The sequence below is a fragment of the Paraburkholderia sp. UCT2 genome, assembly GCF_014397665.1.
GTDB classification, from domain to species: domain Bacteria; phylum Pseudomonadota; class Gammaproteobacteria; order Burkholderiales; family Burkholderiaceae; genus Paraburkholderia; species Paraburkholderia tuberum.
Genome location: NZ_VZQO01000055.1, coordinates 1 through 53008, shown reverse-complemented (window position 1 = coordinate 53008; position 53008 = coordinate 1). Strand labels below are relative to the sequence as shown.

44 protein-coding genes and 4 pseudogenes are annotated in these 53008 nt (G+C 63.7%); 25 read left to right on the top strand and 23 right to left on the bottom strand.

What is annotated here, in order from left to right:
- Positions 1-269: 269 nt before the first annotated feature.
- On the bottom strand, positions 270-1079 hold the full coding sequence (gene xth, locus F6X39_RS31435; protein WP_187619472.1) for an exodeoxyribonuclease III: 810 nt from the start codon (positions 1077-1079) through the stop codon (positions 270-272).
- A gap of 202 nt (positions 1080-1281) precedes the next feature.
- Between xth and F6X39_RS37130 the strand changes: the two are divergent.
- The 9 genes and pseudogenes from F6X39_RS37130 to F6X39_RS31395 all read left to right on the top strand — a co-directional run.
- Positions 1282-1365: pseudogene (locus F6X39_RS37130) on the top strand (formate hydrogenlyase); the annotation flags it as partial.
- A gap of 268 nt (positions 1366-1633) precedes the next feature.
- Positions 1634-2359, top strand: a complete 726-nt coding sequence (locus tag F6X39_RS31430; protein WP_262414881.1) for a (2Fe-2S)-binding protein — start codon at positions 1634-1636, stop codon at positions 2357-2359.
- An 11-nt stretch (positions 2360-2370) separates the two neighbouring features.
- Positions 2371-3372 (top strand): FAD binding domain-containing protein, encoded by a 1002-nt coding sequence (locus F6X39_RS31425; RefSeq protein ID WP_187619471.1) that lies wholly within the window; start codon positions 2371-2373, stop codon positions 3370-3372.
- Entirely contained in the window at positions 3369-5582 is a 2214-nt protein-coding gene (locus F6X39_RS31420) for a xanthine dehydrogenase family protein molybdopterin-binding subunit (RefSeq protein ID WP_187619470.1), read from the top strand. Before F6X39_RS31425 ends, F6X39_RS31420 begins: the two co-directional genes overlap by 4 nt.
- Before the next feature lie 131 nt (positions 5583-5713).
- Positions 5714-6301, top strand: a complete 588-nt coding sequence (locus F6X39_RS31415; protein ID WP_187619469.1) for an NTP transferase domain-containing protein — start codon at positions 5714-5716, stop codon at positions 6299-6301.
- Between the two features lie 89 nt (positions 6302-6390).
- Positions 6391-7314, top strand: a complete 924-nt coding sequence (locus F6X39_RS31410) for a LysR family transcriptional regulator (protein WP_187619468.1) — start codon at positions 6391-6393, stop codon at positions 7312-7314.
- Between the two features lie 143 nt (positions 7315-7457).
- The gene (locus F6X39_RS31405; protein ID WP_187619467.1) at positions 7458-8183 is read left to right on the top strand and encodes an alpha/beta fold hydrolase; all 726 of its coding nucleotides are present in this window, start codon (positions 7458-7460) and stop codon (positions 8181-8183) included.
- A gap of 289 nt (positions 8184-8472) precedes the next feature.
- Entirely contained in the window at positions 8473-9180 is a 708-nt protein-coding gene (locus F6X39_RS31400; RefSeq protein ID WP_187619466.1) for a PIG-L deacetylase family protein, read from the top strand.
- A gap of 141 nt (positions 9181-9321) precedes the next feature.
- On the top strand, positions 9322-9462 hold the full coding sequence (locus F6X39_RS31395) for a hypothetical protein (protein WP_167335679.1): 141 nt from the start codon (positions 9322-9324) through the stop codon (positions 9460-9462).
- 45 nt (positions 9463-9507) lie between these two features.
- Here the strand turns inward: F6X39_RS31395 and F6X39_RS31390 are convergent, their stop codons facing one another.
- Genes F6X39_RS31390 through aepX form a run of 3 tightly spaced genes read right to left on the bottom strand, consistent with a single transcriptional unit; the run spans position 9508 to position 13489 of the window.
- The gene (locus F6X39_RS31390) at positions 9508-10575 is read right to left on the bottom strand and encodes a 2-aminoethylphosphonate aminotransferase (protein ID WP_187619465.1); all 1068 of its coding nucleotides are present in this window, start codon (positions 10573-10575) and stop codon (positions 9508-9510) included.
- Positions 10576-10598: 23 nt separating this feature from the next.
- Entirely contained in the window at positions 10599-11762 is a 1164-nt protein-coding gene (gene aepY / locus F6X39_RS31385) for a phosphonopyruvate decarboxylase (protein ID WP_187619464.1), read from the bottom strand.
- Positions 11759-13489: a phosphoenolpyruvate mutase gene (gene aepX / locus F6X39_RS31380; RefSeq protein WP_187619463.1), complete on the bottom strand. Its 1731-nt coding sequence runs from the start codon at positions 13487-13489 to the stop codon at positions 11759-11761. Before aepX ends, aepY begins: the two co-directional genes overlap by 4 nt.
- Positions 13490-14039: 550 nt before the next feature.
- Between aepX and F6X39_RS31375 the strand changes: the two genes are divergently transcribed.
- Complete coding sequence (locus F6X39_RS31375) at positions 14040-15581, top strand: methyl-accepting chemotaxis protein (RefSeq protein ID WP_187619462.1); 1542 nt, start codon at positions 14040-14042, stop codon at positions 15579-15581.
- A gap of 316 nt (positions 15582-15897) precedes the next feature.
- On the top strand, positions 15898-17637 hold the full coding sequence (locus tag F6X39_RS31370) for a peptidoglycan D,D-transpeptidase FtsI family protein (RefSeq protein WP_187619461.1): 1740 nt from the start codon (positions 15898-15900) through the stop codon (positions 17635-17637).
- Between the two features lie 27 nt (positions 17638-17664).
- Here the strand turns inward: F6X39_RS31370 and F6X39_RS31365 are convergent, their stop codons facing one another.
- Positions 17665-18780 carry a sensor domain-containing diguanylate cyclase gene (locus tag F6X39_RS31365; protein WP_187619460.1) on the bottom strand — a complete coding sequence of 372 codons (1116 nt, stop codon included), beginning with the start codon at positions 18778-18780 and terminating at the stop codon, positions 17665-17667.
- A 341-nt stretch (positions 18781-19121) separates the two neighbouring features.
- On the opposite strand from F6X39_RS31365, the gene F6X39_RS31360 reads away from it, so the two are divergent.
- Positions 19122-19376: a DUF2866 domain-containing protein gene (locus F6X39_RS31360; protein WP_018424737.1), complete on the top strand. Its 255-nt coding sequence runs from the start codon at positions 19122-19124 to the stop codon at positions 19374-19376.
- Positions 19377-19392: 16 nt separating this feature from the next.
- Here F6X39_RS31360 and F6X39_RS31355 read toward each other — a convergent pair whose 3' ends face one another.
- Complete coding sequence (locus F6X39_RS31355; protein WP_184060509.1) at positions 19393-20022, bottom strand: 2-hydroxychromene-2-carboxylate isomerase; 630 nt, start codon at positions 20020-20022, stop codon at positions 19393-19395.
- Positions 20023-20133: 111 nt separating this feature from the next.
- The gene (locus F6X39_RS31350; protein WP_187619459.1) at positions 20134-20760 is read right to left on the bottom strand and encodes a LysE family translocator; all 627 of its coding nucleotides are present in this window, start codon (positions 20758-20760) and stop codon (positions 20134-20136) included.
- Positions 20761-20873: 113 nt separating this feature from the next.
- Here F6X39_RS31350 and F6X39_RS31345 point away from each other — a divergent pair, with 113 nt between their 5' ends.
- The 4 genes from F6X39_RS31345 (at position 20874) to F6X39_RS31330 (ending at position 24554) form a co-directional block, all read left to right on the top strand.
- Entirely contained in the window at positions 20874-21515 is a 642-nt protein-coding gene (locus tag F6X39_RS31345; RefSeq protein WP_184037247.1) for an IMPACT family protein, read from the top strand.
- Positions 21516-21783: 268 nt separating this feature from the next.
- Positions 21784-22365, top strand: a complete 582-nt coding sequence (locus tag F6X39_RS31340) for a hypothetical protein (protein WP_187619458.1) — start codon at positions 21784-21786, stop codon at positions 22363-22365.
- Positions 22366-22474: 109 nt separating this feature from the next.
- On the top strand, positions 22475-23095 hold the full coding sequence (locus F6X39_RS31335) for a LysE family translocator (protein WP_187619457.1): 621 nt from the start codon (positions 22475-22477) through the stop codon (positions 23093-23095).
- A gap of 481 nt (positions 23096-23576) precedes the next feature.
- Positions 23577-24554 (top strand): 2-dehydropantoate 2-reductase, encoded by a 978-nt coding sequence (locus tag F6X39_RS31330; protein ID WP_187619456.1) that lies wholly within the window; start codon positions 23577-23579, stop codon positions 24552-24554.
- An 86-nt stretch (positions 24555-24640) separates the two neighbouring features.
- On the opposite strand, the gene F6X39_RS31325 is transcribed toward F6X39_RS31330, so the two are convergent.
- The 3 genes from F6X39_RS31325 to oxlT form a co-directional block, all read right to left on the bottom strand.
- Positions 24641-26092 carry an aldehyde dehydrogenase family protein gene (locus F6X39_RS31325; RefSeq protein ID WP_187619474.1) on the bottom strand — a complete coding sequence of 484 codons (1452 nt, stop codon included), beginning with the start codon at positions 26090-26092 and terminating at the stop codon, positions 24641-24643.
- A gap of 92 nt (positions 26093-26184) precedes the next feature.
- The gene (locus F6X39_RS31320) at positions 26185-27168 is read right to left on the bottom strand and encodes a LysR family transcriptional regulator (RefSeq protein ID WP_187619455.1); all 984 of its coding nucleotides are present in this window, start codon (positions 27166-27168) and stop codon (positions 26185-26187) included.
- 30 nt (positions 27169-27198) lie between these two features.
- The gene (oxlT, locus tag F6X39_RS31315; protein WP_187619454.1) at positions 27199-28551 is read right to left on the bottom strand and encodes an oxalate/formate MFS antiporter; all 1353 of its coding nucleotides are present in this window, start codon (positions 28549-28551) and stop codon (positions 27199-27201) included.
- Positions 28552-28921: 370 nt separating this feature from the next.
- Here oxlT and F6X39_RS31310 point away from each other — a divergent pair, with 370 nt between their 5' ends.
- Both F6X39_RS31310 and F6X39_RS31305 read left to right on the top strand, forming a co-directional pair.
- The gene (locus tag F6X39_RS31310) at positions 28922-29869 is read left to right on the top strand and encodes a LysR family transcriptional regulator (protein ID WP_018424728.1); all 948 of its coding nucleotides are present in this window, start codon (positions 28922-28924) and stop codon (positions 29867-29869) included.
- A 96-nt stretch (positions 29870-29965) separates the two neighbouring features.
- Positions 29966-30286: a hypothetical protein gene (locus tag F6X39_RS31305; RefSeq protein WP_187619453.1), complete on the top strand. Its 321-nt coding sequence runs from the start codon at positions 29966-29968 to the stop codon at positions 30284-30286.
- Positions 30287-30376: 90 nt separating this feature from the next.
- Here the strand turns inward: F6X39_RS31305 and F6X39_RS31300 are convergent, their stop codons facing one another.
- The 6 genes from F6X39_RS31300 to F6X39_RS31275 form a co-directional block, all read right to left on the bottom strand.
- Positions 30377-31222 (bottom strand): NAD(P)(+) transhydrogenase (Re/Si-specific) subunit beta, encoded by an 846-nt coding sequence (locus F6X39_RS31300; protein WP_262414880.1) that lies wholly within the window; start codon positions 31220-31222, stop codon positions 30377-30379.
- 54 nt (positions 31223-31276) lie between these two features.
- Positions 31277-32092: a fumarylacetoacetate hydrolase family protein gene (locus F6X39_RS31295; RefSeq protein WP_187619452.1), complete on the bottom strand. Its 816-nt coding sequence runs from the start codon at positions 32090-32092 to the stop codon at positions 31277-31279.
- Between the two features lie 9 nt (positions 32093-32101).
- A complete protein-coding gene (frc, locus tag F6X39_RS31290; protein WP_184072562.1) occupies positions 32102-33349 on the bottom strand; it encodes a formyl-CoA transferase in 1248 nt (415 codons plus the stop codon).
- A gap of 24 nt (positions 33350-33373) precedes the next feature.
- The gene (locus tag F6X39_RS31285; protein WP_187619451.1) at positions 33374-35137 is read right to left on the bottom strand and encodes a thiamine pyrophosphate-binding protein; all 1764 of its coding nucleotides are present in this window, start codon (positions 35135-35137) and stop codon (positions 33374-33376) included.
- A gap of 456 nt (positions 35138-35593) precedes the next feature.
- Complete coding sequence (locus tag F6X39_RS31280; RefSeq protein ID WP_187619450.1) at positions 35594-36313, bottom strand: GntR family transcriptional regulator; 720 nt, start codon at positions 36311-36313, stop codon at positions 35594-35596.
- Complete coding sequence (locus F6X39_RS31275; RefSeq protein ID WP_184010619.1) at positions 36291-36509, bottom strand: hypothetical protein; 219 nt, start codon at positions 36507-36509, stop codon at positions 36291-36293. The genes F6X39_RS31280 and F6X39_RS31275 overlap by 23 nt, the downstream gene beginning before the upstream one ends.
- A gap of 373 nt (positions 36510-36882) precedes the next feature.
- Between F6X39_RS31275 and shiA the strand changes: the two are divergent.
- From shiA to F6X39_RS31260, 3 genes and pseudogenes are all read left to right on the top strand, one after another.
- Positions 36883-38203 (top strand): annotated as a pseudogene (gene shiA / locus F6X39_RS31270) (shikimate transporter).
- Between the two features lie 414 nt (positions 38204-38617).
- Complete coding sequence (locus tag F6X39_RS31265; protein WP_187619449.1) at positions 38618-40021, top strand: OFA family MFS transporter; 1404 nt, start codon at positions 38618-38620, stop codon at positions 40019-40021.
- A gap of 10 nt (positions 40022-40031) precedes the next feature.
- A complete protein-coding gene (locus F6X39_RS31260; RefSeq protein ID WP_090809263.1) occupies positions 40032-40160 on the top strand; it encodes an oxalate:formate antiporter in 129 nt (42 codons plus the stop codon).
- A 74-nt stretch (positions 40161-40234) separates the two neighbouring features.
- Here the strand turns inward: F6X39_RS31260 and F6X39_RS31255 are convergent, their stop codons facing one another.
- The 3 genes from F6X39_RS31255 to F6X39_RS31245 form a co-directional block, all read right to left on the bottom strand.
- The gene (locus F6X39_RS31255) at positions 40235-41269 is read right to left on the bottom strand and encodes an SGNH/GDSL hydrolase family protein (protein ID WP_187619448.1); all 1035 of its coding nucleotides are present in this window, start codon (positions 41267-41269) and stop codon (positions 40235-40237) included.
- Positions 41270-41400: 131 nt separating this feature from the next.
- Complete coding sequence (locus tag F6X39_RS31250; RefSeq protein ID WP_018424716.1) at positions 41401-41826, bottom strand: DUF3830 family protein; 426 nt, start codon at positions 41824-41826, stop codon at positions 41401-41403.
- Between the two features lie 299 nt (positions 41827-42125).
- Entirely contained in the window at positions 42126-43037 is a 912-nt protein-coding gene (locus F6X39_RS31245) for a helix-turn-helix domain-containing protein (protein ID WP_187619447.1), read from the bottom strand.
- Between the two features lie 182 nt (positions 43038-43219).
- Between F6X39_RS31245 and F6X39_RS31240 the strand changes: the two genes are divergently transcribed.
- The gene (locus F6X39_RS31240) at positions 43220-44221 is read left to right on the top strand and encodes a helix-turn-helix transcriptional regulator (protein WP_187619446.1); all 1002 of its coding nucleotides are present in this window, start codon (positions 43220-43222) and stop codon (positions 44219-44221) included.
- A gap of 76 nt (positions 44222-44297) precedes the next feature.
- On the opposite strand, the gene F6X39_RS31235 is transcribed toward F6X39_RS31240, so the two are convergent.
- The 4 genes from F6X39_RS31235 to F6X39_RS31220 all read right to left on the bottom strand — a co-directional run bounded on the left by F6X39_RS31235 (position 44298) and on the right by F6X39_RS31220 (position 49045).
- Entirely contained in the window at positions 44298-45059 is a 762-nt protein-coding gene (locus F6X39_RS31235; RefSeq protein ID WP_184037297.1) for an ABC transporter permease, read from the bottom strand.
- On the bottom strand, positions 45056-45982 hold the full coding sequence (locus tag F6X39_RS31230) for an ABC transporter ATP-binding protein (protein WP_187619445.1): 927 nt from the start codon (positions 45980-45982) through the stop codon (positions 45056-45058). Before F6X39_RS31230 ends, F6X39_RS31235 begins: the two co-directional genes overlap by 4 nt.
- Before the next feature lie 256 nt (positions 45983-46238).
- Positions 46239-47933 carry a tannase/feruloyl esterase family alpha/beta hydrolase gene (locus F6X39_RS31225; protein WP_187619444.1) on the bottom strand — a complete coding sequence of 565 codons (1695 nt, stop codon included), beginning with the start codon at positions 47931-47933 and terminating at the stop codon, positions 46239-46241.
- Entirely contained in the window at positions 47930-49045 is a 1116-nt protein-coding gene (locus tag F6X39_RS31220; RefSeq protein WP_187619443.1) for an OpgC domain-containing protein, read from the bottom strand. The genes F6X39_RS31225 and F6X39_RS31220 overlap by 4 nt, the downstream gene beginning before the upstream one ends.
- A 66-nt stretch (positions 49046-49111) precedes the next feature.
- On the opposite strand from F6X39_RS31220, the pseudogene F6X39_RS31215 reads away from it, so the two are divergent.
- From F6X39_RS31215 to F6X39_RS31205, 3 genes and pseudogenes are all read left to right on the top strand, one after another.
- Positions 49112-49180: pseudogene (locus F6X39_RS31215) on the top strand (transposase); the annotation flags it as partial.
- A 127-nt stretch (positions 49181-49307) separates the two neighbouring features.
- Positions 49308-49389: pseudogene (locus tag F6X39_RS37125) on the top strand (IS6 family transposase); the annotation flags it as partial.
- Between the two features lie 901 nt (positions 49390-50290).
- Positions 50291-53008: ESPR-type extended signal peptide-containing protein (locus F6X39_RS31205; RefSeq protein WP_262414879.1), on the top strand; the 2718-nt coding region annotated here is incomplete at its 3' end.

The window sequence follows — 53008 nt, the reverse complement described above, 5'->3', positions numbered from 1 at the left end:
ATCGGCCGTCCCCCAAGGGGACTTCCTTCGGGGCGCAGGGCAAGGAGTAAGGAGCGCTGCGTGGCCGCGCCACGTGAGCGACGCACGACGCCGCCATGCGGCCGATAGCGGGCATTCCCCTGGAATGGAATTCAGAACTGGGGTTGCCGCGAGAAGGGCCGCTCGCAAGGATTGCGACGCCGCGAATACTCGACGTATTCGCAAGGAGCATGACGCAGCGAGCGGCCCTTCTCGCGGCAACGCACGTGCGTTCCATATGTAAACAGACCCTAGCCGCTCTTCTTCTTGCGGCCGGCGCCCATTTCCAGGTCGATCCACGTCGGCGCGTGGTCGCTGGCATGCGGTTCGCCGCGCACCCAACGGTCGACGCCCGCATCGCGCAGGCGCGGCGCGAGGTCGGCGCTCAGCAGCAGATGATCGATGCGCAGCCCCGAATTCGTATCCCAATGACGGCGGAAATAATCCCAGAACGTGTACACGCGTTCGTCGCCGAAATGCGTGCGCAGCGCATCGGTCCAGCCTTGCGCGAGCAGCCTGCGATAACGCTCGCGGCTCTCCGGCTGCAGCAGCGCGTCCTTTAGCCACGAGCGCGGGTTGTAGATGTCTTCGTCGGTCGGCACGACGTTGAAGTCCCCAGCGATTACGACCGGGTGGCCGCTCTGGTAGAGCTGCGCCGCATGCGCGATCAGATGATCGAACCACGCGAGCTTGTAGTCGAACTTGGGGCCGGGCTGCGGATTGCCGTTCGGCAGGTACAAACACACGATCAGCACGCCGCCGACCGCGGCCTCGATGTAACGGCTATGCGTGTCGTCTTCGAAACCGGGCAGACCGCGCCGACGTTCGAGCGGTGCGTCGCCTTTGGCCAGAATCGCCACACCGTTCCATGCGCTCTGGCCTTGCCACACGGCGCCATAACCGGCGTCGCGCAATGCGTCGACTGGAAATGCGCTATCCACCGCCTTCAGTTCCTGCAGGCACACGACGTCCGGCGCCTCGCGCTCGAGCCATTGCAATAGCGCCGCCTGCCGCGAGCGGATACCGTTGATGTTGAACGTCGCAATGCGCAGCTTCGCCATGATCATCCCTCCCTCGCCTATTGCTCCGCGACGTCGCGATACCCGGTCGCCCGCGAACGCGCGCGGCCATCAGGGTGTTGTCCCCGATCGGTTTTGCTCATAGCACCGACTCCATTTTGGCCCGGTTGGCCCGTTCCAAATTTATCACCCGCAAAGCGGACATTTTCCATCCAGTTCAAACCTGTCGACATCTGCGGTGAAGCTACCCGTAAGTCTGACGATTCCCGGATGTCCGCCGCCGATCGATTTGCTGCGAGGCATCCTCGCAGCCTGCCGGGCGCGTTGAGCCCGGAGGTCGATTTCGCATTTTCCCCGTTGCAACGTGCAACTTTTGCCCGTGTTTGCGCGGCTCCAGCCGGGCTCCATCGCGGTCATTGCGCATATTGGCCTGCCTTTATTGCGCAGATCGGCTTTGCGCTTGCAGCGAGTTTTTAATACCGTGTTAGCTGCAACGGCATTCAAATTGCTGCGCAATAGTTTTGTTTCAACGCGATGCGTTGGACATCGACGCGTCGTCAGCCTGCATTGACCTTTCAGTGGAGTCAACAGTCGTCATGACCACGCCTACAGAATGTCAGCATTGCGGGGACGCCCCCGCATCAGAGTCCACCGCCGAGCCCACCACCACCACGCCTTCCCAACCGTCACGACGTCGCTTCCTGCAATCGGCGGCGGCCGCCGCGACGATCGGTGCGGCGCCGCATCTGCGCGCGCAAACGCAAGCGTCGGCGCCCGCCTCACCCGCGCCGCCAGGCAACCCCGTGGTGCCGCCGCGCCCCATCACGTTGACCGTCAACGGCCGCGCGTACACGCTGCAGCTCGAACCGCGCGTGACGCTGCTCGACGCGTTGCGCGAATACGCGGGTCTGATGGGCACGAAGAAAGGCTGCGACCGCGGTCAATGCGGCGCCTGCACGGTGCTCGTCGACGGCCGCCGCATCAACTCGTGTCTGACGCTCGCGGTCATGCACGCAGGCGAGAACATCACGACCGTCGAAGGACTCGCGAGCAACGGCGCGTTGAGTCCGGTGCAGGCCGCGTTCATCGAACACGATGCGTTCCAGTGCGGCTACTGTACGCCCGGGCAGTTGTGCTCGGCGACCGCCCTGCTCAGCGAATTCCGCAACGGCACGGCGAGCACCGTGACCGCCGACGTGCGCGCGCGTCCCGCCGCGCTCACCGACGACGAAATCCGCGAACGCATGAGCGGCAACATCTGCCGCTGCGGGGCGTACGTGAACATCGTCGCCGCGGTCCGCGCCGCGCACGACAACGCCTGACGGAGACCGACATGGATGCGATCTCCTACGAACGCGCCGGCGACATCGCCAGCGCGGTGCGCGCCGCGCAACAGCCGGGCGCGGTATTCATCGGCGGCGGCACGAATCTGCTCGATCTGATGAAGGGCGGCGTCGCGCGGCCGGTGCGGCTGATCGATATCACGCACATCGGCGGCCTCGACTCGGTGACGACGCTGCCCGGCGGCGGCATCCGCATCGGCGCGCTGGTGCGCAACAGCGACGCGGCCAATCACGCGCTGGTGCGCGAGCAGTACCCGCTGCTGTCGCAAGCGCTGCTCGCGGGCGCGTCGGCGCAGTTGCGCAACATGGCGACGGTCGGCGGCAATCTGCTGCAACGCACCCGCTGCGGCTACTTCTACGACACCGCGTTCACGCAGTGCAACAAGCGCCTGCCCGGCAGCGGCTGCGCGGCGCTCGACGGCCATAACCGCGCGCATGCGATCCTCGGCGCGAGCCCGCAATGCATTGCGGTCAACCCGTCGGATATGAGCGTCGCGCTGGCCGCGCTCGATGCGCTGGTGCGCGTGAGCGGCCCCAGCGGCGAGCGCACGATCGCGTTCGCCGATTTCCATCGGCTGCCGGGCGACCGGCCCGATGTCGATACCACCTTGCAGCCCGGTGAGCTGATCACCGCGGTCGATCTGCCGCCGCCGCTGTTCAGCGCGCATTCGCACTATCTGAAGGTGCGTGACCGCGCCAGCTACGCGTTCGCGCTCGTATCGGTCGCGGCCGCGTTGCAGATGGACGGCGAGCGTGTTCAGAGCGCGCGCATCGCGCTCGGCGGCGTCGCGCACAAACCATGGCGCGCGAACGTGGCCGAGCAGATGCTGAGCGGCCAGCCGCTCAGCCAGGCCACGCTGAAGAACGCCGCCGCGGCCGCGTTGAGCGGCGCGCAGCCGCGCCACGACAACGCGTTCAAGGTGCAGCTCGCGCAGCGCGCGATCGTGCGTGCGGTCAATCAGGCAGCCGGCAACGCGGGAGGTGTCGCATGAATCTGATCGGACAACCGCTTGATCGCGTCGACGGACTGCTGAAGGTGACCGGCGACGCGCGTTATGCAGCCGAATTCCCTGGGGCGCGCCTCGCGCATGCGGTGCTCGTGACGAGCACGATCGCGGCCGGCACGATCGCGTCGATCGATGCGAGCCGCGCCGAGGCCGTGCCCGGCGTGCTGCTCGTGATGACCTACCAGAACGCGCCGCGCCTGCCGAATGGCGGCCGGCCCGCGCTCGCGCCGCCGGCCGGCCGGCATCTGTCGCTTCTGCAGGATAACGAAGTGCACTACAGCAACGAGCCGGTCGCGGTGGTCGTCGCCGATACGCTCGAACATGCGGCCGATGCCGCTCGCCAGTTGCGCATCGCCTATCAGCCGGGCGCCGCGGCGCTCGACTTCGAGCAGGCGAAGGCGCACGCGCATGCGCCGGACAAGCCGCAGGGCCGCCAGACCGACACGCAGCGCGGCAGCTTCGAGGACGGCATGCAAAGCGGCGACGTGCATATCGAAGCGACCTATACGACGCCGATCGAGCACCACAACCCGATGGAGCCCCACGCGACGATGGCGCAATGGGACGGCCCGCAGTTGACGGTCTACGACTCGACGCAGGGCGTGAGCGGCGCCGCGCAGGTGCTCGCGAAGACGTTCGCCATCCCTGTGTCCGACGTGCGCGTGATCTCGCCGCTGATCGGCGGCGGCTTCGGCTGCAAGGGCTCGTCGTGGTCGCACGTGTCGCTGTGCGCGATGGCCGCGCGGCAAACCGGGCGGCCCGTGCGGCTCGCGCTCGAACGCCCGCAGATGTTCGGCCCGGTCGGCGCGCGGCCGCGCACCGAGCAGCACTTCGTGATCGCCGCGCGGCATGACGGCACGCTGAGCGCGATGCGTCACGACAGCATCTCGAACACGTCGATGATCGAAGACTGGACCGAGACCTGCTGCATGGTCACGCGCATGCTGTACGCGGTGCCCAACCAGATAACGACGCACCGGCTCGTGCAACTCAATGTCGGCACGCCGACCTTCATGCGCGCACCCGGAGAAACCACCGGCTCGTTCGCGCTCGAATCGGCGATGGACGAACTCGCCGTCGCGCTGAAGATGGACCCGCTCGCGCTGCGTCTGAAGAACTACGCGGACAGCGATCCGCAGGAGCACAAGCCGTGGTCGGGCAAGTCGCTGCGCGAGTGCTATCAGATCGGCGCCGAGAAGTTCGGCTGGTCGCGCCGCCCGCACGCGCCACGTTCGAGACGCGACGGCAACACGCTGATCGGCATGGGCATGGCGACCGCAACCTATCCGGCCAACCGCAGCGAGGCGTCGGCGCTTGCGCGGATTCTGCCGGACGGCACCGCGGTGGTCGCATCGGGCACGCAGGACATCGGCACCGGCACCTACACGGTGATGACCCAGGTCGCCGCCGATGCGCTCGGCTTCACACCCGAGCAGATCCACTTCGCGCTCGGCGATTCGTCGCTGCCGCGCGCGCCGGTCTCGGGCGGCTCGCAGTCGGCGGCCAGCGTGTCGCCCGCGGTGCGCGACGCGGCGAGCCAGGCGCGCAGCCAGCTGATCGCGCTGGCGCTTGCCGATGCGGCGTCGCCCGTGCACGGCCTGCCGCTCGATGACGTCACCGTCGCAAGCGGCTGGGTCGTGAGCCGCTCGCAACCGGGCAAGCGCGATCCGGCCGCGGCGATCATCGCGCGCGCGGGCGGCAAGCCGATCGAGGCGAGCGCGACCGTGAAGCCCGGCGACGAGAAGCAGAAGTACTCGTTCCACTCGTTCGGCGCGGTGTTCGTCGAGGTCCACGTCGACGCCGAGCTCGGCACGATCCGCGTGCCGCGCGTGGTCGCGGTGTACGACGTGGGCCGCGTGCTGAACCAGAAGACCGCGCGCAGCCAGATGATGGGCGGCATCGTATGGGGCATCGGCGCGGCGCTGCAGGAGGAAAGCACGCTCGATGCGCGCTTCGGACGCTTCACGAACGCGAACCTCGCCGAGTATCACGTGCCGGTGAATGCCGATATCGGCACGCTCGACATCACCTTCATCGACCGGCCCGATCCTCATATCAACTCGCTCGGCGTGCGCGGTATCGGCGAGATCGGCATCACGGCCGTGGTGGCCGCGATCGCGAACGCGGTGTACAACGCGACCGGCGTGCGGGTGCGCGATCTGCCGATCACGCTGGACAAGGTGGTGCGGACCTGAACCGGCGGCAGTGCCGGAATTGGAGTGAAAGCGAAAGCGGCGGGCGGCTTGCATCGGGCGTGCCTTGTCGCTTGCTTCGCGCCCCGTTGCATCGCACAATCGGGGGCATTCCTGTCTACCGGTATCCGCCGATGGCCTACGCCTCGCTCGCCACTGGTGTGTTGCTCGCCGCCGGTCTCGGCTCGCGCTTCGATCCGCACGGGCTGCACAACAAACTGCTCGCACGTATGCCCGACGGCACGCCGGTTGCGCATGAAGCCGCGCATCGGCTGCTGCGGGTCGTGACGCGGGTGCTCGCTGTCGTGCGGCCGGGCTCCGACGCGCTCGCCCGCGCGCTGAACGATGCCGGCTGTGATGTCGTGTTTGCGGCGAGCGCCGAGCGCGGCATGGGCGCGAGCCTCGCCGCCGGTATCGAAGCGAGCGACGACGCCGAGGGCTGGATCGTCGCGCTCGCCGATATGCCGCGCATTGCGGTTCCGACGATCGAAGCGGTAGCCCGCGCGCTCGACAACGGCGCGCCGCTCGTCGCGCCGTTCTATGACGGCCAGCGCGGCCATCCGGTCGGCTTCGGCAGCGAGCATCGCGACGCGCTACTCGCGCTGGACGGCGACACCGGCGCGAAAGCACTGCTCAGGTCACACGCGCTGACGCGCATCGACGTCGACGATCCCGGCATTCTGCGCGACGTGGACACGCCGGACGATTTGCGCACGCTCTAGCCGCCAACATCAGCCTCGCCGAGACTGGCTGCCCGCAGCCGGTCGACATCGAGAATCTTGCCGGACAAGGAAAGGAACACTGATACGGCATGAAGCCCCTAGATTTGACGCGTTTCGATCTCAACCTGCTGGTTGTACTTGAGGCACTTTGGACCGAAAGGCACGTCGGCCGCGCCGCCGAACGACTGCATTTGTCCCAGTCCGCCACCAGCCACGCCTTATCGAGGCTGCGTACTGCCTTTGCTGATCAGCTGTTCATTCGTCACCCCCGCGGGATCGAGCCGACGCCGCTGGCCATCGAATTAATGCCGCGAGTGGCGGCGGTGCTCGAGTCGGTCAGGCTCGTCGCCAGTCCACGTGGCCCGTTCGATCCAGCTCGCGTGCAAGCGATGCTCTCAGTGGCAGCCACTGATCACGCCATATTGACCGTCATCGCCCCCGTTCTGGCCGGGGTCCAGGCCGCTGCGCCGGGTGTCGTGCTGAGGCTCAGGCCGGCCGATAGCGAATCCGCGCTGCGCATGTTGGACGCCGGCGATCTCGACATCGTGCTAGGGTCCGGCTCCTTTGCCCAGATCCCGCAGCGTTTCGATTGCCAGCTTGTCCACAAGGAGCGTTTCGTCGGCATTGCGCGCAAGGGGCACCCGGCTCTGGTCAAGCGAGGCAAGAAGCTGCACATGGAACTGGATGACTTCGCTCGGCTGCCGCACATTCTGGTCTCGCCGCGCGGCGATACGCGAGGCGCTGTCGACGATGCGCTGGAGGCCGTCGGTCGTACCCGCAAGGTGAGCGCGACCTGCCCCAGCTTTCTGGCTGCTCCTTTCATGGTTGGCGCTTCGCAATCGATTGCGGTTATCGCCGAGCGGGTCGCACTCCGGATGCAGGATCCCGCGCAACTGAGCCTTTTCGAGCTCCCCCTGGCGTTACCGAGCTGGGAGGTGCTTGTGATTCGAGCCCGAGGGCGCGCCAACGAACCCGCCGTTCAGTGGATTACCAACATGATGATCGCCCACTGAACATCGGCAGGGGCTTGCCGCGGTTGCAGCGACAAGGGGGCCATGAATCTCGTGCATCGACATGCTGTGTAAATGCCATTGGATCGAATACCTCGGGCCACATAGAGTTCGGTTGTCGATTATTCAACCGCTCGGAGTACCCCATGAGAACAGACCCCACCCTGGTCATGATCCCTTGCTTCGCAGGAGCGCCGTGGCAGCTCAACCAGTTGACCTGCTTGCAGGGTCGCCCGATGCGTACACTTCGTTTGCCGGACGACGTGTGCGAGCTGGAAACGTTGGCTGACTTCATCGCTGACCAGGTGAAGGACCTCGAGAGCTATGTGTTGGTTGGCGATTCGTATGGCGCGGTCTCCTCGATCGCGGTTGCGACGCGGCAGCCGAAGGGCCTGAAAGGCCTCGTGCTCTCTGGTGGTTTTGCCAGGAGCCCGATCGCTTCGCCCTTGCTCAAGACGCTGGCGGCGCTTGCACCGTTCTTCCCCGGGCCCTTTTATCGACAGCTAACTCTTTCATTCCACGCAGCGCAGTTGGCTTCGTCGTTTGACGCGGAGGGAGAGATACCCTGGTCAACCAGAAAGAGCCGCGACTTCTTCATCAGGGAGACGTCGCATAAGGCCTACGTCAATCGCATCCGCTCGATCGGGAAGACGGACTATACGGCCTTGCTCAAGAGGATCGACGTCCCCACGCTGATCCTGACTCCCGAGGAAGACAAGCTGATCGGCAAAGAAGCCGCGGGGGTCCTGCTGAACGGCATCAAGGGTTCGCAGGAAGTCGTCATGCCGCGCACCGGTCACATGTTCAGGTTTTCGCACCCGGGCGCCTACTCTCTCGAGATCAGAAAGTTTCTGGAGCGAGCGTCGCTATAAGGACTCGTGTTCGGAGAATTCGCGAAGTACACAAAAAACGTGCGCTTCAAGGGCCCTTGACGGCGGCGCGCGACTAGCCGGAAAGCCACGACCATCACTGGATGGACGGATCGAAAGTTCGATCCGCGGTCTTTCAGGCACGCGCTTTGCGCCCCGCAAGTTTCGCGCGCAAGCCGCGCCAATTGCGCCTAAGCTGAGGTGACGTCACGTTTTTTGCGCACGCGGCGCCTTGACGACCGGCAGCCTCGATGCCTCATCCGTGCCGCCTCGAATCCCCACACGCAAGCCCATGAGCGAAACCACTCCACGCCTTTTCATCGTCTCGCCCCATTTCGACGACGCCGTCTTCAGTTGCGGCGCCTTGCTCGCCGCCCATCCTGACGCCGCTGTCTGCACCGTGTTCGCCGCGCCGCCCGAACACGACATGCACACGGAGTGGGACTTAAAAGCGGGCTTCGCGAACGCCCATGAAGCGGTCCGCGAACGCACGATCGAAGACAACCGCGCGCTCGAAGTGCTCGACGCGATCCCGCTGCGCATGCCGTTTCGCGACAGCCAGTACGCCGACTCGCCGTCGATCAGCCAGATGGCCGCGGCGCTGGAGGAAACGATTTACCGCACGACCGTGAACACGCTGCTGATGCCGCTTGGCCTGCATCACGACGATCACGCGCGGGTATTCGAAGCGTGCTGCGAGATCCTGCCGCGGCTCACGCATCTGGACTGGTTCGGTTACGAGGAAGCGATTCACCGGCTCACGCCGGGCGCGGTGCAGGCGCGGCTCGCCGATCTCGCGCAGCGCGGCATCGTCGCGACGCCGGCAACGCCGAGCGCGGGCCACACGATCGACGTGCAGCGCCGCGCGCATCTGAAACGCGAAGCGGTCAACGCGTACGCGAGCCAGTTGCGGGCGTTCGGCGCCGGCAACTACGACGACGTGTTCGCGATCGAGCGCTACTGGCAGCTCAGCGCCGGCCGCAAACGCGCGAAGAAATAGCAAAAAGGAGCGAGCAGGAAGCGCGGCGAGCGCCTACGCTTGAAGACAGATAGCCGACGCGGCGGCACACATCGGCGGTATCAAGCCGCTTCGGCCGGACCCGCGCATTTCAACCGCAAGGGTGACGCAATGAGCTACGACATGCACACCAGCCCGATTCCCGACCCGAACGCCGATCCGAACCGCGACCCGGAAGCCGACCCGCTCGTGCCGCCGTCGCCGGGGCATCATGTCGAGGAGCCGCAGCGGCCTGACGGGCCGCCGGACAAGGATCCAGTGTAAGGGAGCCGTGAGCGGCGCGGTCGCGGCGCGCCGCTCGGCGCAGCGTCAGCGCATCAAGTCGCTGAAGCCCTGCAGCAGGCGGTCGATATCGGCCGCGTGAATGTTGCCCATCGTCGAGATGCGGAACAGCTCGGCCGACAGCCCGCCCTGGCCCGCATAGATCACGAAGCCGCGCGCCTTCAGCGCGTCGTGCAGTTGCGGATACGCGATACCGTTGGGCAAGCGGTACGCGCGCAACACCACCGACGACTGCCCGGCCGGCAACACACTGTCGATGCCGCGCGCCGCCAGCCCAGCGCGCACCTGCTCGGCAAGCGCCGCATAGCGCGCGTGACGCGCGCGCCAGCCGCCTTCGTCGGCCAGCTCACGCAGCGCCTCGACCAGCGCGTAATACGCGTGCACCGACGGCGTAAACGGCGTGTTGCGCTGATCCTGCAAACGCGCGAGCCGCGCGAGATCGAGGTAGTACGTGCGGCTCGCCGCGCGTGCGAGCGCCGCGCGCCGCACCAGCACGAACGACGCGCCCGGCACGCCATGCAGGCACTTGTTGGCGGTCGCCGCGAGCGCGTCGAGGCTCGCGTCCGCGAAATCAATCGTTTCGGCGCCGAAGCTGCTGACACCGTCCACCAGCAGACGCAGGCCGCGCTCGCGACACACGGCGCCGAGCGCCGCGATGTCGTTCAGACGGCCGGTGGTCGTTTCATGATGAATCACCGCGACGTGCGTGAACGACTTGTCGGCGTCGAGCCGTTCGGCGATCTTCGCCAGATCGGGCGCGTCCATCCAGTCGTGCTTCAGCGCTTCGTGCGCGATGCCGTATTGCGCGGCGATCTGCGCGATACGCTCGCCGTACACACCGTTTTCGACGACCAGCAGTTTGCCGTTGTGCGGCACCAGCGCGGCCGTCATGCTTTCGACCGCGGCCGTGCCGGAGCCGGTCATCAGTACTGCCTGCCATTCGTTTGGGTCGAGCCCGTACACGTCGACGAGACGCGTGCGCGCCTCTTCCTGGAGATCGAAAAACTCGCTCTCGCGATGGCACAGATCCGTCTGCAACAGGCTGTTGCGGACACGTTCGGTGAGCGTCACCGGGCCGGGGTTGAGCAGCAGCATGGGCGCTCCTGTTGGCGTTGGGTTCAGATCGCGCCGATGTGGCGCATCAGGCGCGTCTTCACATCGGGCGGCGTAATGGTCGGGCGCGGCAGGCCGTCGGGCGTGCCGCGGCGGATCGTCAGGCGCGCGAAGCACGGCCCGTCGAGCGGCGGCGCCGCGAACAGTTCGTCGATGATCGCGGGATCGTCGCTCTCGAGCGCCGACGCGTAACCGCACGCGGCCGCCACGCCCGCGAACGACACCTGCGACGATACCGTCGCCTGGCCGCCGGTCGAGTCGTGCGCGCCGTTATCGAGCAGCACGTGCGTGAGGTTCGACGGGCCGTACGCGCCGAGCGTCGCGAACACGCCCATGCGCATCAGTGCGGCGCCGTCGCCGTCGAGCGCGACCACGCGCAGATCGGGGCGCGCGAGCGCGAGGCCGAGCGCGAGCGGCGTCACGCAGCCCATCGAGCCGACCATGTATAGCTGGTTCGCGCGATCGTCGATCGCATAGAGTTCGCGGCCGCAAAAACCGGTCGACGCGAGCACCACCGTGGAGTCGAGCGGCGTATGCGCGATCACCTTTTGCAGCGCGTCGTGGCGCGTCGCGAGTTCGTTCGCGGCGCTGTCGCGAAACCGCGCGCGAGGCTCGACCGGCGTGCGCCGCCTGGGCGCGCCGCCGTCCCTCAGTTCATACGGCGCAACGCTGCCCTTCTGCATCACGAGCGCGTACGGACGGCCGGTTGCGTCCATGTGCGCGATCGCGCGATCGAGCGCCGGACCGATCGCGTCGGCCTCGGTCGGGAACGTCTCCCACGGAATTTCCATCGTGTCGAGCATCGCCGGCGTGATCGGGCCCATCAGCGCGTGCTGCGGCTCGTCGGCGACGCCGGGCTGGCCGCGCCACGTGACGATCAGCAGTTGCGGCAGGCGGAAGGTCCACGTCAGCGACGTCAGCGGGCTGACCGCGTTGCCGAGCCCGGAGTTCTGCATCATCGTGATGCCGCGCCGGCCGTTTTTCGCGCCGAGCGTAACGCCGGCGATCAGCGCGACCGCGTCGCCCTCGTTGGCCGCCGACACGTAGTGCAGCGATTCGTCCTGCAGCACGTAGTTGATGAACGGCGTCAGATACGAGCACGGCACGCCCGCGTACCAGTCGAAACCGCGCTCGCGCGCCGCCTCGACGAACTGTGCTGCTTCGATCATTGCGCGCCTCCGTGTGCATCGTTCGTCGTCGCCCCGCCGCCGACGGCCGTCGCGAACGGCGCCTGCGCGTGCGCGAAGTCGCCCGCGCGGCGGAAATCGTCGAGATCGTTGACGCCGCGCCAGTGCCCGTGCACGTATTGCACCTCGATCGACTCGCCCGCTTCGATCAACGCGTTCAGCAGCGCGGGCATGTCGAGCGACGCGAAATCGTCGCGCGTGCGCAACTCGCGCATGACCGCCCGCAGGCGCTCGCGACCCGCGCCGCGCACGTTCAGCAGACCCACCCAGCGGCCATGCGGCACTGGGGCGACGCCCGCCGCCGACGACTGCTCCCGCCCGCTCGCGACATGCCGCAGCACGATCTTGTTGCCGAACAGACCGCGGTCGTCGGCGGCCGAGCACCACGCGAAATCGCGCACGCTCGCGTTCTCCGCATCGGTCTGCGACGAATCGACGACTACGCTGAACGCGGCCTCGCTTTCCACCAGATCGCGCAGGATGTAGCTGCGAAACAGCAGGTCGCCGTACGAAATGACCGTGTCGCCGGTCAGGTGGTCGAGTGCGCACGCGAGCGAGGCAAGCTCGCCGGTCTGCGCGTGCTGCTCGTTGACCACGAGGCGGATGCCCGCGGTATCGATCGCGTCGGCGCGATAGCCGCCGACCACGGTGATGTCGTTGACGCCCTGCTTCTTGAACGCGTCGACGAGCCAGCGCAGCAGCGGTTTGCCGGCGATCGGCAGCATCACCTTCGGACGGTCCCCGGTCACCGCTTCAAGGCCTTTGCCGCGGCTCGCGGCGAGCACGACGGCCGAGCCGGCCGCGCGGCCGCTCGACAGATAGCGGTCTTCGGCTTCCGAATATTCGTCGGCGTTCTGCAAACGGAAGATTTCGTTGACGGCCGCGATGCTGTCCTCGACGTTGACGAGCGTCTGGCTCGAATGGATTTCCTTCGCGACGGCCTGCATCGCCGAGGTCGCCGCGCGGATCAGATGGTTCGCCCAGATCACGGTGCTGATGCCCGCTTCGCGGAACACCTCGGTCGGCGTGCTGTAGTACTTGGTCGGCACGATCACGAGCGGCGCGCGCCCGGCCCATTCGCGCGCGAATTCGAGAATCTCGTCGGGGCGCGACAGCTTGCTGTGAATCAGGATCGCATCGGCACCAGCTTGGGCGTACGCTTGCGCGCGGCGCAGCGCTTCGTCCATGCCCCAGCCCGCGATCAGCGCCTCGACGCGCGCGACGATCGAGAAATGCTCGTCGTTCTGCGAGTCCTTGCCCGCCTTGATCTTGCCGCAGAATTCGTCGATATCGGCAAGCGGCTGCGCCTCGCCGTTGATGAAGCTGTTGGTCTTCGGAAACTGCTTGTCCTCGATGCACACGCCGGAGATGCCGCGCTGTTCGAGCTTGCGCACGAGGCGGCGCACGTTGTTGAAGTTGCCGTAGCCGGTGTCGCCGTCGAGCAGGATTGGCAGATCGCTCGCGTCGGCCATGAATTCGAGCGTATCGACCACCTGCGTCCAGCTCGCCTCGTTGTTGTCGCGCACGCCGAACTGCGCGGAGATCGCGAGGCCCGAGCCCCAGATCGCCTTGAACCCAGCTTCGCGAACGATGCGCGCGGACAGGCCGTTATGCGCCTCCATCATGAATTCGAGTTCGCTGCTGACGAGCATCTGGCGCAGGCGCGCGCTGCGGGACTGGGAAACGAAAGCGGGATCGCGTGCATTCATTCTTCGGGACTCCTGGTGGCGGGCTTATTGGCGTTCTTCGATGCCTGGCTGGCAATCGGAAAAGGGCGACTATAGCGGAATTTTTTATGACGAGTCTTTGAAGGTCTCAGCGGTCTTTCGTGGTTGCGCTTAAGTGGAAAAATGTGTTGTTTTTTGCATGCGTGACCATTTAACGGGATTTTTTGGATTTGATTGGCATTTTGTGGGAGGTTGGTGCGAGCCTTCCTGGATTGGGCTCAGCAGGTTTTACGTAGACCAGCGCCGGCATCTTTCATATCGATTTTCTCGCGCATTTTTCAATCGCTGCGATTTACCGATAATCGCCAGTTAATTCAGATTCTTGAATATGCACAAAAAGTCTTTTTCGAATTGCGCGCATGGAACGCCGCTAAAACATTCAATAAATCCACCCATTAATCGGACGAATAGCGATGTCGAACAGCGGGTTTTCCCTGCCTCGATCAATGCCATTTCGCGCCGTAAACACAGCGAGCGGTATCCGACCGCAATTCAATGGACCTTACTGGCCAAAACGCCTATTCCCATCGCTATGACTCTGAACCGAAAACTGGCGTCCATGATCGCCGTTCTGTGGGTCGGCCTGATCCTGATCGGCGCGTTCGGCGCGTGGCAGAACCGCGCATCGATGATCTCGGACCGACGCGAGCAATTGCGCTCGTTGATCGAAGAGGCAAACCACGTCGTCGGCCACTACTACTCGCTCGCCCAGCAGCATGCGCTGTCCGAGGACGACGCGAAAAAGCAGGCGCTCGCGACGCTCGGCGCGATGCGCTACGGCAAGGACGGCTATTTGTCGATCAACGACTCGCAGCCGGTCATGCTGATGCATCCGATCAAGCCCGAACTGATCGGCAAGAACCTCGCGCAGTTCACCGATCCGGCCGGCAATCATCTGTTCGTCGATATCGTCAACTCGGGCGATCACGACGGCGGCGGCTTCGTCGATTATTTGTGGGCCAAGCCCGGCAGCGAGCAGCCCGTCGCGAAGACCAGCTACTCGATGCACTTCGCGCCGTGGGACTGGTACCTCGTGACCGGCATGTACATGGACGACGTGCAAAGCGCGTTCTACCGCAGCCTGCTGCGCTGGCTCGCGATCACCGTCACGCTCGGTGCGCTCTCTACGGTCGTGATGCTGGTCGTGCTGCGCAGCATCCGCCGCTCGCTCGGCGGCGAACTCGAAGTGGCCGTCGAGCACGCCCGGTTGATGGCGCAAGGCAACCTCGCGACGCCGGTGCCGGTCGAGCCGCACGACAGCGGCAGCCTGCTGCATGCGCTGCGCACGATGCAGGCGGGACTCGTCGACACGGTCTCGCGAGTGCGCCAGGGCACCGAGAACATCAACGTCGGCGCGACCGAAATCGCAGCGGGCAACACCGACCTGTCGCAGCGCACCGAGGAGCAGGCGGCGGCGCTCGTGCAAACCGCGTCGAGCATGGATCAGATGACGGTGAACGTGAAGCAGAACGCGGACAGCGCGACCCAGGCCGCGCAACTCGCGAGCGACGCAGCGAACGTCGCGACACGCGGCAGCCGCGTGGTCGACGACGTGGTGCGCACGATGGGCGAGATCACCGCGAGCTCGCGGCAGATCGGCGACATCATCGGCGTGATCGACGGCATCGCGTTCCAAACCAATATCCTCGCGCTGAATGCCGCCGTCGAGGCGGCTCGCGCCGGCGAACAGGGCCGTGGCTTCGCGGTGGTCGCGGCCGAAGTGCGCAGCCTCGCGCAGCGCTCGGCGACGGCCGCCAAGGAGATCAAGGCGCTGATCGAAACTTCGACCGATACCGTCGAGACCGGCTCGTCACTGGTCGCCAACGCGGGCGCGACGATGGGCGAGATCGTGCAGTCGGTGCGGCGGGTCAACGAGATCCTCGAAGAAATCAGCCACGCGTCGCGCGAGCAGAGCGCGGGCATCGAACAGGTCAATCGCGCGGTCGGCGAGATGGATCAGGTCACGCAGCAGAATGCGGCACTGGTCGAACAGGCCGCGGCCGCCGCGCATTCGCTGAAGGACCAGGTCGGCGTGTTGCGCGACGCGATTGCGAGTTTCGCGTTGCCGGCTTGAGCTTGCCCCGCCGCGTCCGCAACGGGCGCGAAAAAAGAAGGCGCCCCACAGGCAGGGAGCGCCTATTCAACACGCCGCGTCGGAGTCGACGCATCAATCGAACGAATCAGCCGCGCGGATTTTGCAAGTCCGCGCGGCTTTTCGTGATCAAGCTTCGGCTCGCCTTTGCTCCAGCTCGAACGCGCCTCCTTTCACATTCCTCGCATTTAAATTACGTTTTATTTACAATCGGCCCGGCGACAGTCCTTGCCGCCAGGCCTCGTGGCTTTGGCGGCCTCGTTCAATCGAAAGTACGTGAGGTCCGCTGCCCGCCGCCATGATCCGCCAGAAAAAACCGCCGTCGTCCGATCCCTATGCCTTAGCCGCGAAGAACCCGCTGCTCGATGCGCGACTACCCGCGTGGCGCTCGAAGTTCGTCGTGCTGCTCGTGTTCGGCGCGTTCGCGACGCTCGCGCTCCGCGCGTTCTGGGTGCAGGTCGTGAATCAGGACTTCTACGTCGACCAAGGGCAGAAGCGCTATCAGCGCGTGCTCGAACTCGACGCGACGCGCGGCCGGATCGTCGATCGCAATGATTCGATGCTCGCGGTCAGTCTCGCCACATACGAAATCTGGGCCACGCCGAAGCTCGTCGACGAAAGCGCGTTCGCGCCGCTGGCAAAGCTGCTCGATCTGCCGCTCGCGGAACTGCGTCGGCGTCTGAACGGCGAGCGCAGCTTCGTGCTGCTCAAGCGCCAGGTCGATGCGGACACTGCCGAGCATCTGTCGCGCCTCGGGCTCGCCGGGATCACGCAGATCGCCGACACCAAACGCTTTTATCCCGAGGGCGAGTCGGCCGCGCACGTGGTCGGCTTCACCGACATCGAGGACAACGGCCAGGAAGGCGTCGAACTCGCCGCCGATGCGCAGTTGCAAGGCGTGCCCGGCCACCGCGAGGTGATCCGCGACCGGCTCGGCCGCGTGATCTCGGAGACGCGGCCGCTCGTGCCCGCGCGCAACGGCGCCACGATCCAGCTGACGATCGACCGGCGCATCCAGCAACTCGCATACACACAACTCAAAGCCGCGATCGCGCAGCACCGCGCCGAAGCGGGCAGCGTGGTCGTGCTCGATGCGCGCAACGGCGAGATCCTCGCGCTCGCCAACTACCCGAGCTTCGATCCGAACGACCGCACGCACCTGTCCGGCCGGCAGCTGCGCAACCGCGCGGTGATCGACACGTTCGAACCGGGTTCGACGATCAAGCCGCTGGTCGTCGCACTGTCGATCGACGAAGGCAAGGTGCGGCCGCAGAGCATCATCGATACCGCGCCCGGCTGGTATCGGATCGGCCCGGCCGTGATTCACGACACGTCGAATCATGGCGCGATGACGGTCGCCGAGGCGGTGCAGAAGTCGAGCAATATCGCGCTGGCAAAGCTCGCGCTGAATCTGCCGGCCGAGACGATCTGGACCAAGTATCGGCAATACGGACTCGGTCTGAAGCCCGAGCTGCCCTTCCCTGGCGTGGCCGCCGGCAAGCTGCGGCCATATAAACGCTGGCGCCCGATCGAACAGGCCACGATGGCGTATGGCTACGGGCTGTCGGTATCGCTGCTGCAAATCGCGCAGGTCTACACCGCCTATGCGGGCGACGGCGCGCTGAGGCGCGTGAGCCTGCTGCGCGAGCCGCTCGACGCGGACGGCCCCGCGTCGTTCGCCGACCGCGGCGAATCGGTCACGACGCCCGGCACCGCGCGCGCGATCCGCAACATGCTCGAAATGGCCACGGGCCACGGCGGCACCGGACGCGCCGCGACCGTGGCGGGTTATCGCGTCGGCGGCAAGACCGGCACCGCGCGCAAGCAGATCGGCGCGGGCTACGCGAAGAACCGCTACCGCGCGCTGTTCGTCGGCATGGCGCCGATGAGCGATCCGCGCCTGATCGTCGCCGTGATGATCGACGATCCGGCTGGCAAGGCGTTCTATGGCGGCACGGTCGCTGGACCGGTGTTCAGCGGCGTGATGGGCGGCGCGTTGCAGCTGCTCGGGGTGCCGCCGGATGCGGCAGGAGTGTGACGCGTAGTTAGTGTTAGTTACGGTCGATCAGCCCTGCTCATCGAGCGCATCGACCTGCGCCTCGATACGATTGCGGCCGTTGCGCTTGGCCTGATACATCGCGCGATCGGCCTCGTCCATCATCGCCTGACCGAGCGACATCGCCTCGGCCGGGCTGCCGGCGACCACGCGCCCGGCCACGCCGATCGACACGGTCAATGCAATGAGCTCGCCGTGCTCGTCGCGCACGTCGAGATTCTCGACCGCACGCCGCACGCGTTCCGCGACGGTCAACGCGTCGCTGCGATCGCCTTGCAGCAGCGCGGCGAACTCCTCGCCGCCGTAGCGCGCGACGGTGTCGCCAAGCCGCACCTGCTGTCGCACGCAGGCGGCGACCGCCGCGAGCGCGCGGTCGCCGGTCTGATGGCCGTGGCTATCGTTGATGCGCTTGAAACCGTCGATATCGATGAAAAGACATGCGACCGGCATGCGATAACGGGCCGCGCGCATCAACTCCTCGCGCAGCCGTTCGTCGAAATAGCGGCGATTCGCGAGGCCGGTCAGCGAATCGGTCATGCCGAGCTGCCTGAGCCGCTCGCGATGCGCGACGTTGTCGAGACTCGCGGTGACGATGCTCGCGAAGCGCTCGAGAATGTCGGTGGCCATGCCCGCGCCGAAGCGCGCGGGGTCGTCGCTGCCGAGGCATAGATAGCCGCTGACGCTCGTGCCCGCGGCGAGCGGCAGCAGGATCGCGCTGGCCGGCACGTGAGCTGGCGCGGCACCGAAGAACGCGCGGCGCGTGTCGTCGTCGAGTTCGCCAGGGCGGCCGAGCCACGGCCGATCGCCTTCGCACAAGGATTTCGCGACGAGACCGCCCTCGCGCGACGTCTTCAGCTGCGCATGATCGAGCGCGCGCAGGTTGCCCGGCTCGAGCAGTTCGAGCAGCATTGGCACGCGCTCATCGAGCCACAGCACCACGCTCGCGAGCGAGAACTCCCGCGGCAGATGGCTGAACAACGTATCGAGAAACGATGCGAAATCCTGCGCGCCGATCAACCGCAACTCGACGTTCTGGAAGCGGCGCAACGTGCGCTCGTTGTGCTGCACGGTGTCGACGAGCGAGCGAAGGCGCTCGGAAAGCGGCGTTTGGGCGAGATTCGTCACGGTATCAGTAAGGCGGCCCTGAAGGCGAAGCGGGGTCGACGCCCCAACTCTACTGATAACGGCCGATCCGCCGGGGTCTTGAGGGCAGGCTCGCGACGTGTCGGCCGGCCTGCCAGCGTTCATGCCCACTGTTGTCAGCTCCCGCTTGCATTCACTTGCACTCGCTTACACGCAATGAGATCCGTTTGCGTAATGATTGCGGTTCTTAAGTTTCGCTTAATTGTTCCCTGCAAGTATGTGGCACATCCCCTGTTGAGCCGCCAGAACATCGGCGGCGCTTTTTCTTGAGGGGTGCCAGAAGTGCGACCGAAACGGTTACGCGCACAAGAAGGAGGTAAATCATGGTTGAAGAGATGGTAGTCGAACACCTGCGTGCGATGCCCGGCCATGAATGGACTCGCCAGATTCACTCCTGCAAGGTCTCCGATCCGCTGCAACCGCCCTGGGGCCGTTCATACCGGCTCGTCGAATGGACGATGAAGCACGCGCCCGAATCGAGCCGTCGCGTCGTTCCCGCCGAAAGTACTCCGCTCGAAATCGCCCAGGCCGTGGTCTCTCACGTGCCGGGTCGGCGCTTCTGCCAGCAGGCTGATTAAGCGCTCCCGCTGACGTTCAATGACGCGCCGCGATCGCGTCGCAGTGGTCCAACGCGTCCTCCAGCCTGTCATTGCCCCAGAACATCTCCCCGCCGACAAAAAACGTCGGCGCACCGAAAATCCCCTTGTTGATGGCCCGTTCGGTCTGCTCGCGCAAGCGGAGCTTGTTCGCGTCGCTTTGCGCGGCGTCGATCACGCTCTGCGCCGGTAAGCCAAGCGAGTCGAGCGCGTGACTGACGACATCGATTGAACCGATGTCGCGGTCGTCGACGAAATTCAACTGCATGATCTTGCGGCACCAGGCACCGATCCACGGCTCGTTCGCACCCAGCAGCGCGACACGCATCGCGAGAAGCGCAGCGCGCGGAAACGTGCTGGGGCGCGTGAGCGCAATGCCGTATTTGCGGCATTGACGCTCCATGTCTTTCCACACGTACGCGCCTTTTTCTTTCTGCAGCACGAAGGGCGAGTTGTCGAAACCGAGCTGGCGAAATACCGGACCGAGCAGAAACGGCCGCCAGACGATCGTCACGTTGCGCGCGGCCGCCAACGCTTCGATCCGCATCATGCTCAGATAGCTGTAGTTGCTGCCGAAGTCGAACCAGAACTCGATTGCGCGCGCCGTCGAAGTTGCGTCTTCATTCATCGCTGTCTCCTGAATCGCGCGTGCCATGGCATCGTGGCCTTGCAATGCTTAACAGTCGCGTCGTTGAGTCGCTGATGCTGCTGGCGCCGTCCTGAACGCGCGCTTCCGGACTCAGCGTGTTTGCACTGCCACGCGCAGGCCGAGCGAAATGAACAGCACACCGATGAGCTTGTTCTGCCAGCGCGTCAACCACGTCAAACGCTTCACGAGTTTGCCCAGCGGCCGCATCGTCAGGACGATCAGCGTCGTATAAAGCGCGCTCATGGCAACGAAAATCAGCCCGAGTGTCGCGAACTGCAGAAACGTCGAGCCATGTTCGGGGCGCACGAATTGCGGCAGAAACGCAAGGAAAAACAGCGCGGTCTTCGGGTTCAGCACTTCGGCGGGAATCGCCTGCAAGAACGCTTTCGAACCCGACACCGGCGCGACGACCGGCAGGTGCGCACGCGCCTGCTTTTCGCGCAACGCGCGAATGCCCAGATAGACGAGATACGCGGCACCGACGAATTTCACCGCATTGAAGGCCAGCGCGGACGTCATCAGCAGCGCGGAGAGGCCAACCGCGGCGCCCAGCGTATGCACGAAATCACCAGCTGCGATACCGAGACCGGTCAGAATGCCGGCTTTACGTCCGCCGTGCATGGTGCGCGTCAAAACTAGCAGCACGGCCGGGCCTGGAATCAGAAAGAGCCCGAGCACGACGGCAACGAACGTCCCCAACGTGGATAGGTCAAGCATGTCGTCTCCTTGCGACGCGCGGGGTCGAAATGATGGGCGCGCGTTCAGCGGACCATTGTAGGCGAAGCCGCGAAGCGGCCCTTGCGCCTCGCTGGCACCGACGATCCGTTACCATGACGGACATCGCGCCGCCTACCGCGTGCTTCTTTTCATCCACCGACGTTTCCGCCTTGCCCACCTATACCCTGCCCGCGCCACTGAGCGCGGAACTCGAGATTCGCAAGAGCCGCTTCATCGCGCATGCGATCCCGGTCGCCGATCGCGATGCCGCGATGGCCGAATTGCAGCGTCTGCGCGACGAACATCCTGCCGCGACGCATGTGTGCTGGGCGCTGCTCGCGGGCGGCCAGTCCGGCATGTCCGACGACGGCGAACCGTCCGGTACCGCCGGTCGGCCGATTCTCGAAGTACTGCGGCATCACGATCTGGATGGCGTGCTTGCGGCGGTCGTGCGCTATTACGGCGGTGTGAAGCTCGGCGCGGGCGGTCTGGTGCGCGCGTACACCGATGCGATCGCGTCCGCGCTGCTCGACGCGCCGCGCGTCGAGAGGATTGCCCAGGTGTTGCTGGGCGTCGAAGTGAGTTATGCCGACGAAGCCAAAGTCCGTCGATGGATGGACGCCGAAGGCTATGCGCTCGTGGACAGCGCCTACGGCATGCTGGTGAAAATGACGATGCGCGTGCCCGCCAACGCACTCGACGACGCCAAGGCAACGCTGATCGATATCACGCAAGGAAAGGCGGGCTTTTTTTGAACGGCTCAGGTCCAGGCCTGACGCGGGCAATTCCGAAAACATCTCGAAAGCGCTTCGGGCGTGGCCTCGACGTCCATCGCTAACGCGGCCCGTTATGATGGGCGGGCTGCCAGCCCCGATGCGAGGCTTGCTGCCCGGATCGGCAAGGAGCGCCCGGAGCCCGTTTGAAGGTTCGACGGTCCGGTTCGCTGCTACCATGCTGTTCTTCACCGGGATGACTCCACTGAAAAGGGCAACTCCTCTGACTTCGACCGCCGCTTTCTCCCGCATGGCTGCTGCGCGTTCGCCGTTGAGATCCGTCGTGCTCAAGGGCTGCGGCGCCATACTGCTGCCCACGCTGCTGTCCGCGTGCTCGTGGTCATGGTTCGGCCTGAACAGCAGCGCCAGCGCAACGCACACGAAGACCCACGGCACCGGCTCGCTCAGCATCGCCCCTGCACGCGACTTCGCGTATCTGCCCGCGCGCGACGGTCATATCTCGCCGAACCGCATCGAAAATACCGGGATGACCGGGCTCGTGCTGAAGGACGACGTCAGCCTCGTGGTGCGCAATGGCGTCGCGAATAGCCTGCGAGTGGCCGGTTTTCGTATCGACGACAACAAACGCGTGCTCAGCGGCAGCATCGAAACCTTCACGGTGGACGATACGCGCTCGCCGGCGCTGTGGACGCTGAAGATGCACTACGTGGTTATCGATGCGGCGACCCAAAAAGTCATGTACACGACCACGCGCACCGTGAAGCAGAAGTCGCCGAAATTCACCAGCAACACGATCGCGATCGAAGACACGGTCAAGCTCAGCGTCGATACATTGATTGGCGATCCAGGCTTTATCAAGGCGGTGAACTGAGCACGCGGCCAGCCGAGGCGCGGCGCGGTTTCGCTACAATCCCGGTAACGCATCGCGCGCGATCCTCCGCGCGATGCATCGTGATCTCCCGTTCGGAATGCGAGCCGTCATGTCCCTTACCGCCTGGCTATTCTTTTTACCCGCCTGCTTCGCCATCAACCTCGCACCCGGGCCCAACAACCTGCTTTCGATCAACGTGGCCGCGCGTCATGGCTTCATGAAAGCGTTCGTCGGCGGAAGCGGCCGGCTGCTCGCCTTCGCGATGATGCTCGCACTCGCCGCGACCGGTCTCGCGGTCGTGCTGCATGCGTCCGAGTGGATCTTTCTGGCGATCAAACTCGCGGGCGCCGCTTATCTGATCTGGCTCGCGATCCAGTTGTGGCGCAGCGACGCACCCGCAATCGATACGTCGCACCCCCAGGAGGCCGCGCTCTCGCGCATCGCACGGCACGAGTTTTTCGTGGCGGCGGGCAATCCGAAGGCGATTCTGGTTTTTACCGCGTTCCTGCCGCAATTCGTCGACGTCGCGCAGCCGATACTGCCGCAATTCGCCGCGCTCGGCGCGAGCTTTCTGGTACTCGAATGGGTGGCGATTGCATTGTATTCGTGGGCCGGCATGTATCTCGGCAAATGGCTGATGCGCGCGCAGATCCGCCGCTGGTTCAATCGCTGCTGCGGCGGATTTCTCGCGGCGATCGGCGTGAGTTTTCTGCTGGTTCGGCGCGGCTGAGGTATCGAGGGCCTGTTCACGCTAATAACGGGCTTGCGCTGGCCGCCAGAAGGGCCGAGCGCAAGGATTGCGACGCAGCGAATACTCGACGTATTCGCAAGGAGCATGACGCGGCGATCGGCCCTTCTGGCGGCCAGCCCCTGGAAGGTTTTTTTAAAACAGGGGAACGTGCCTTTCCGCCCGTATTGCGGCGTCGGTCGTCGCTTGTTTGGCTCGGCCAAACGGCGCTCCTCTCTCCTTGCACTACGCGCGGAAAGGCACGTTCGCAAGCCCGCTATTAGCGTGAACAGGCCCTAGGCTCTCCGACAGTCGAAGCAGCATTCACATCGCGGTCTTTTCATAACGAATAACTAATACATCGACGGAGAAACTTTAACTATCAGCATTCGTCGCGCCACCTTATGCTCGAATCGTGACCGGCCGCGAATGACTGCAATGCGGCATTGGGCGAACGGCTTTTTCATCGTCACGGAGCGACATCATGAAGATCTGCATCTTCGGAGCGGGAGCGATTGGCGGTTTAATGGGCGTGCAATTGGCACGCGCCGGCGCGGACGTCAGCTTCATTGCGCGCGGCCCGCATCTGGCCGCGATGCGTGAACACGGCGCGCGCCTCATCATGGATGGCGAAACGTTCAGCGCGCCGGTGCGCTGCACGTCCGATCCAGGCGAACTCGGCGTCCAGGACTTCGTCATCGTGACGCTGAAGGCGCATTCGCTGCCTGGCGTGGTCGATTCCATGCAACCGCTACTCGGCAAGCACACGGCGATCGTTACCGGCGTGAACGGTATTCCATATTGGTACTTCTATCAGCACGGCGGGCGCTTTGCCGGCACTCGGCTGACGAGCGTCGACCCCGACGGTTCGCAATGGACCAGGCTCGGACCCGAGCGCGCGATTGGCTGCGTACTCTATCCGGCGGCGGAGATCGTCGAACCGGGGGTGATCAAACACGTGTACGGCAAGAAGTTTCCCATCGGCGAACCCAGTGGCGAGCGCACCCCGCGCATTCAGCAATTGCACGAGATCATGCAGGCGGCCGGCTTCGAAGCGCCGATTCGCGACAACATTCGCGACGAAATCTGGCTCAAGCTATGGGGTAATCTGTGCTTCAACCCGATTAGCGCATTGACGCATGCAACGCTCGATGTGCTCACGAGTGACCCGGGCACGCGCGCGGTCTCACGCACGATGATGCTCGAAGCGAAGCGAATCGCGGATCAGTTCGGCGTGCACTTTCGCGTCGATGTGGAAAGGCGTATTGATGGCGCGGGTGCGGTCGGTGCGCACAAGACATCAACGCTCGTCGATCTCGAGCACCGCAGGCCGATGGAAATCGATCCTTTATTGACCGTCGTGCAGGAAATGGGGCGACTCGTTGCCGAACCGACACCCACTATCGACGTCGTGCTCGCACTGATCAAATTGCGCGAGAAGATGGCTTTACAGGGCAATTGACCGAGTACTCGTCAATTCCTTTTCGTCTTGCAACACGACCTGAAGGATCGGATGCCACGCATCCGATCCTTTTTTCACATTGGACGTTATTGATCGATCGCCACCCACACCGCTTTCGGTTCCGTGAAGTTCTCGATCGCGACATCGCCATGCTCGCGACCGAAGCCCGAATCGCCAGCACCGCCCCACGGCAAACGCACGTCCGTATAACCGTAGGTATTGATCCACACCGTGCCCGCCTTCAGGTCGCGCGCCACGCGATGCACGCGGCTCAAGTCAGCGCTCCACACGCCTGCCGCGAGACTGTACGACGTGCCATTGGCGATTCGGATCGCGTCCGCTTCGTCGTTGAAACGGATCACGCTCGCCACGGGCCCGAAGATTTCTTCCTGCGAAATGCGCATTTCGTGCTCGACATTCGCGAACACGGTTGGCTCGACGAAAAATCCGCGATTGCCGACGCGCGCGCCACCCGTCACGAGCGATGCGCCTTCCGAGCGTCCCGTGTCGACATAGCTCAATACGGTCTTCATCTGCGCGGCCGAAATCAGCGGTCCCATCGACGTTTCGCGCAGCGACGGGTCGCCGACCTTGATCGACTTCGCGCGCGTGGCCAGACGCTCGACCACTTCGTCATACACGTCGCGATGCGCGAGTATCCGCGACCCGGCGGAGCACACTTGCCCCGTATTGAAGAACACGCCCGACGCCGCGGCTCGCACCGCATTGTCGAGATTCGCGTCGGCAAAAATCACGTTGGCCGACTTGCCGCCGAGTTCCAGCGTCACGCGTTTGAAGTTGCCCGCCGCGCCCTGCAGGATGCCTCGTCCGACCGAAGGCGAACCGGTGAACGTGACCTTGTCGATACCGGGATGCGAGACCATCGCGTCGCCCACCACACTGCCTTTGCCGGTGACGATGTTGAGCACGCCCGGCGGCACTCCCGCTTCGAGTGCCAGCTCGCCGATGCGCAACGCGGTGAGCGGCGTGATCTCGGCAGGCTTGACGATCAGCGTGCAACCGCATGCAAGCGCGGGCGCGATCTTCCACATGCCAATCATCAGCGGAAAATTCCACGGCACGATTGCGGCGACCACGCCGACAGGTTCGCGCAACGTATAGGTCAATGCATCGGGACGCGTCGGCACCACCTGGCCGTTGATCTTGTCGCACCAGCCTGCGTAGTATTCGACGGTATCGATCGCGGCGGGCACGTCCTGACGCATCACCGCGGCAATCGGCTTGCCGCCGTCGAGACTTTCGAGCGCGGCGAGTTCTTCCATGTTCTCGCGCATCAGGCCCGCGAGACGTTGCAGGATGCGCCCGCGTTCGGCGGCCCGAATCGAATTCCATACTTTCAATGCGCCGCGCGCGGCGCGCACCGCGGCATCGACGTCGGCGGCGCTGCCTTGCGCCACCAGTGCGATCGGCTCTTCGGTCGCGGGGTTGATGTCGACGGAATATTCCCCGGTGCCTGACGGCATGCGCTTGCCGTCGATCAGCAGATCATGGTGCCTGAGATCGGTCTGGATTTCCATCATGAAGCTCCTTGAGTAGGACGTTATGTGGTTGACTGACGGCGCATCGATCGAATGCCGCGCGTCGCGCAAGCTTTTTGGTCGGCCCCTGTCTAAGGTTCCGGCAACAGGCTTTGCCGCACGGACCGCCAGTTGAAGCTTGGCGTCGCGGCTGCGGCAGGCGCTTCGTTCGCGATCGGCGAATGATCAGTCGTCGACGCAACGAACTGCGCCCACGCAGCAGCCGCATTGGGACGAAGCGAGCGATTTCTGCGGTGCACGAGTACCGTCGTCAATGCCGTTTCGGGGACGAGCGGACGACTCACCAACGAAGCGCCCGGCGAAGGCCAATGCGCATCGACGGGCAATACGCCGACACCCAGTCCCAATTCGACCATGCGCGCTACCGTCGCAACGTGTCCGAGTTCCTGCAACGGCCGGCGCTTCGATCCGTTCGCGGCGAGTACCGGGGCGAGCGCGGCACGCACGCCAGTATCGGCATTCAGCGTTATCAGCGGACATTCGCGCAACGCGTGCCATCCGATGCTGTCTTGCCGCGCTAGCGGATGCGCGGATGGAAGCACCGCATGCAGTGGCGTAGTGAAAAGTACCTGCGCGTGCAGTAGAGGACTATCGACAGGTACAGTCACACAGACCGCGCCGAAATCCACCTCGCCCTGCTCGACACTGGCCAGTACGCTGCTTTGAGGCTGATCCTTGACCGATACGACCAGCTCGGGAAAAACCGACGCGCACTGCGCCAAAGCCTGCGGCACCCAGCCCGATGACAACACCGGATTACTCGCGAATAAGACGACGCCCGTGTGTCCGTCATAAGCAGCGCGCTCTTCGAGAAGCGTCAACTCGATTTCGTCGAGCAGCCGGCCAATTCTTCTCTCGAGACTCGCACCCGCATTCGTCAGTTCGACCTGGCGTGTCGTGCGATCGAACAGCTTCAATTCGACCGCGTCTTCCAGTTCGCGCACGCAACGGCTCACGGCCGACTGCGTCAGATCGAACTCGCGCGCCGCGCGCGTGAAACTGCGCTCGCGCGCGACCGCGACGAATACCTTGAGCTGCTGCAGCGAAACATTCATGGCGTCGGTTCCGGGCGCGCGACGCTCACGTTATTCGCCAGACTGTTCGGGCCAGTGACTCATTCGCGACGCATTGCCATTGCCATGACCCGCGACGGCCAGCGCGCCCTGAGGTGGTTCGTTGTGCGATTCGATCCAACGCGCGCGCATCGGCTTGAGGATGAACTTCGCGGAAATGCCGGCTGCGATCGTGATGACGGCGGCAAAGACGAAGACAAGGCTCCAGCCGCCCGTCGCCGCGAGTATGGACGCGATCGGCACCAGCAACGAGGCCGTGCCCTTCGCGGTGTACAACGTGCCGGCATTGGCGGCCGCGTACTTGCTGCCGAACGTATCGGCGCAAGTCGCCGGGAAGATCGAGAAGATCTCGCCCCAGAACAGGAAGATCAGCGCGGCAAAGACCATGAACGCATACGGATTGCTGCCGAACTGCATCATGCCGAGCAACGCGAGCCCCTCGCCGATGAAGACCACGAACATCGTGTTTTCACGGCCGATCTTGTCGGAGATGAAGCCGGACAGCGGACGCGTCAAGCCGTTGAAGATATTGTCGATCGACAGCGTGAGGGTCAGCAGCGGCAACGTCGCGCCGAAGACCGTCATCGGAATGCGCGCTATGCCCCAGTCTTTCGCGATCGGGCCGATCTGCGCGGTCGCCATCAAGCCGCCCGCCGCGACCGCGACGAACGACGCGTAGATCACCCAGAATACGGGCGTTCTGATCATCTGGCGCGAGGTGAAATCGACCTTCGACACCGCGAAGCGGCTCTTACGTACCCCTGGCTGACGCAAGATCGGCCGCGTCAGGAGCATCGCGAGCAGCAGAATGCTGACGCCTTGCACGATGCCGAAGAACAGGAACGCCTCTTCATAGCCGCGGCGCGTAATCATGTTCGCAATCGGAATCACCGTCAGCGCCGCGCCTGCGCCAAAGCCCGCGGCCGTCAAACCCGCGGCGAGACCGCGCCGGTCGGGAAACCATTTGAGCGCGTTGCCGACGCATGTTCCATACACACCGCCCGCGCCTATCCCGCCAATCACCGCGGCGAAATACAACATGCCGAGCGTGGTCGCATGCGAATTGAGAATCCACGACAAACCCGCGCATACCGCGCCGGCTGCCACCACCGGGCGCGGCCCGAATCGATCGACGAGCCAGCCCTCGAACGGCACGAGCCACGTCTCCGTCAGAATGAAGATCGAGAACGCGAGCTGGATCGACGCCTCGCTCCAGTGATGCCGCGCATGCATAGGGGCCACAAATAACGTCCACGCATATTGCAGATTCGCCACCAGCGCCATGCATACCATGCCGATGACGAGTTGCCACCATCGGTTACGCCAGGACATACGGGTCGTCGATTGCTGGGTGATATCGTTCATGAGCCTTGTCTCCACTATTTATTTAGTGCAGCCGGCTTACGCGCCGCGCTGGATGTGTCCCGCCTTATCGTTATGGCCCGATAACCTCGCTATTCGGGAAAAATCTCAATTGACGCTTTTTGTGTTTCCGCAGATCCCGAACTCGTCTTCTATAAAATTCTTGCTTTATTCCGACCAGAACCACGCTTCAGCCGGTAAGCATTACAGGTTATTCCCCGCTATTGAGTCCGCCACACCACATATCTATGCGTTAACCCGCGTATTACAGCGGCTATTCGGCTTCTTATACGTTTCATGCTAGGGTCATTGCTGAATTACTCATAATTAAAGTTTGTTATTATGTTGATTCACGTTTCCTTATACATCGACCATGACGATGCGCAATGCAACTCTGCGGCAACTGAAGGTCTTTGAAACGGTAGCGCGCCACCTGAGTTTTTCGCGCGCCGCGGAGGAATTGCATCTGACTCAGCCGGCCGTTTCCACCCAGGTCCGGCAACTCGAGGAACATGCGGGGCTGCCTCTGTTCGAGCAACTCGGCAAGAAGATCTATCTGACGCCGGCCGGCACGGAAATGCTCCACTACAGCCGCGCGATCATGCAGCAGTTCCATGAAGTCGACGAAGCGATGAGCCAGTTGAAGGGCGTCTCCGGCGGCAAACTGAATGTTGCGGTGATTAGCGCGGGCGACTATTTCTTTCCGCGCCTTCTCGCCGAATTCACGCGTCGCTATTCGGGTGTGGATCTCAATCTCGCGGTACACAACCGCGAAGAACTGCTTCATCAACTGGCGACCAATCAGACCGACCTCGCGGTCATGGTGCGTCCGCCGCACGAAACCGACGCGACCAATGAACCGTTCGCGCCGCACCCGTACGTGATCGTCGCGGCGCCCACTCATCCGCTTGCGCACAAGCGCAATATCCGCTTCAGTCAACTCGCGAACGAAGCGTTCATCGTGCGCGAACGCGGCTCGGACACGTGGAATTCGATGGAAGAAGGTTTTGCCGGCCGGCTGTCCAATCTGAAGATTGCGATGGAGATCAAGAGCACCGAGACGATCAAGCAGGCGGTCATCGCCGGCATGGGCATCGCGTTTCTGTCCGCCCATACGATCAGCCTCGAATTGCAACTGGGTCATCTGGTCGTGCTCGACGTCGAAACCTTTCCGGTCATGCTCAACTGGTATGTCGTGCATCGGAAGAACAAGCGTCTGCCACCGGTTGCCGTCGCCTTCAAACGCTTCCTGATGGAGGAAGGCGCCAATCTGATCGAAAAGATCACCCGCGTGAAGGAACTGAGCGTGCATAAGCCGTAGGCTATGGAAAGCCAATAAAACTTTAACTATTGCAAATCGATCGCGACTTCTATGCTGCAAGCGAGTTCTTTCACTTGCGAGCCGAGGAGGCCGATCATGAACCACGCTCCGGTTGAATCCCATATCAGTACACGCAACGCTCGCACAGCGGCGGCGGAACACGAAGACCAACCCGACGATGCGCATCTGAGCGCCTACAATGCCGCGTTCAGCGATCTTGGGCTGCGGTTTCGCTGGGACCGTGCGACGCTCGACATGCTGAAAGAGTTCAATGGCGAGTTGGCGCGAATCACCGCTTATATCGATCGCTATCACAGCCACCTGCATCGGGCGTACGATGCCGATTTTCTCGCGCAACTGATTCTGCATAGGAAGACGCAGTACTACAGCGAATTCGCCGCGACCGTGGGCGACTAGAAGCATCGAAAAAGACTCGGGCGGCGGGATCATCGTCCCGCCGTCTTCGCTATTGGCAATCAGGTCTCCTGGCGGCGCATGCATCATTGATCAGCGACGTGTAGTGAAATGAACCGGCCGCTCGTGCGCGCATTGGCGTGCACAGTCGCGCTGGCGGCCGTTGCCGCGTCTACCATCACGCCCATCCCGACTATCTGCACAGGCGCTCACGCGCATCATCGCCGGCGTGACATCGCGAAGCGCCCACGCCTGCTCTTCCCCGCCATGCCACTCGATGTTCGCGAGCAGGCCCGGCTTGCCGATCGCCAGGCCATCGCTACGCGCGGCGAAGGCATACATGCGCGCTGCGCAACTGACGCGATTCGCCGCGTGAGCGGGATCGCCCGAGTACTCGCGGCTCAGCATCAGATGCACGCCCATTGCCAACGCCAGCGCGCCCGTCGCGAGCAATGCCGCGAGTCCGAATGGCTGTGCCTGTTCAGTGACGAAGCCGTAACCGAGCCATCCGCATAAAAACAGTGCAAACAGACTGACGACGTGATGTCCCGGCCGCGCGACCGCCTCGAGTTGCAATGCGCCGCGCAGCTTGCAGAACGCAATCGCCGAGATCGCAAAGAGCAGCGCGCCGATCAACACGGCTGCAAACAGTTCGATGCGTTCGCTGTTCTCGCGCGCCGCCGCCAACAGGTAGCGCGTAAAGCCTGTCGACGCGACCGCCAAACCGATCCCGCTGCCAAGCAATGCAAGCATCCGGGGCCTGCGAGTCAGATCGCGTTCGCGCACGCATGAATGCCGCTGCGCCGAACGTCGGCCGAACTGTCGTCGCGAGAGCGCGGCCAACGCCACCATCAGCACCGCAACCAACGCAGCGATGACAGTCGCGGCGAGCAGCAGCAACAGGTCCATCCACACGGCACTTCCACAGGCTTGCGGCATGCGTGATCCTCCGTGATGCGATGAAAAGGCAAGAGCCGCGAGGTCCGGCCCTCGTCAACCGACGTTCGCGGTATCGCCCGATCGCCGTGGCTCGTCGCGCTGCGCCGCGCTCAAGGTATTGGTCAGCGTGCCTATTCCATCGATCGTGATCGAGACCGTTGCACCGTCCTTGATCGACCCCACGCCCACCGAGGTGCCGCACGCAATCACGTCGCCGGGTTCGAGCGTCAGATCCTGCGATATCAGACTCACCTGCTCGGCCGGCGAAAAGACCATATCGGCGAGCGGATAGTTCTGACGCTCGGCGCCGTCGAGCGCGGTCAGGAGGCGCGCCGCCCGCCAGTCGAAACCGGAGACGATGGCCGGACCCAGGCAACAGAAGGTATCGAAGCTCTTCGCGCGACACCACTGCGGAAAATGCGGATTCTCGTTAAGCAGATCGGCGGCGGTGACGTCGTTGACGAGCGTGTAGCCGAAGATCGCCGCCTCCGCCTGCTGCGCATCTACGTCGCGGCAACGCTGGCCGATCACGATGCCGAGTTCGCCTTCGTAGACGATCTTGCCCGCGTAGTGACGCGGCCGGCGGATCGGCTCGCCCGCGCCGATCACCGACGCCGCCGGCTTCAGCAGAAACAGCGGATGCGTGGGCACGGGTTTGTCGAGCTTCGCCGCGAGCGCGTGATAGTTATTCCACAGCGCGACGATCTTGCCGGGCGCGCACGGCGCCAACGGCGTCAATGCGCGCAGCGACAGTACTGCGCCGGTCGGCACCGGCTGCGCGAGACTTTCGTACTCGTGCAGATAGGCGCCTTCGACACGGCCGAACACGATGCCGCCATCGCCCGACATGAACCGCATCCACGTCTGCATGCCTCGCTCCTAGATGGCGCCCGCCGTGCGCAGCGCCGTGATCTGCTCGGCCGAATAACCGAGCTCGGCCATCACTTCATCGGTATGTTCGCCAAGCAGCGGCGAGCGTTCGACGTCGGTCGGGCTGTCGGACAGCTTGATGGGATTGCCCACTGTCAGATACTTGCCACGCTTCGGATGATCGACTTCGACGATCGTGCCGGTTTTGCGCAGCGACGGCTCCTCGGCAATTTCCTTCATCGACAGGATCGGGCCGCACGGAATGTCGTATTCGTTCAGGATCTGCATCGCCTCGAACTTGGTCTTCGTCATCGTCCAGCGTTCGATTTCGGCGAAGATCTCCTTCAAGCGCGGCAGGCGCGCGGGCGCCGTCGCGTAGTCGGGGTCCGTGGCCCACTCCTCCTTGCCGATCACGTTGCAGATCTTCGCCCACACGGGCGCCTGCGTGATGAAGTAGATATAGGCGTTGGGGTCCGTCTCCCACCCTTTGCATTTCAGAATCCAGCCCGGCTGGCCGCCGCCCGACGCATTGCCCGCGCGCGGCACCGCTTCGCCGAACGTGCCGTTCGGATATTGCGGATACTCCTTCATCACGCCGGTACGGTCGAGCCGCTGCTGGTCTCGCAGTTTGACGCGGCACAGATTGAGCACGCCGTCCTGCATGGCCGCGAGCACGCGCTGGCCGCGTCCGGTATGCGTGCGTTGATAGAGCGCAGTGACGATGCCGAGCGCGAGATGCAGCCCCGTGCCGCTGTCGCCGATCTGCGCGCCGGTCACGACCGGCGGCCCGTCGTCGAAGCCGGTGGTCGACGCCGCGCCGCCCGCGCATTGCGCGACGTTTTCATAGACTTTGCAGTCCTCGTAAGGACCGGGACCGAAGCCCTTCACCGAGGCGACGATCATGCGCGGATTCAATTCCTGAATCCGCTCCCACGTAAAGCCCATCCGGTCGAGCGCGCCCGGTGCGAAGTTTTCGACCAGTACGTCGCATTTCTGGATCAGCGCTTCGAGCACCTGCTTGCCTTCCGGATGCTTGGTGTCGATCGTAACCGAGCGCTTGTTGTGATTGAGCATCGTGAAGTACAGGCTATCCACGTCGGGAATATCGCGCAGTTGCTCGCGCGTGATGTCGCCCGCGCCTGCCCGTTCCACCTTGATCACGTCCGCGCCGAACCATGCGAGCAATTGCGTGCAGGTCGGACCCGATTGCACATGCGTGAAATCGAGGATGCGCACACCGTCGAGTGCCTTGGCCATGTCGTATCTCCTGAACGATGAGGGTTATTTGTACATGGTCTGGTTCTTCGTGCCCGGTGCGTACTCGCGCGGGTCGACCCAGATGTTGACCACCGCCGAGCGGCCGGTGCGATGAATCGCTTCGCGCGCACGCTGTAGCGCGCTCGCGATCTGCGCGGGATCGCGCACTTCCTCGCCATAGCCGCCGAGCATTTCGGCGAATTTGCTGAACGGCACGTCGCCGAGCAGATTGCCGACGTTGCCGCGTTCTTCGCCGTATTTGGCAAGCTGGCCGTAGCGGATCTGGTTCATCGCCGAGTTGTTGCCGATCACCGCGAGATACGGTGCGCCGAAGCGGTTCGCGGTTTCCATGTCGAACGCGGTCATGCCGAACGAGCCGTCGCCGTAATAGCAGAGCACTTCCTTGTGCGGGTGCGCGAGCTTCGCCGCGAGCGCGAAGCCAGTGCCGACGCCGAGCGAGCCGAGCGCGCCGGGGTCCATCCACTGGCCGGGGCGGCGCGGGCGCACCGCTTGCGCGGAGATCGTCACGACGTCGCCGCCGTCGCCGATATAAACGGTGTCGTCGGACAGGAACTCGTTGAGTTCGTACGCGACACGATACGGATGAATCGGCGTACTGTTCGAGCGGAACAGCGGCATCAGTTTTTCGGTTGCGCTCGCTTCGGCGTCGCGCAACTGCGCCATCCATTGGCGGCGCGCCTGACGCTTGTCGTCCTTGATACGACCGCTCGCGGCCTGCAGCACCGCGGCGAGAATCGCGCCCGGATCGCCGACCAGACCCAGATCGATATCGCGATTCTTGCCGACGGTTCGATAGTCCATATCGATCTGCACCAGCGTCAATTCCTTGTTGATGCGTCGGCCGTAACCCATGCGGAAATCGAACGGCGTGCCGACCACGATCAGCACGTCGGCATTCGCAAACGCCTGCGAACGCGTGCGATCGAAATGATGCGGATCGCCCGGCGGCAGCAGCCCGCGGCTCGCGCCATTGAAATAGCCGGGAATCTCGATGCCGCGCAGCAGCGCGATCGCTTCCTCGTGACCGCGCGCGGTCCACACCTGCTGGCCGTACAGGATCGCGGGGCGTTCCGCATCGACGAGAATGTCCGCCAGTTTCTCGATGTCGCGCGGGTCACCGATCGATTTCGTCGACGCGCGATAGCGGCCCGGCCGCGGCACGATCGCGCGCGACGCGTCGACTTCGCGGTCGAGCACGTCGCGCGGAATTTCCAGGTAGGCGGGACCGGGCGCGCCGTTGAAGCATTCGCGCGCGGCCATCGAGATCATGTCCGCGACGCGCTCGGTGCTCGACACGCTCGCGGCGAACTTCGTGATCGGCGCCATGATGTCGACGTGCGGCAGGTCCTGCAGCGAGCCCATCTTGTGCTGCGTCAGCGCACCCTGCCCGCCGATGTGCAGGATCGGGCTTTCCGAGCGGAACGCGGTCGCGATGCCGGTCACCGCGTTCGTGCAGCCGGGGCCGGCGGTCGTCACCACGCAGCCGAGCTTGCCGGTCTGGCGCGCGTAGCCGTCGGCCGCGTGCGCGGCGACCTGCTCGTGGCGCACGTCGATGATGCGGATGCCTTCGTCGACGCAGCCGTCGTAGATATCGATGATGTGGCCGCCGCACAGCGTGAAGATCGTGTCGACCCCCTCGTTTTTCAGCGCCTTTGCGACCAGATGGCCGCCCGACACGACGCCCGCGTCGCGGGTCTTCTGCTTGAGCGTGTCGTCGGCGGTCGTGGTGGCCGTGGCCGGACTCAGGGATGAAACAACTGCAGACATGGTCATCTCCTCATCAATCGGATGTGCAACGGTTATCGACGGATGCGTCCGCTTCGATATACGTCCGGTTGCACCGACGTCTCACGGCTTCGAAGAGACCGTATGTGATATATCACATTTCTTCAAGGCCAATTTCGAGACATAGACGGCGCGAAGTTTGTGCTGCTCGAGCTTGCCAGCCGCAGCTTTGCGCCGAATCTACAAGGCTCTGCGGCAGTCATTTAAAGGGAAAACACCAGGTCGTGCGTTACACCGGTCCTTGTTGATATATCACATACCATATTTTTAAGACCGTCAAGCAAGGTTATCCCGCAGCGCGGCGGCGACCTCGTTTTGTTTGCCGTTCGCCGCCGCGCGACCTGTGCATCGCTCGAAGTGCGCGCACGCAAAAAAGCCCGCGGTGCTTGCACACGCGGGCTTTTCGCAATCAGCAGCCAGGCAGCGTCTACGCCGCCATCAATCGAGGAAATCGCAATTGGCTTCGACGAACGCCGCGAGATCGAGCGAATGCTGGCGCGTGAGCCGCTCGGCGAGTTCGGTGTCGCGCTTTTCGAGCGCCTCGATGATGCGCAGATGATCGACGATGGAGCGCGCGGCCCGGTCGCTCTGCGAGATGGTCATGCGCCGGATCGCGCGCACGTGGATGAAGATGTTCTTGATCGTGTCGAGAATGATCTGCGACTTCGACAGCTCGACGATCGCCTGATGAAACGCGATGTTCGCGTCCGAATACTCGGCGATATGCTCGGCCGGCATCGTGTCGCGGAAATTGTCGAACATATGGCGCAAGCGGCCGATTTCCTCGTCGGTCGCATGCAGCGTGGCGAGCCGCGCGGCCATGCTTTCGAGCGCGGCCCACATCTGGATCATCTCGACGATTTCGCGTTTGCTCTTGCGCACGATGTAGATGCCACGCCGCGGCACCATGCGCAGGAAGCCTTCCTGCTCGAGCAGCGTCATCGCTTCACGCACCGGCGTGCGGCTCACGCCGAGCGATTCGCTGAGCACGCGCTCGTCGAGACGGATTTCTTCGCGATTCTGGTAGATATCCGCGTCGGCGATTGCCTGACGCAGCATCGCATAGGCCTGATCGCGCAAGCTCGCACTCGCGCCGATTGGCTGCAACGACAGGGTCAAGGGGGTGGCCACTGTTTCAGTTGGAAGTTCTGACGACATTCATCGCCTCTGCTTGAACACGCGCGCGATTCGGCGCCGCCGTTTTGCCGCGCTGCTCGCCCAGACCCACGAAGCGGCCATGTTGCGATGCAGGTGCAGCGACCGATTCGGGAATCCAGTCGGTCAGCAGAACGGTGGCGGCACAGCCCAACCCAACGACGGCCATGGCGAACAGCGCAAGAGGCACGAATTCCACGTGTAACTCCGAATGATTGAGAAGATTGATCCCTCAATCATATGCTGCAACGCCGCATTTTTCAATATTCGGTATGTAGTATATCAATGACTGTTGTTTTTAAGATTGCTTTCACGTTAGCACGCCGCGCGCTGCGTGGGTTCGCCACATCATTCCCCGCGACGGTTCTCCGTGGCGCTTGGTGTAAACACGCAAAACGCGCGCTATTCGCGCAGCCGCGAGCGATGATCGCGCATTTTCTCCATCACGCGGATTGTGAATTCCGGGTCGCGTCATTAACCTTCCGGACATTCCCTGCGCGGATCGATCGCGTCGAAAGCCTTGCCCGGGCGGCGCGATCGATTAAAGCACATATCACATTGAAGGAGACTCGATGAGCACCACCCACCCGCAGGCCACAGTGGCCACTCACCGCAATGCGCGCAGTCAGGCTCGCAAGGCCGCGCTCGGCAGCTTTATCGGCGCCGTGGTCGACTGGTACGACTTCCTGTTGTACGGCATCGTCGCCGCGCTCGTGTTCAACGCCGAGTTCTTCCCGAACGTCGGCCCGGCGATGGGCACGCTTGCCGCGTTCGCGACCTTCGGCGTCGGCTTTCTGTTCCGGCCGCTCGGCGGCTTCGTGTTCGGCCATTACGGCGACCGGCTCGGACGCAAGCGCATGCTCGTGCTCACCGTGATGATGATGGGTCTGTCGACGGCCGCGATCGGTCTGCTGCCGGGGTTCTCGACGATCGGCTGGTTGGCGCCGGTGCTGCTCGTCACGCTGCGCGCAATCCAGGGGCTTTGCGGTCGGCGGCGAATGGGGCGGCGCGGCGTTGATGGCCGTCGAAAGCGCGCCCGAGAAAAAGAAGGCCTTCTACAGTAGCGGCGTGCAGGTCGGCTACGGCGTCGGGCTCGTGCTGTCGACGGGACTCGTCGCGCTGATCAGCCGCTCGATGGACAACGCCGCGTTCCTCAGCTGGGGCTGGCGTCTGCCGTTTCTGTTCAGCGTCGTACTGGTGCTGATCGCGCTGTGGATCCGCTCGAGCATGGAGGAATCTCAGGAGTTCGTCGAGAAAGTCGGCCAGCATGGCGAGCGCCGTGTGCGCCTGCCGATCGTCGAAGCGCTGCTGCGCCATCCGAAAGCCTTCCTGCTGATCATCGCGCTGCGGCTCGCCGAGCTGTTCACGATGTACATCGTGACCGCGTTCGCACTGAGCTACTCGACCACGAACCTGCATATGCCGCGCGAGTTTTTCCTGACGATCGGCTTCGGCGTCGGCGCGCTCAGCTGCGTGACGATTCCGTGCTTTGCCTGGCTCGCGGATCGCTTCGGCCGCCGTCGCATCTATATGATCGGCGCGCTGGTCGGCGTGTTCAGCGCGGTGCCGTTCTTCCTCGCGCTCGAAGCGCGTTCGACAGTATGGATCGTCGTGTTCGCGGTGATGCTTGCCAACATCGCGCACGACATGGTCGTCAGCGTCCAGCAGCCGATGTTCACCGAGCTGTTCGGCACCGAGTACCGCTATAGCGGCGCGGGTGTCGGCTATCAGGTGGCGAGCGTGGTCGGCGGCGGATTCACGCCGTTCATCGCGGTCGCGCTGGTCAGCTTCGCGGGCGGCTCGTGGCATCCGGTGGCCGCGTATCTGGCGATCGGCTGTCTGATTTCGGTACTCGTTGCAGCACGCATGAAGACCGGGCGCAAGATCGATTGACACCGGCGGAACTCGCCGTCGATACACGACGGGCCGGCGCGGCGAAGAAGCCGCGCCGGCCCGTTTCTTTTTGTGCCGCGCGTCGTGCGCGGCTCGCTTATTGGCGAATTTGCATAGTGGCTCTAGTCGGAAGTACGGAGCAACCGGCTCTGAGCGTCCCACGATTTGCACGATCGCGTGAAGAATACCCGCCTTTCACCAGGTTCACACCTTATGTCCGCCCGATTCATATTGCGAAGCCATCGTCCACGTCCTATTGTCGAGCCAGGCACGATTTTGGGTACGTGGATCCAGGTCATATGAAATAAAAGTACATATAGCGATGACGCGACGGCGTGCGCAAATTACACTCCGCCGCCTCAAGGTATATGCACGAAGCGCCGATAAACAGAACAACTGTAAGGAGACCCACTTATGAGTAGCATCAGCGAGCCGGGCGGCCAACGAGGCTCAGCCCCATTTTTTTCCAAACAGGCCACCGTCGCACAGCCCGGCTTTTCGCGCTGGATGGTGCCCCCCGCGGCGCTCGCCGTGCATCTGTGCATCGGTCAGGCCTATGCGTTCTCGGTATTCAACGGACCGCTGACCAAAGTGATCGGCATCACCCAGTCCGCGCCCGATGACTGGTCGCTGACCGCGCTCGGCTGGATCTTTTCGCTCGCGATCGTGTTCCTCGGTTTGTCGGCGGCATTCGCGGGCAAATGGCTCGAACACGTCGGTCCGCGCCGCACCATGTTCACGGCAGCATGCTGTTTCGGCGGCGGGTTCCTGGTGTCCGCGCTCGGCGTCTATCTGCATCAGATCGTGCTGCTATATCTCGGTTACGGCGTGATCGGCGGGATCGGGCTGGGGCTCGGTTATGTGTCGCCGGTGTCGACGCTGATCCGCTGGTTCCCGGACCGCCGCGGCATGGCGACCGGCATGGCGATCATGGGCTTCGGTGGCGGCGCGATGATCGCGGCGCCGTTGTCGGTCGCGCTGATGAACCACTTTCATAGCGCAACGAGCGTGGGCGTCGCGGAGACCTTCGTCGTGCTCGGCATCGTCTACTTCATCTCGATGACGATCGGCTCCCTCGCGATCCGCGTGCCGCCCGCCGACTGGAAGCCGGCCGGCTGGACGCCGCCCGAAGTCACGCAGCACCGGCTGATCTCGCGCAACCACGTGCATATCGATCAGGCGTTGAAAACACCGCAGTTCTATCTGATCTGGTTCGTGCTGTTCCTGAACGTGACGGCCGGGATCGGCGTTCTCGGCCAGGCCTCGGTGATGATCCAGGAGAGCTTCAAGAACACCGTGACGGCGTCCGCTGCGGCCGGCTTCGTCGGATTGCTGTCGCTATTCAACATGGGTGGACGTTTCGTGTGGTCGTCGGCATCGGACTGGATCGGTCGCAAGAACACCTACGCCATCTTCTTCGTGCTCGGCGCGGTGCTCTACTACTTCGTGCCCAGCTTTGCCGCGAACGGACAGATCGCGCTGTTCGTGCTGACGTACTGCATCATCCTGTCCATGTACGGCGGCGGCTTCGCGACGGTGCCGGCCTATCTCGCCGACATGTTCGGTACGGCGTTCGTCGGCGGCATTCATGGACGGCTCCTGACCGCGTGGGCGGCGGCGGGTGTAGCGGGTCCGGTGCTTGTCAATTACATCCGCGCATATGAAGTCGCGAACGGTGTCGCCAAAGCGGACGCGTACACGATGACCGTGCACATCATGGCCGTGCTGCTCGTGATCGGCTTTATCTGCAACCTGCTGGTCAAGCGTGTGGATGAGAAGCACCACATGACCGATGCACAAGTCGCCAAGGGCGCGTGAGGAGATCCGTATGTCGACCGTTCAAACCGTACATCCGACCAACAAGGTGATGCTCGCGGTGTTCTGGGTGTATGTGATGATTCCGCTTGCCTGGGGGGTGATCAATACGCTGACGCAGGCGATGAAGTTGTTCAAGTGATGACCTGATGGGGTGCGCACCCCGGCCTGGTTGAGGGGCGGGGTGCCGATAGCGCGCCCCGCCGCAGTCTCCCCTCACCGCCCCAACCCACTATGCGCGATCTGCTGCTCGACGAACTGCGCAAACAACGCATGCATGTGCGTCGTCGGATGCAAATCATCGGCGAACATGTAAGTCTGATCCGCATTGGCGCTCACGTAGGTTGCCGGCGAACATAGCAGCGCGGTGTCATCGGGCGTTTTCTTTGGATCGCAGGCCTGCCCGGTATTCGACACGGTAAAACCGTTCGCCTGAAAGCTTCCGATGACCTGATTCGTCCACGTGTACGAATCGACCTCGATCACCTTCGACTGCAGCCCATCGGTTTGCAACGCGGCGTTCAACGTAGCGTTGAAAAGCTGCGACAGCTGCGTGAGGTTCGCGCCACCATCGGCCGAAGCGAGCCCCTTCGGCGACAGCCCGATGTTCGGCAGATTGATCACCACCACATGCGCGCCGCCGTTCTGCACGATCTGCCCGACGAGCTGGGCGAGCGTCGTGGCCGCCGCCTGCACGATCGGCGCCGCGGCGGGCAGGTTGCCGGCGCGGAGCACATCGTTCGCGCCCACCCACACGAGCACGAGCTGATTGGCGTTGAAGCTGCCGTGAGCGCTCAGATAGCTCGACAGTTGCTGATTGACAGGCATTTCGATGTTGCCGATGACGTCGCTCAGATAGTCGTACTGGTTCGCCGGCGTCGCCACCGTCGAGCCGCCTTCCGCATAACCGAGGCCGCTCTGCGCACTCAGCTTATGCGTGAAATCGATCGTGAACGCGGCGCTGAGCGTATCGCCGTAGTATTGCGCGACGTCCTGGGCCCACACCTGGCCGGGATTGGTCGTGAAACGCCCGCCTCCCACCGCGCTCGCGAGCGGCGCATAAGTCCCGACGTCCGACAGGCTGTCGCCGAACGACACGACCTGCAGCTTGACGCCGCCAGCCGGCTCGGCCGCCGTGCTGCCGCCGCTACTCGACCCGCCGCTGCCGTTACCGCCCCCGCCGCAAGCCGAGAGCAGCACGATCGACATGGCAAAAACTACAGCGCGGACCTTGTCATTTATGCCTCGCATTTGCTCCTCCTCGCCGGGCGGGCCAGCGGTGTCGAGTGCCTCACGTGCGTGGTCGGTACCGGAACGGTACCTGACCGCACGGGGCTCTTCAAACAAGCATCGCGTATGCCCAGCGAGGAAATGCGGCCCGCTCAAAGCCTCTCGAACACCACCTCCTGCGCGCCTTCCCACAGCACCTTCGTGCCGAGCTCGCGCAGTTTTTCCTTGCCTTCGACGATCGTCAGAAAATGATTGCCCGCGAGTTGCCCCATCTTGCTCGCGAAACAGCATGAGCCATATGCGAGGATGATCTCGGTCTCGCTATAGCCGCCCGGATAGAACAGGATGTCGCCGACCGATGGATGGCTCGTGTGATTCTCGAAGCCGACCGCGACGCCGTCGTTCTCGAGCTTGAATTCGCCGAGCGGCACCCAGCAGCCCTCACCGCTCCAGCGCACATGTATCAGCTTCTGCCGGTACGGCAGCAGCTTCAGGAACGCGGCCACGGTCTGCGGCGCATCGGGATGGGTTTCGGCGATGAAGGCGTGGCCGCAGGCGGTCATCTTGAGTCGGGTCATGGCGCGTTATCCGGTATGTGGGGTTCAAAAGCGGTTCGATTCTGTCGTCCGATGCAAGGTTTCGACAGATACAGTTGTCGGCGCCGCGGTCAGTCCAGTTAGACCACGCCCGATCGCGGGCAGCCGGCCGAACCGCGAAGCCTTGCGCCACGTGCCATGCCAGTTTGCACCGCGCGCCGCCACGAAAGTTCGTAGTTTGCAAGCCGCGCAATGCAAAGCACACTGCGCAAGTGCGTGATTCCGACTGTAGAAGGCGAGCCGTTACGGCGTGCGCAGGCAAGCATGAGCCGGCGTGCATCTCAAGCGCGCAGCCGGTAGGCGAGCGGCGTCGCACCATAGCCACGCTTGAACTGCACGGAGAAATGACTGGCATTCTCGAAGCCAACTTCGAGCGCGATTTGCAGCACGGTTCGATCCGTGGCGCGCAGCAGCCTCGCCGCTTCCTCGAGCCGCAAGCGCGTCACGAACTGATGCGGCGTCTCCCCGGTCTCGCGGCGAAACACCCGGGCAAAATGAAAACTGCTTAGGCCGGCCTGCTCGGCCAGTTCGGCGATCGCCAGATCTTCGGCGAGATTGGTGCGGATGTACTCGGTCACTCGGCGAATCCGGCGCGGCACCAGCCGTTCGGGCCGCGTCACGCCGCCGCGCCGCGCGTCGTTGCCGCTCGAATAGTGCTGCAGCAGATGCGCGACGAGCGCGTGAGCCAGCGTATCGACATACAGACGCGAATCGGCCGGATCGCGGGCGGCGCGATGCAGCGCGGCAAGCATCGCGGCGATCAGCGGATCGTTGAAGCGCATCGCGTCGCCGAGCGACAGTTCACGCGACGCGTCGAGCCCCATCTGTTGCGCAACGCTGTCGATCAAATCGCGCTCGATGTGCACGTGCAACGTAGACAACGGCTCGTCGCTGATCGAATGCCAGCGCCACGAGATCGGCGTGGGCGGCACGAACCACAGGTCGTTCACGCGCATATCGGCGCTTTCCCAAGCTCCGCCGAGGTTGCGTTCGAGATGCTCGGCGCCGCTCGCGAGCGTCATCAGCGTGAAGTCGCGCAAACCGGGCGCTTCGAGCAGGTCTTGCCGCACCGGCTCGAGATACGAGCGCAGCACCAGATGCCGCCACTCGCGATCCACGCTCGACACGAGTCGCTGGCCGGCCATGTAGCGGTCGTAGGCGAGCGTCGTCGTGAGCTTGGGAATTCGTGCCATCACATCCCCTCGAAGGAGGTGCCGTATGGAAGGAGAAACGCCGCCGTACCCGTATTGCCGGTCCACTGTCAGCGCAAGATCACAAAAATGATAGCAAGGAACCGGCTACCGACATTTCACGAAATCGCTAATCATTGAGGTTGTCGTCTTTCACGCGTTTAGAACGCCGGAGCTACCGTTTCATGGAACATGAATGCGATACGCTGCCGCAATGGCTGACCGGCTCGCCGCAAGGCGAAGCCGGGCACGAGTCGGCAGCACACCCGAGAGCGGCATCCGCCCAACCGGCTTACCCGGCCGGCGCGCGGCACGCCGCGCAATCAGCCCACGCGGCTGAAGCAGTGAAGATGTCTCCCCGCACCGCGAATGGTGCGGGTCGTAGTGGCTTTCTGACTCTGTTCACCGAGGAAGAAATCGGCACGCCCTCGCCCGCGGCGGGGCGGGCCGCGCCGCTGATCGGTCCGCTCGGACGGTTCGGCAGCGCGCAGGACCGCATGGAGTTCGTGCGTCGGCGCATCAGGCAATTGGGCTTCGACTCGTTCAGCTATACCGCCACGCGCACGTCTTCGCATCACAAGACGATGTTCGTGTTGACGAGCTACGAGTCGCAGGCATGGCTCACGCGCTATTTCCGCGAGCGCTATTTCGAGCTCGATCCGCGCGTCGCGCTCGCGTCGCCGACCGGCATGCCGTTTCTGTGGAATACCGCCGACCTGCGCGCCGATCTGCCGCGCGCGCAGCTGCGCAGCGAGCGGCTCGGCGCGCTGATCGACATGCTGGAGGCGACCGGCCGCAAGAGCGGCATTCTCACGCAGATGCCGCTGCCGGAGCCGGAGCTGAGCGCGAGCCTGTGCTTCAATTCGGAGATAGGCAACCCGCGCTGGATGACCGAATCGATCGTCGCGGAAACGCTGATGTTCGCGCACTCGATTCATGAGTTCATCTGGATGCACGCGAAAAGCGTGATCGGCATCGCGCCCGCGCAGCAGCAGCGCGTCGCGCTCAGCAAGCTGCAGCACGCGGTGCTGAAGGCGGTCGTGCAGGGGCAGCGCGACAAGGAAATCGCGTATTTCCTCGGGCTGTCGCCGCATAACGTCGACTATCATCTGCGGCGCTTGCGGCAGCTGTTCAACGTGCGCAACCGCGTGCAGTTGATCAATGTCGCGCAGGCGTATCTGTTGTAGTCGGCGTCTGCGCGTATCGATGAAGAGGGCGCGACGGCTTTTCGCTGTCGCGCCCTCTGCCAATCGCGCGGTCTTATCAGCTTTTCAAGCGATAGCCGGTCCTGAAGATCCAGCCGACGATCACGAGGAACACCGCGAGGAACAGCAGTGTCATGCCTAGACTCAGGCCGACGCCGACGTCGCCCAACTCGTAGAAGCTCCAGCGAAATCCGCTGACCAGATAAACGATCGGATTGAACAGCGTGACGGCGCGCCAGAACGGCGGCAGCATGTCCACCGAATAGAAGGCGCCGCCGAGAAACGTGAGCGGCGTGACGATCAGGAGCGGCACCAGTTGCAGCTTCTCGAAGCTGTCCGCCCAGATGCCGATGATGAAGCCGAGCAGACTGAACGTGACGGCCGTCAGCACGAGAAACAGCACCATCCAGAATGGATGCATGATCTGCAACGGCACGAACAGCGCGGCGGTCGCGAGAATGATGAGCCCGAGCAGGATCGACTTGGTGGCCGCCGCGCCCACATAGCTGACGACGATCTCCAGATACGATACGGGCGCCGACAGCAGCTCGTAGATCGTGCCCGTGAAACGCGGGAAGTAAATCCCGAACGACGCGTTCGCGATGCTTTGCGACAGCAGCGACAACATGATCAGACCCGGCACGATGAACGCGCCGTAGCTGATGCCCTCCACTTCCTTGATACGCGAGCCGATCGCCGAGCCGAACACGACGAAGTACAGCGACGTGGAAATCACCGGCGCGATGATGCTTTGCATCAGCGTGCGCCACGTGCGCGCCATTTCGAACTTGTAGATCGCGCGCATTGCGTAGATGTTCATGGGTTCCCCCGAAGCAGACTGACGAAAATGTCTTCGAGCGAACTCTGCGTGGTGTGCAGGTCCTTGAAGCGGATACCGGCGTCGTCGAGCGATTTCAGCAGCGCGATGATGTCGGTGCGCCCGCCCTCGCCTTCATAGGTGTAGGTCAGTTCGTTGCCGCCGCTCGCGACCGCGAGCCCGTAGCCGGCGAGCGAAGCCGGCACCGTGTCGAGGGGGCTCTCCAGTTGCAGCGTCAACTGCTTCGTGCCGAGCTTGCGCATCAGCTCGGTCTTCTCTTCGACCAGCATGATTTCGCCCGCGTTGATCACGCCGATCCGGTCGGCCATCTCCTCGGCTTCGTCGATGTAATGCGTGGTCAGGATGATCGTCACGCCGCTCGCCGCGAGCGAGCGCACGAGCTTCCACATGTCGCGCCGCAGCTCGACGTCGACGCCGGCGGTCGGTTCGTCGAGAAACAGCACGCGCGGCTCGTGCGACAGCGCCTTCGCGATCAACACGCGCCGCTTCATGCCGCCCGACAGCGTAATGATCTTGTTGTCGCGCTTCTCCCAGAGCGACAGGTCGCGCAGCACTTTCTCGATGTAAGCGGGGTTCTTCGGCTTGCCGAACAGGCCGCGGCTGAACGACACGGTGGCCCAGACGGTTTCGAACGCGTCCGTGGTCAACTCCTGCGGCACGAGGCCGATCAGCGAGCGAGCCGCGCGATAGTTGGAGCCGATGTCGTGGCCGTCCACCGTCACGCCGCCTTCGCTCGCGTTGACGATGCCGCAGACGATGCTGATCAGCGTGGTCTTGCCCGCGCCGTTCGGCCCGAGCAGCGCGAAGATTTCTCCACGGTGGATCGCCAGATTGATGTTCTTCAGTGCCTGAAAACCGCTGGCATAGGTTTTCGACAGATTCTTGACCGAAACGATTGGCTGCATGGACTCGATGATGGCCGACACCGCTGTTGAATGACAGGAAACGGCGCGAAGGAACGCGCCGCATCCGCAATGTAATGGAAAGTGCGAAAGCGTGCAGCGCACGCGAGCGGACGAACAGATCGTGCGGTTGCGGCGCTACGTGCGCGAAAAGGCGGTGGCGCTCGGGCTGTCGGCTCGTCGGGCGTGAGCCCCGGCTTGGTCCGCACGCTTTGTTGCGCGGCTCGCCGGCCAAACAGGTGCTGCGACGACTCAGACCTCAGGGCTGCGCACAGACAAAACTACTCGCCAGATTTACATTGCCTCGGCCGAGATAGCGCGGAAACCCGGGATAGCGGCACAGCGGCCGCGAGCGTCCATTCGTCGCCGCAGCGAGATCTGTGGCCATCAGCGTTTCGGGCGCGACGCCGCGCGTGACCCACGCGTCGAGCGCGCCGAGCAGATCGACCGATGGAATGAACACGCCGTTGCCATGCTGAAACCCCGGCACCATGTACAGCCGCATGAAGCGATCGACCTCGTCCTTGCCGAAACGCGCGACTAGCGCGTCGTGATATGCGATCGTCTGGTTCGGGCTGATCACTTCGTCGGCGAGACCCTGCAGCGTGATTAGCTTGCCGCCATGCGCGATGTAACGCGACAGGTCGGGGTTCATCGCGCCGATCGTGCCCGACAGCGCGATCAGTTGCGCGCGATATTTGCCGGGGCGTTGCGGATCGAACGTCAACGAATCGAAGTCCGCATCGCGCGCGACGAAGTAGCGCAGATAGCCGTCGCCTTGCGCGAACAGATAACCGTTCGCATAGAACGTCGGCACCGGCTGACGCCGCGGCTGATGCGCGAGCCCGAGCGCGCCGGTCAGTTGCGTGCCCTGGAACACGTTGTAGCCGCGATAGCCGCTCACGTCCCACGCGAGCCGATACGGCAGCGACAGCCCGTCGCGCATCGCCAGCAAGGTGGCCAGTTGCGCGTCGGTCAGACACGCATCGTCAGATGAAAGGCGCAGCGCGCAACGCAGCGAATCGACAATTTGCGCTTCGTGCGCGCGACATGCTTCGACGTCGCTGACGATGCCGTCCGCCATGCCGTCGAGCCGGTCGCATACCTCGAGCGTGCGTTGATAGACGCGTTCGAGCAGCGCCGGCGGCACGAAGCCGCCCGGCGTACCGTACTCGGCCTGGCCGAGCTTCACGCCGATCAGCCGCACGCCGGAAAAATTCAGCGCGGGCGCATTGGCGATCACGCCGTCGTAGTCGTCGGGGAAGCGCTGCAACACCGTGTAGCCTTCGCGGCCCCCCGTCGAGCCGCCGGCAAAATACATGCGCTGCGGCGGCCTGCCGTACGCGTGCGCGATCAACGCGAGCGCGACGTCATGGGTTTTCTTCAGATGCGCGTAGCCGAAGTTCGTCACCGCTTCATCGACGAGACCAAACGCCGCGAGCGACGAATCGCCGACATGCCCCGAGTCGTCACCGAACGTCGCGTAACCTTGCGCGAGCGGCGCGCGATCCGGCGAGAACGGCATCACGCCGGTGCCGCTGACAACCACGCCGTTGTACCCGCCGCCGCCGATCTGCAACGCACGGCCATTCCAGCGACTCGGCAGATTCAGATCGAAGCGGATGTCGGGCGTCGTCCGATTCAGCGCCTTGATGCGGCCCGTGATGCGGCAATACTCGCCGCCTTGCTGATTGCCCGGCGCGGTCGCACCGATCATCGCCGCGCTTTCGATCAGCGCGCCGGCCGTCGGCATCTCGATCAATTCGGGCGACAGCACCGCGCCCGCGAACTCCGCGCAGTGCATCGCGAACGGCGTCTCTTTGGCCTGCGCGGCCGTGCGATGCATCGCGAGCCACGCGAGCACGACGACGCTCATCACGGTTGCGAGTCCAACGAGCTTGCGCGTCGTGCGCATCGTGGTCGTGATGCGCACGACGCGCTCGCGTCGTGTCATCCGCAACCCGCGCCATTCGCCTGTGCGCCCGACTGCTGCCCTTTCCAGCCGCTCCAGCCGCGCGCGATCGTCAGCAGCGCGCCGATCGCCGCGAGGTCGCCGCCGAGCCCGACCAGCACCGCGCGAAAACCGTGAAACGTGTGCGGTGTCGCCGTGTCGATGATCAACGACACCAGCGTGCCGGTGACGAAGCACACGAGTCCGGTGCGCCCCACCGTCACGACGGCGGGCAGCCGCCTCGCTAGCCACGCGATACTGCCCATCCGCACGAACTGGGCGGCGAGCCACGCGATGACGATGAAATTGATCACACGTTCCACTGAAAGATTCTGCTTGTGCGTGCCGGGCAAAGGCTGCGTCAGCACGAAAAGTTTGACCATCGCGAAGCCAAGCACCGCGACCACCGCGACGCGCGTGAGCCACTGCGCGGTATAGCTCGCATGAAAACGTTCGCTGATCGGCTGGATGCGGCACAGCATACCGAGCACGAACATCAGTTGCCACGCAAACGGATTAAAAGCCCAGTCGGCGACAGCGTCAATGCTGAATAACGCGGCGAGCGGCCGCGCGACGACCCACACCGCGACGCTCACCGCGAGCGCGAGCGATGCAGAGCGGCGCGCGAGCGGCACCATCACGGGCACGCATAGCGCGAACAGCACGTACATCGGCAGCACGCTGGATAGATACGGTTGCCGGCGCAACAGCGCGATATCGAATGCCTGACGCCATGGCTGCAACGCGAACGGCGGCCAGCCGGTCATTTCTACCATCGGCCGATTCAGATCGAGCAGCGCGAGAATCGCGCCGGACACGAGCGTCAGCATCGCCGTCAACAGATACGCGCGATAGATCTCCCCGCAGCGTTTGAGGAAGCGCAGCTGCGCCGCGTGTTCGCCGCGATGCGCAAGCACCGCCGTATACGCCGCCGCCGATGCATAGCCGCCGAGAAACACGAACACCTCGGCCGAATCGCACAACGCGTACGCGTGCAGCATCAGATGCGATAGCGTGCTACCGGGAATGTGATCGAGCACGATGACGATCAGCACGATACCGCGAAAGAAATCGACTTCGACCGATCGTCCACGGCCACGGCCTGGGGTTTCCATTCGTCTTCTCGAAGAATACGCGCTGGCGGCACGCAAGAACGTCAATGGCCACGCATCAGCGGGTGCGATCCTGAACGCACGCAGGCTTTCTTATCGAGCTTCGGTCCGATCCGTCAGCACTTCGCGCTCAAGCGAAGGCCGGCATGACCAGCCGGATGGCGGGCTGTTCGCTAAAGGGATCGGTGGCTGGCGGAAACCATGTCGCACTCCTGTCCTCACCTAACCGCTTGACCACAGTTGGGGCTCTGCGGCGTGCACGGCAGAAGTATTTGTGACGTTGCGCGGCGAGCCTTACCTGCTGTGGCGCGCTGTTGATCAACACGGGACTGAACTCGATATCTTCATGGAGGATGGCGGCTCTCAGCGTTCTTTCCCGCTCGAGAAACTCCAGCTGCAGGCGAGTCTGCCGGAGAGCGAAATCGGTATAGCGATCCTCGACGTAGTCCGTGACCGTCGATTTCAGCACAACGCCGGTCAACAGCACCAGGACAAACGAGACCGCGACGCCCGCGCCCATGACGAGCGTCCGCTGATAGCGGTTCAGCCTGCTCGGCTCATCAACGCGTGAGTCGCCGTTGAGCGTGTGAACCACGCGTCCATGCCTGCTGGAATCTGTGCTCTGTGATGGCATGGCGGACCTGAATCAGGGACGCAAGGAATGATTTCCGCATCATACGGCGATTCCGACTCGTTGCGTGTTTGATGTCGATTGAGCCGCCTGTGGCGGGCGGCGTTGCGGTTTGCGCCTGTCCCCGCCTTCACTTCTGGTCGTCGCCTGTTACGTGAAGCTCGACTGAAACCCGTTCGGCGCGCGGTTGCACTCGTCAGCGCAAGCATTGGCGACGGGCATCGCTGAACTGTTGACAGTTGATGAAACACATAGGGCACCCTTTCCACTATCTGCCGTCCCGTCAAGATTTCTGACCTTGCCACGCTCTCCGCGTTAGCAGGCAGTGCCGCCATCTCAAGCGCTGCAGCGCTCAAATACCGGCCCGCGATTCGGACCGGTCCTATTTTTATCCAATCTCAAAAATATAGACTGAACCCAGTTACAGAGATTTAGCAAAGGCCTGCCCCAGATTGACTCGGCAGAAATCTGGCCGATTCTTACTGCGGCCATGAGCTTTCTGGATCGTCATCGCCCCCGTTTTTGCAGCTGATATCGAACAGCAAGAAATGGCAACGGCGATTTGGCATTAGTTCGCATACCTCAGTTCTTTTTCAAACTTTAAAAGGAATCATGTCATGAACAAGTCCTATGTCAGCATCTGGAGTGAAGCCCTTGGGTCGTGGGTGGCTGCATCCGAGCACACTGCACGTCGCGGCAAGCGCAGCAAGTCACGCTGCGTGATGGGTTGCATCGGCGTAGCCTTGGGTGTGATTGCCGGCTACAGTGGGAATGCTGCTGCTAAAGTTGCGAACCCTATTGGCGCCTATGGCAACATTGCTATTGACAATTCGACCAGCACCGCCGTCGCTGCTTCTGCCAGCACTCCTGGATCGATAGCGATTGGTGCTGGTGCAAACGCTAAAGGCGACGTTAATTATGACGGTAGCTCGGCCATTGCCATCGGCGATTCAGCCGAGGCGAACGGGGGTGGCACGATTGCGCTCGGCGAAATGGCCGTTGTCAACGGTGATCGCTCGGCAGCTTTCGGCCCAGCTTCAACCGTGAGTGCCTCAGATTCTGTGGCGCTCGGTTTCGGGAGCACGGTCACCGCGACCAATAGCGTAGCTTTGGGCGTGAATTCGGTGGCCGACCGGGCGAATACGGTGTCGGTAGGCACGTCCACCGGCCAACGCCAGATTGTGAACCTGGCTGCAGGTACCCAAAGTACGGATGCTGTCAACCTGAGCCAGCTCGGCGGAGTGGTGAATGCGCTAGGCGGTGGGGCGGCGATCGAGTCGGACGGCACGATCAGCGCGCCGAGCTACAGCGTGGGCGGTACGACGGTCAACAACGTGGGTGACGCGTTTGCCAACATCGACGAAAGCGTGCGCCGCAACGCCTCATTGATGGATAACCTCAACGATGGCCTAGTGATGATCCACAACATCGCGCTCGACAACAGCAAGGACATCGCGATCAACAAAGCCGACATCACGAAGATGAGTGGCGACATCACGAACGTCACCAACAGCCTGAACGACGGCACGATCGGTCTGGTGCAGCACGACGCAGCGACCCGGAACATAACGGTGGCCAGGGATCTGGACGGCACGACGGTGGATTTCGGTGGCACTGAGGGCGCGCGCACGCTGAGCGGCGTGAAGGCCGGTGCGCTGAGCGACACCAGCACCGAAGCGGTGAACGGTTCGCAGCTGTACGCCACGAACCAGCAGGTGGACCAGAACACCAACTTGATCACCAGCCTGGACGACCAGGTGACGAATATCGGTGGCCAGGTCACCGACGTGTACGAGAAGGGCACGAAGTACTTCCACGCGAACTCGACGGGTGAGGATTCGTCGGCAGTGGGTCAGGATTCGGTGGCGATCGGTATGGGCGCGGTGTCGAACAACACGAATGATGTGGCGCTGGGCGCCTCTGCCACGGCCAGCGGGGGAAACTCGACTGCAATCGGTAATCGCGCTCAGGCGGCAGCCGCCTACGCCACTGCGCTTGGTCAGGCGGCGGCTGCAAGCGGGTTCGTCGCAACTGCGATCGGTTCGTCCGCTGAGGCGGCAGGCGACCACGCCACTGCGGTTGGTGCAATGGCTGATGCGGCAGGCGCCTCAGCCACTGCGATCGGTACGTCCGCTCAGGCGGCAGGCGGCTGGGCCATTGCGATCGGTTCGCACGCTCAGGCGGCAGGCATAGATGCTATTGCGCTTGGTGCGTACGCTGCTACGACCGTGGATAGGGCAACGGCACTGGGCGCCGATGCTTCTGCAACGGAGAAGGGCTCGGTAGCGCTGGGCGCAGGCTCGACGACGTCTGCGGCGGTGGGCACCAGTGGAGCGACCATCGGCGGGACGGATTATGCGTTCGCCGGTGCGAACCCGGCGAGCACGGTGAGCGTGGGCAGCGCAGGTAACGAGCGCACGATCACGAACGTGGCCGCAGGCCGCCTGAGCGCGACGAGCACGGACGCGGTGAACGGTTCACAGTTGCACGCGACCAACCTGAGCGTGACGGCCAACGCGACGAACATCGCGGCCAACACGGCTGCGATCACCAGCATCGACGGCCGCGTGACCAACGTGGAAGGCTCGGTCACGAACCTGACGCAGCAGCTGGACGGCGGCAGCGTCGGCCTGGTGCAGCAGGACGCGACCAGCAAGGCCATCACGGTGGCCAGGGACCTGGACGGCACGACGGTGGACTTCGGTGGAACTGAGGGCGCGCGCACGATGAGCGGCGTGAAGGCCGGTGCGCTGAGCGACACCAGCACCGAAGCGGTGAACGGTTCGCAACTGCACGCGACCAACCAGAACGTGACGGCCAACACGGCCAGCATTGCGGCCAACACGATGAACATCGCCGACAACGCGACGAACGTTGCGGCCAACACGACGGCGATCACCAGCATCGACGGCCGCGTGACCAACGTGGAAGGCTCGGTCACGAACCTGACGCAGCAGCTGGACGGCGGTAGCGTCGGCCTGGTGCAGCAGGACGCGACCAGCAAGACCATCACGGTGGCCAGGGACCTGGACGGCACGACGGTGGACTTCGGTGGCACCGATGGCGCGCGCACGCTGAGCGGCGTGAAGGCCGGTGCGCTGAGCGACACCAGCACCGAAACGGTGAACGGTTCGCAGCTGCACGCGACCAACCAGAACGTGACGGCCAACACGGCCAGCATTGCGGCCAACACGACGGCGATCACCACCATCGACGGCCGCGTGACCAACGTGGAAGGCTCGGTCACGAACCTGACGCAGCAGCTGGACGGCGGTAGCGTCGGCCTGGTGCAGCAGGACGCGACCAGCAAGACCATCACGGTGGCCAGGGACCTG

Excerpts from the sequence above, each read along its gene's own strand:
- F6X39_RS31410 (WP_187619468.1), top strand. The coding sequence starts at position 6,391 with ATGAAGCCCCTAGATTTGACGCGTTTCGATCTCAACCTGCTGGTTGTA.
- F6X39_RS31225 (WP_187619444.1), bottom strand. The coding sequence starts at position 47,933 with ATGACACGACGCGAGCGCGTCGTGCGCATCACGACCACGATGCGCACG.
- F6X39_RS31420 (WP_187619470.1), top strand. The coding sequence starts at position 3,369 with ATGAATCTGATCGGACAACCGCTTGATCGCGTCGACGGACTGCTGAAG.
- F6X39_RS31330 (WP_187619456.1), top strand. The coding sequence starts at position 23,577 with ATGAAGATCTGCATCTTCGGAGCGGGAGCGATTGGCGGTTTAATGGGC.
- F6X39_RS31430 (WP_262414881.1), top strand. The coding sequence starts at position 1,634 with ATGACCACGCCTACAGAATGTCAGCATTGCGGGGACGCCCCCGCATCA.
- F6X39_RS31300 (WP_262414880.1), bottom strand. The coding sequence starts at position 31,222 with ATGCCGCAAGCCTGTGGAAGTGCCGTGTGGATGGACCTGTTGCTGCTG.
- F6X39_RS31320 (WP_187619455.1), bottom strand. The coding sequence starts at position 27,168 with ATGAATGTTTCGCTGCAGCAGCTCAAGGTATTCGTCGCGGTCGCGCGC.
- F6X39_RS31370 (WP_187619461.1), top strand. The coding sequence starts at position 15,898 with ATGATCCGCCAGAAAAAACCGCCGTCGTCCGATCCCTATGCCTTAGCC.
- frc (WP_184072562.1), bottom strand. The coding sequence starts at position 33,349 with ATGGCCAAGGCACTCGACGGTGTGCGCATCCTCGATTTCACGCATGTG.
- xth (WP_187619472.1), bottom strand. The coding sequence starts at position 1,079 with ATGGCGAAGCTGCGCATTGCGACGTTCAACATCAACGGTATCCGCTCG.
- F6X39_RS31245 (WP_187619447.1), bottom strand. The coding sequence starts at position 43,037 with ATGGCACGAATTCCCAAGCTCACGACGACGCTCGCCTACGACCGCTAC.
- F6X39_RS31405 (WP_187619467.1), top strand. The coding sequence starts at position 7,458 with ATGAGAACAGACCCCACCCTGGTCATGATCCCTTGCTTCGCAGGAGCG.
- F6X39_RS31305 (WP_187619453.1), top strand. The coding sequence starts at position 29,966 with ATGAACCACGCTCCGGTTGAATCCCATATCAGTACACGCAACGCTCGC.
- aepX (WP_187619463.1), bottom strand. The coding sequence starts at position 13,489 with ATGAATGCACGCGATCCCGCTTTCGTTTCCCAGTCCCGCAGCGCGCGC.
- oxlT (WP_187619454.1), bottom strand. The coding sequence starts at position 28,551 with ATGAACGATATCACCCAGCAATCGACGACCCGTATGTCCTGGCGTAAC.
- F6X39_RS31395 (WP_167335679.1), top strand. The coding sequence starts at position 9,322 with ATGCACACCAGCCCGATTCCCGACCCGAACGCCGATCCGAACCGCGAC.
- F6X39_RS31230 (WP_187619445.1), bottom strand. The coding sequence starts at position 45,982 with ATGCAGCCAATCGTTTCGGTCAAGAATCTGTCGAAAACCTATGCCAGC.
- F6X39_RS31390 (WP_187619465.1), bottom strand. The coding sequence starts at position 10,575 with ATGCTGCTGCTCAACCCCGGCCCGGTGACGCTCACCGAACGTGTCCGC.
- F6X39_RS31220 (WP_187619443.1), bottom strand. The coding sequence starts at position 49,045 with ATGGAAACCCCAGGCCGTGGCCGTGGACGATCGGTCGAAGTCGATTTC.
- F6X39_RS31345 (WP_184037247.1), top strand. The coding sequence starts at position 20,874 with ATGACGGACATCGCGCCGCCTACCGCGTGCTTCTTTTCATCCACCGAC.
- F6X39_RS31280 (WP_187619450.1), bottom strand. The coding sequence starts at position 36,313 with ATGTCGTCAGAACTTCCAACTGAAACAGTGGCCACCCCCTTGACCCTG.
- F6X39_RS31350 (WP_187619459.1), bottom strand. The coding sequence starts at position 20,760 with ATGCTTGACCTATCCACGTTGGGGACGTTCGTTGCCGTCGTGCTCGGG.
- aepY (WP_187619464.1), bottom strand. The coding sequence starts at position 11,762 with ATGATCGAAGCAGCACAGTTCGTCGAGGCGGCGCGCGAGCGCGGTTTC.
- F6X39_RS31425 (WP_187619471.1), top strand. The coding sequence starts at position 2,371 with ATGGATGCGATCTCCTACGAACGCGCCGGCGACATCGCCAGCGCGGTG.
- F6X39_RS31310 (WP_018424728.1), top strand. The coding sequence starts at position 28,922 with ATGACGATGCGCAATGCAACTCTGCGGCAACTGAAGGTCTTTGAAACG.
- F6X39_RS31415 (WP_187619469.1), top strand. The coding sequence starts at position 5,714 with ATGGCCTACGCCTCGCTCGCCACTGGTGTGTTGCTCGCCGCCGGTCTC.
- F6X39_RS31295 (WP_187619452.1), bottom strand. The coding sequence starts at position 32,092 with ATGCAGACGTGGATGCGGTTCATGTCGGGCGATGGCGGCATCGTGTTC.
- F6X39_RS31250 (WP_018424716.1), bottom strand. The coding sequence starts at position 41,826 with ATGACCCGACTCAAGATGACCGCCTGCGGCCACGCCTTCATCGCCGAA.
- F6X39_RS31375 (WP_187619462.1), top strand. The coding sequence starts at position 14,040 with ATGACTCTGAACCGAAAACTGGCGTCCATGATCGCCGTTCTGTGGGTC.
- F6X39_RS31265 (WP_187619449.1), top strand. The coding sequence starts at position 38,618 with ATGAGTAGCATCAGCGAGCCGGGCGGCCAACGAGGCTCAGCCCCATTT.
- F6X39_RS31240 (WP_187619446.1), top strand. The coding sequence starts at position 43,220 with ATGGAACATGAATGCGATACGCTGCCGCAATGGCTGACCGGCTCGCCG.
- F6X39_RS31325 (WP_187619474.1), bottom strand. The coding sequence starts at position 26,092 with ATGGAAATCCAGACCGATCTCAGGCACCATGATCTGCTGATCGACGGC.
- F6X39_RS31260 (WP_090809263.1), top strand. The coding sequence starts at position 40,032 with ATGTCGACCGTTCAAACCGTACATCCGACCAACAAGGTGATGCTCGCG.
- F6X39_RS31340 (WP_187619458.1), top strand. The coding sequence starts at position 21,784 with ATGGCTGCTGCGCGTTCGCCGTTGAGATCCGTCGTGCTCAAGGGCTGC.
- F6X39_RS31360 (WP_018424737.1), top strand. The coding sequence starts at position 19,122 with ATGGTTGAAGAGATGGTAGTCGAACACCTGCGTGCGATGCCCGGCCAT.
- F6X39_RS31235 (WP_184037297.1), bottom strand. The coding sequence starts at position 45,059 with ATGAACATCTACGCAATGCGCGCGATCTACAAGTTCGAAATGGCGCGC.
- F6X39_RS31400 (WP_187619466.1), top strand. The coding sequence starts at position 8,473 with ATGAGCGAAACCACTCCACGCCTTTTCATCGTCTCGCCCCATTTCGAC.
- F6X39_RS31255 (WP_187619448.1), bottom strand. The coding sequence starts at position 41,269 with ATGCGAGGCATAAATGACAAGGTCCGCGCTGTAGTTTTTGCCATGTCG.
- F6X39_RS31335 (WP_187619457.1), top strand. The coding sequence starts at position 22,475 with ATGTCCCTTACCGCCTGGCTATTCTTTTTACCCGCCTGCTTCGCCATC.
- F6X39_RS31285 (WP_187619451.1), bottom strand. The coding sequence starts at position 35,137 with ATGTCTGCAGTTGTTTCATCCCTGAGTCCGGCCACGGCCACCACGACC.
- F6X39_RS31355 (WP_184060509.1), bottom strand. The coding sequence starts at position 20,022 with ATGAATGAAGACGCAACTTCGACGGCGCGCGCAATCGAGTTCTGGTTC.